This window comes from Amycolatopsis rifamycinica, from assembly GCF_000695625.1.
Lineage (GTDB): Bacteria > Actinomycetota > Actinomycetes > Mycobacteriales > Pseudonocardiaceae > Amycolatopsis > Amycolatopsis rifamycinica.
Genome location: NZ_JMQI01000066.1, coordinates 56107 through 113777, shown reverse-complemented (window position 1 = coordinate 113777; position 57671 = coordinate 56107). Strand labels below are relative to the sequence as shown.

The 57671-nt window shown below is 73.5% G+C and carries 47 protein-coding genes (2 of these 47 only partly in view); 19 read left to right on the top strand and 28 right to left on the bottom strand.

The window, feature by feature from the left end; all coding sequences use genetic code 11:
- Together DV20_RS32045 and DV20_RS32040 are read left to right on the top strand one after the other, a co-directional pair.
- Positions 1-692, top strand: the 3' end of a protein-coding gene (locus DV20_RS32045) for a CocE/NonD family hydrolase (RefSeq protein WP_043786802.1). 925 nt of this gene lie to the left of the window's left edge; only the last 692 of its 1617 coding nucleotides appear in the window; its start codon lies beyond the left edge, outside the window; its stop codon occupies positions 690-692.
- A 132-nt stretch (positions 693-824) separates the two neighbouring features.
- Positions 825-2747, top strand: coding sequence for a DNA/RNA non-specific endonuclease (locus tag DV20_RS32040; protein ID WP_043786801.1), 1923 nt, complete (start codon positions 825-827; stop codon positions 2745-2747).
- Here DV20_RS32040 and DV20_RS32035 read toward each other — a convergent pair.
- Complete coding sequence (locus DV20_RS32035; RefSeq protein WP_084093777.1) at positions 2683-3414, bottom strand: GntR family transcriptional regulator; 732 nt, start codon at positions 3412-3414, stop codon at positions 2683-2685. The genes DV20_RS32040 and DV20_RS32035 overlap by 65 nt on opposite strands.
- A 22-nt stretch (positions 3415-3436) precedes the next feature.
- Between DV20_RS32035 and DV20_RS32030 the strand changes: the two genes are divergently transcribed.
- Positions 3437-3883 (top strand): VOC family protein, encoded by a 447-nt coding sequence (locus DV20_RS32030; RefSeq protein ID WP_051736218.1) that lies wholly within the window; start codon positions 3437-3439, stop codon positions 3881-3883.
- A 106-nt stretch (positions 3884-3989) separates the two neighbouring features.
- Positions 3990-4757, top strand: a complete 768-nt coding sequence (locus DV20_RS32025; RefSeq protein WP_043786800.1) for a sigma-70 family RNA polymerase sigma factor — start codon at positions 3990-3992, stop codon at positions 4755-4757.
- 215 nt (positions 4758-4972) lie between these two features.
- On the opposite strand, the gene DV20_RS32020 is transcribed toward DV20_RS32025, so the two are convergent.
- From DV20_RS32020 to DV20_RS32000, 5 genes are read right to left on the bottom strand one after another with little or no spacing between them, the layout of a single operon-like run.
- Positions 4973-6022, bottom strand: coding sequence for an acyl-CoA dehydrogenase family protein (locus tag DV20_RS32020; RefSeq protein ID WP_235191035.1), 1050 nt, complete (start codon positions 6020-6022; stop codon positions 4973-4975).
- The gene (locus DV20_RS32015; protein ID WP_043786798.1) at positions 6019-6939 is read right to left on the bottom strand and encodes an acyl-CoA dehydrogenase family protein; all 921 of its coding nucleotides are present in this window, start codon (positions 6937-6939) and stop codon (positions 6019-6021) included. Before DV20_RS32015 ends, DV20_RS32020 begins: the two co-directional genes overlap by 4 nt.
- On the bottom strand, positions 6936-8066 hold the full coding sequence (locus DV20_RS32010) for an acyl-CoA dehydrogenase family protein (RefSeq protein ID WP_043786797.1): 1131 nt from the start codon (positions 8064-8066) through the stop codon (positions 6936-6938). The genes DV20_RS32015 and DV20_RS32010 overlap by 4 nt, the downstream gene beginning before the upstream one ends.
- Positions 8066-8911 (bottom strand): enoyl-CoA hydratase, encoded by an 846-nt coding sequence (locus tag DV20_RS32005; RefSeq protein ID WP_043786796.1) that lies wholly within the window; start codon positions 8909-8911, stop codon positions 8066-8068. Before DV20_RS32005 ends, DV20_RS32010 begins: the two co-directional genes overlap by 1 nt.
- Positions 8908-10440: a FadD3 family acyl-CoA ligase gene (locus DV20_RS32000; RefSeq protein ID WP_043786795.1), complete on the bottom strand. Its 1533-nt coding sequence runs from the start codon at positions 10438-10440 to the stop codon at positions 8908-8910. Before DV20_RS32000 ends, DV20_RS32005 begins: the two co-directional genes overlap by 4 nt.
- 82 nt (positions 10441-10522) lie before the next feature.
- On the opposite strand from DV20_RS32000, the gene DV20_RS31995 reads away from it, so the two are divergent.
- Genes DV20_RS31995 through DV20_RS31985 form a run of 3 tightly spaced genes read left to right on the top strand, consistent with a single transcriptional unit; the run spans position 10523 to position 13586 of the window.
- Complete coding sequence (locus tag DV20_RS31995) at positions 10523-11668, top strand: acyl-CoA dehydrogenase family protein (RefSeq protein ID WP_043786903.1); 1146 nt, start codon at positions 10523-10525, stop codon at positions 11666-11668.
- Positions 11665-12426 (top strand): SDR family oxidoreductase, encoded by a 762-nt coding sequence (locus DV20_RS31990; protein ID WP_043786793.1) that lies wholly within the window; start codon positions 11665-11667, stop codon positions 12424-12426. Before DV20_RS31995 ends, DV20_RS31990 begins: the two co-directional genes overlap by 4 nt.
- A gap of 8 nt (positions 12427-12434) precedes the next feature.
- The gene (locus tag DV20_RS31985; RefSeq protein ID WP_043786792.1) at positions 12435-13586 is read left to right on the top strand and encodes an acetyl-CoA C-acetyltransferase; all 1152 of its coding nucleotides are present in this window, start codon (positions 12435-12437) and stop codon (positions 13584-13586) included.
- A gap of 22 nt (positions 13587-13608) precedes the next feature.
- Here the strand turns inward: DV20_RS31985 and fgd are convergent, their stop codons facing one another.
- From fgd to DV20_RS31945, 8 genes are all read right to left on the bottom strand, one after another.
- Positions 13609-14613, bottom strand: a complete 1005-nt coding sequence (gene fgd, locus DV20_RS31980) for a glucose-6-phosphate dehydrogenase (coenzyme-F420) (RefSeq protein ID WP_043786791.1) — start codon at positions 14611-14613, stop codon at positions 13609-13611.
- Between the two features lie 4 nt (positions 14614-14617).
- A complete protein-coding gene (locus tag DV20_RS31975; protein ID WP_043786790.1) occupies positions 14618-15673 on the bottom strand; it encodes an NAD(P)H-dependent flavin oxidoreductase in 1056 nt (351 codons plus the stop codon).
- Positions 15670-16401 carry a CoA-transferase subunit beta gene (locus DV20_RS31970; RefSeq protein ID WP_043786788.1) on the bottom strand — a complete coding sequence of 244 codons (732 nt, stop codon included), beginning with the start codon at positions 16399-16401 and terminating at the stop codon, positions 15670-15672. Before DV20_RS31970 ends, DV20_RS31975 begins: the two co-directional genes overlap by 4 nt.
- Complete coding sequence (locus DV20_RS31965; RefSeq protein WP_043786787.1) at positions 16398-17261, bottom strand: CoA transferase subunit A; 864 nt, start codon at positions 17259-17261, stop codon at positions 16398-16400. The genes DV20_RS31970 and DV20_RS31965 overlap by 4 nt, the downstream gene beginning before the upstream one ends.
- A complete protein-coding gene (locus DV20_RS31960) occupies positions 17251-17991 on the bottom strand; it encodes an enoyl-CoA hydratase family protein (RefSeq protein WP_043786786.1) in 741 nt (246 codons plus the stop codon). Before DV20_RS31960 ends, DV20_RS31965 begins: the two co-directional genes overlap by 11 nt.
- Positions 17991-18869, bottom strand: coding sequence for an SDR family oxidoreductase (locus DV20_RS31955; RefSeq protein WP_043786784.1), 879 nt, complete (start codon positions 18867-18869; stop codon positions 17991-17993). Before DV20_RS31955 ends, DV20_RS31960 begins: the two co-directional genes overlap by 1 nt.
- A complete protein-coding gene (locus DV20_RS31950) occupies positions 18866-19633 on the bottom strand; it encodes an SDR family oxidoreductase (RefSeq protein WP_043786902.1) in 768 nt (255 codons plus the stop codon). The genes DV20_RS31955 and DV20_RS31950 overlap by 4 nt, the downstream gene beginning before the upstream one ends.
- Positions 19634-19711: 78 nt before the next feature.
- Positions 19712-20926, bottom strand: coding sequence for a helix-turn-helix domain-containing protein (locus DV20_RS31945; RefSeq protein WP_235191034.1), 1215 nt, complete (start codon positions 20924-20926; stop codon positions 19712-19714).
- 141 nt (positions 20927-21067) lie between these two features.
- On the opposite strand from DV20_RS31945, the gene DV20_RS31940 reads away from it, so the two are divergent.
- Both DV20_RS31940 and DV20_RS31935 read left to right on the top strand, forming a co-directional pair.
- On the top strand, positions 21068-21757 hold the full coding sequence (locus DV20_RS31940) for a TetR/AcrR family transcriptional regulator (protein ID WP_235191033.1): 690 nt from the start codon (positions 21068-21070) through the stop codon (positions 21755-21757).
- Positions 21758-21980: 223 nt separating this feature from the next.
- Positions 21981-22640 (top strand): cutinase family protein, encoded by a 660-nt coding sequence (locus tag DV20_RS31935; RefSeq protein ID WP_051736217.1) that lies wholly within the window; start codon positions 21981-21983, stop codon positions 22638-22640.
- 61 nt (positions 22641-22701) lie between these two features.
- Here the strand turns inward: DV20_RS31935 and DV20_RS31930 are convergent, their stop codons facing one another.
- The 7 genes from DV20_RS31930 to DV20_RS31900 all read right to left on the bottom strand — a co-directional run bounded on the left by DV20_RS31930 (position 22702) and on the right by DV20_RS31900 (position 38545).
- Complete coding sequence (locus DV20_RS31930; RefSeq protein WP_200876543.1) at positions 22702-23886, bottom strand: lipase family protein; 1185 nt, start codon at positions 23884-23886, stop codon at positions 22702-22704.
- Positions 23887-23939: 53 nt separating this feature from the next.
- Complete coding sequence (locus DV20_RS31925) at positions 23940-24914, bottom strand: alpha/beta hydrolase (protein WP_043786779.1); 975 nt, start codon at positions 24912-24914, stop codon at positions 23940-23942.
- Between the two features lie 9 nt (positions 24915-24923).
- Positions 24924-26501 (bottom strand): acyl-CoA carboxylase subunit beta, encoded by a 1578-nt coding sequence (locus DV20_RS31920; protein ID WP_043786778.1) that lies wholly within the window; start codon positions 26499-26501, stop codon positions 24924-24926.
- Positions 26501-33283: a type I polyketide synthase gene (locus DV20_RS31915; RefSeq protein WP_043786776.1), complete on the bottom strand. Its 6783-nt coding sequence runs from the start codon at positions 33281-33283 to the stop codon at positions 26501-26503. Before DV20_RS31915 ends, DV20_RS31920 begins: the two co-directional genes overlap by 1 nt.
- Positions 33280-35031: a fatty acyl-AMP ligase gene (locus DV20_RS31910; RefSeq protein WP_043786775.1), complete on the bottom strand. Its 1752-nt coding sequence runs from the start codon at positions 35029-35031 to the stop codon at positions 33280-33282. Before DV20_RS31910 ends, DV20_RS31915 begins: the two co-directional genes overlap by 4 nt.
- Positions 35032-35123: 92 nt before the next feature.
- Entirely contained in the window at positions 35124-36509 is a 1386-nt protein-coding gene (locus tag DV20_RS31905; protein ID WP_043786773.1) for an MFS transporter, read from the bottom strand.
- Positions 36506-38545: an MMPL family transporter gene (locus DV20_RS31900; RefSeq protein WP_043786772.1), complete on the bottom strand. Its 2040-nt coding sequence runs from the start codon at positions 38543-38545 to the stop codon at positions 36506-36508. Before DV20_RS31900 ends, DV20_RS31905 begins: the two co-directional genes overlap by 4 nt.
- Positions 38546-38828: 283 nt before the next feature.
- On the opposite strand from DV20_RS31900, the gene DV20_RS31895 reads away from it, so the two are divergent.
- From DV20_RS31895 to DV20_RS31885, 3 genes are all read left to right on the top strand, one after another.
- Positions 38829-40076, top strand: a complete 1248-nt coding sequence (locus DV20_RS31895; RefSeq protein ID WP_043786771.1) for a helix-turn-helix domain-containing protein — start codon at positions 38829-38831, stop codon at positions 40074-40076.
- 197 nt (positions 40077-40273) lie between these two features.
- Positions 40274-41365, top strand: coding sequence for an aldose epimerase family protein (locus DV20_RS31890; RefSeq protein ID WP_043786770.1), 1092 nt, complete (start codon positions 40274-40276; stop codon positions 41363-41365).
- A 49-nt stretch (positions 41366-41414) separates the two neighbouring features.
- Positions 41415-42131 carry a transporter substrate-binding domain-containing protein gene (locus DV20_RS31885; RefSeq protein ID WP_043786768.1) on the top strand — a complete coding sequence of 239 codons (717 nt, stop codon included), beginning with the start codon at positions 41415-41417 and terminating at the stop codon, positions 42129-42131.
- Between the two features lie 5 nt (positions 42132-42136).
- Here DV20_RS31885 and DV20_RS31880 read toward each other — a convergent pair whose 3' ends face one another.
- Positions 42137-42646 carry a DinB family protein gene (locus tag DV20_RS31880; protein ID WP_043786767.1) on the bottom strand — a complete coding sequence of 170 codons (510 nt, stop codon included), beginning with the start codon at positions 42644-42646 and terminating at the stop codon, positions 42137-42139.
- Positions 42647-42900: 254 nt separating this feature from the next.
- Here DV20_RS31880 and DV20_RS31875 point away from each other — a divergent pair, with 254 nt between their 5' ends.
- The 3 genes from DV20_RS31875 to DV20_RS31865 all read left to right on the top strand — a co-directional run bounded on the left by DV20_RS31875 (position 42901) and on the right by DV20_RS31865 (position 46624).
- Entirely contained in the window at positions 42901-44502 is a 1602-nt protein-coding gene (locus DV20_RS31875) for an AMP-binding protein (RefSeq protein WP_043786766.1), read from the top strand.
- 392 nt (positions 44503-44894) lie between these two features.
- Positions 44895-45989 carry a J domain-containing protein gene (locus DV20_RS31870; protein WP_043786765.1) on the top strand — a complete coding sequence of 365 codons (1095 nt, stop codon included), beginning with the start codon at positions 44895-44897 and terminating at the stop codon, positions 45987-45989.
- 5 nt (positions 45990-45994) lie between these two features.
- Entirely contained in the window at positions 45995-46624 is a 630-nt protein-coding gene (locus DV20_RS31865; protein ID WP_043786763.1) for a LysE family translocator, read from the top strand.
- A gap of 48 nt (positions 46625-46672) precedes the next feature.
- On the opposite strand, the gene DV20_RS31860 is transcribed toward DV20_RS31865, so the two are convergent.
- A complete protein-coding gene (locus DV20_RS31860) occupies positions 46673-49144 on the bottom strand; it encodes a M14 family zinc carboxypeptidase (protein ID WP_043786762.1) in 2472 nt (823 codons plus the stop codon).
- A gap of 178 nt (positions 49145-49322) precedes the next feature.
- On the opposite strand from DV20_RS31860, the gene DV20_RS31855 reads away from it, so the two are divergent.
- Genes DV20_RS31855 through DV20_RS31845 form a run of 3 tightly spaced genes read left to right on the top strand, consistent with a single transcriptional unit; the run spans position 49323 to position 51971 of the window.
- On the top strand, positions 49323-50003 hold the full coding sequence (locus DV20_RS31855; protein WP_235191032.1) for a DUF998 domain-containing protein: 681 nt from the start codon (positions 49323-49325) through the stop codon (positions 50001-50003).
- Between the two features lie 37 nt (positions 50004-50040).
- Positions 50041-51345, top strand: a complete 1305-nt coding sequence (locus tag DV20_RS31850; RefSeq protein WP_043786759.1) for a cytochrome P450 — start codon at positions 50041-50043, stop codon at positions 51343-51345.
- Positions 51342-51971, top strand: a complete 630-nt coding sequence (locus DV20_RS31845) for a TetR/AcrR family transcriptional regulator C-terminal domain-containing protein (protein WP_235191031.1) — start codon at positions 51342-51344, stop codon at positions 51969-51971. The genes DV20_RS31850 and DV20_RS31845 overlap by 4 nt, the downstream gene beginning before the upstream one ends.
- Here DV20_RS31845 and DV20_RS31840 read toward each other — a convergent pair.
- The 5 genes from DV20_RS31840 to DV20_RS31820 form a co-directional block, all read right to left on the bottom strand.
- Positions 51968-52615 (bottom strand): GTP pyrophosphokinase, encoded by a 648-nt coding sequence (locus DV20_RS31840; RefSeq protein WP_043786757.1) that lies wholly within the window; start codon positions 52613-52615, stop codon positions 51968-51970. The two genes, DV20_RS31845 and DV20_RS31840, sit on opposite strands and share 4 nt — an antisense overlap.
- A 182-nt stretch (positions 52616-52797) precedes the next feature.
- Positions 52798-53781 (bottom strand): hypothetical protein, encoded by a 984-nt coding sequence (locus tag DV20_RS31835; RefSeq protein ID WP_043786756.1) that lies wholly within the window; start codon positions 53779-53781, stop codon positions 52798-52800.
- Positions 53782-53881: 100 nt separating this feature from the next.
- Positions 53882-54754: an LLM class F420-dependent oxidoreductase gene (locus DV20_RS31830; protein ID WP_043786755.1), complete on the bottom strand. Its 873-nt coding sequence runs from the start codon at positions 54752-54754 to the stop codon at positions 53882-53884.
- Positions 54755-54821: 67 nt separating this feature from the next.
- Positions 54822-56114, bottom strand: coding sequence for an alpha/beta hydrolase (locus tag DV20_RS31825; RefSeq protein WP_043786753.1), 1293 nt, complete (start codon positions 56112-56114; stop codon positions 54822-54824).
- A gap of 57 nt (positions 56115-56171) precedes the next feature.
- Positions 56172-57170, bottom strand: coding sequence for a hypothetical protein (locus tag DV20_RS31820; protein WP_043786752.1), 999 nt, complete (start codon positions 57168-57170; stop codon positions 56172-56174).
- Between the two features lie 60 nt (positions 57171-57230).
- Between DV20_RS31820 and DV20_RS31815 the strand changes: the two genes are divergently transcribed.
- Positions 57231-57671, top strand: the 5' portion of a protein-coding gene (locus DV20_RS31815) for a TetR/AcrR family transcriptional regulator (RefSeq protein ID WP_043786751.1). It continues 141 nt past the right edge of the window; the window shows 441 of its 582 coding nt (coding positions 1-441); the start codon lies at positions 57231-57233; its stop codon lies beyond the right edge, outside the window.

Sequence of the window (57671 nt, the reverse complement as noted above, 5' to 3'; positions counted from 1 at the left end):
CGCACGCGCGCGGCGAGGAACCGCCGGAGCGGGCGCCGGTCCGGCTGTTCGTCATGGGCGAGGAAGCCTGGCGCGACTTCGCCTCCTGGCCGCCGGAAGGCTATGCGCCGCAACGCTGGCACCTGCGGGCCGGCGGCGTGCTGGCCCCGGACGCCCCCGGCGAGTCCGCGCCGGACCGCTACCGCTACGACCCGGCGGACCCGACTCCCGCGGCCGGTGGCGTGCGCATGGCCCCGGACGCGGGCCGGGTGGACAACGCGGCGCTCGAAGCCCGGGCCGACGTCCTCACCTACACCACGGCCGAGCTCGCCGAAGACGTCGAAGTGATCGGGGACGTCAGCGCGGAGATCTGGTTCCGGTCGAGCCTGCGGTTCGCCGACGTCTTCGTCCGGCTCTGCGACGTCGGCCCGGACGGCCGTTCGGTCAACGTCTGCGACGGCCTCACCAGCCTGCGCGACGCCGTCGAACTGGCCGCGGTGACGGTCCGGCTGTGGCCGACGGCGCACCGGTTCCGGCGCGGGCACCGCATCCGGGTCCAGGTGTCCAGCGGCGCTTTCCCGCGCTACGCCCGCAATCCCGGCACCGGCGAGCCGCACGCCACCGCCGTCACGCTGCGCGCCGCGGACCAGGAGGTCCACCACGACCCCGCGCACGCGTCGGCGATCGTGCTTCCGGTGCGTGATTTTCGCTGACGGCACCTATTCCGCGAAAATACCGCGAAGTGGCGTGAAAAAGAATTCCCGGCGACGCGCCGGAAATCGTGTAACACGTCCCGAGGCCGCGCGACTAACGCGGTGTTTCCGGCTCGCTCGCGGGGAGGCATCGTGGACGTCAAGACGGACCGGCAGTCCGAACAGGAACAGGCCGCGGCCGCGCGGGCCGCGGAGCGCACCCCGCAGCGGCAGGCCAAGATCGCGTTGCTGGGCAAGCCCGGCGGCATCGCCGAGGCCGACGAACCGAGCCGGGTGGCGACCCGGATCGACCGGCTCGGCCGCTACTACCCCGACGTCCGGCCGGTGAGCCCGGCGGCGATCGCGGCGGGCGACCCGGCGGCGATGACGGCCGCCGGCGCGATCCTCGAACGCATCGTCCTCACCAACGACCTCCTCGGCGTGGGCTACCTCGAAGGCGGGGTCGCGGCTTCGGCGGCCGTCGGCCGGGTGAACATCCGCAACGGCCAAGGCCGGCTGGCCGGTTACGGCACGGGCTCCCTGGTGTCACCGGAGCTCCTGCTGACCAACCACCACGTGCTGCCGGACGCCGAGGCCGCCGGGTTCAGCGTCGTCGAATTCGACTACCAGGACGGGATCGACGGTCTGCCCCGGCCGGTGCGCGCCTTCGCGCTCGACCCGGACCGCTTCTTCGCCGCCGACCCGGCGCTCGATTTCGCGCTCGTCGCGGTGAAGGCGACCGCGAACGAGCTGCGCCCCTTCGGCTTCAACCGGCTGATCGGCAGCGAAGGCAAGGCGATCGTCGGCGACTTCGTCACCATCGTGCAGCACCCCGGCGGCGGCAAGAAACAGGTGGCGCTGCGGGAAAACCGGGTCGTCGACGTCCTGGACGACTTCCTGCACTACGAAACCGACACCGAACCCGGGTCGTCCGGGTCACCGGTGTTCAACGACCAGTGGGAGATCGTGGCGCTGCACCACGCCAGCGTCCCCGCGACCGGCCACGCGGAGTACGGCGGTTTCCTCAACGAAGGCATCCGGGTCAGCAAACTGCTGAAGTTCCTGCGAGCACAGGCGTTCGACCCGGCGCGGCAGGCGCTGCTGGACCGGCTGGGCACCCGCCCCGAGCGCGCGCAGCCGGCCGCCGTCGGCGCCCCGCCGGTGCTCACGCTCTCGGTGCCGTTCGACATCCGGCTGCGCGCCGAACCGGCCGGCGGGCGGATCGACCCCGACTACTCGAACCGGGAAGGGTACGACCCGGCCTTCCTGCCCGGGCACACCGTGCCGCTGCCCGGCCTGTCCGACGCGCTGCTGCCGCTGGCGGCGGTCAACCGGCAGGCCACCGGCGAGCCGCGGTACGTCCTGCCGTACCACCACTTCAGCGTCGTCATGCACCGGGAGCGGCGGCTGGCGATGTTCACGGCGGTCAACATCGACGGGCGCACGAGCCGGGCGCTGCGGCGCGAAGCCGACCACTGGTCGCTGGACCCGCGCGTGGCCGTGACCGAGCAGATCGGCGAGGAGATCTACCGGGACAACCCGCTGGACCGCGGGCACCTGGTGCGCCGCCTCGACCCGGCGTGGGGCGAGACCGAGCCGATCGCCCAGCTGGGCAACGACGACACGTTCCACTTCACCAACTGCGCACCGCAGCACAAGGACTTCAACCAGAACAAGACGACGTGGGCCGGGCTCGAGGACTACGTGCTGAACAACGCCGACAACCACGACCTGAAGGTCAGCGTGGTGACCGGTCCGGTACTGGCCGCCGACGACGACCACTACCGGGGTGTGCGGCTGCCGCGCCAGTTCTGGAAGGTCGTGGCGATGGTGAAGGCCGACGGCACCCTGTCGGCGACGGCGTACCTGCTGAGCCAGGCGGAACTCATCCAGGGCCTGGAGGCGGCGACCGAGTTCGACTACGGCGCCTACCGCACCTACCAGGTCCCGGTCACGCGGATCGCCGAGCTGACCGGCCTGTCGTTCGGCGACCTGCCGGCGGCCGATCCGCTCACCCGCTTCGAGTCGACGAACCCGGCCCAGGAAATCCGGACACCGGCGGACCTGGTGCTGTGACGCTTTCGCGCTCCGCCGTTCGTCCACTGAGGACTTCGAAGGCGTGGCGGCGGTGCTCGGCGAACAGCGTGAGGGCCCTCGCGCGATCGCGGGCGCGCAGGGCCGCGACGAGCTCGCGGTGCTCGGCGGGGATGCCGGTCAGGTAGCCGTCGGTGGCGACGCCGATCCGGGTCAGCAGGAACAGGTGCACCTGCGAGCGGATCGCCTGCCAGGCCTCGCCCAGCCGGCGGTGCCCCGCGGCCGCGTAGACCGCGTCGTGGAACTCGAGGTCGCACCGGACCATTTCGTGCTCGTCGAGGGCGCGGTCCATCCGCCGCACCACGGCCTCGATCGCGGCCAGGGCGTCTTCGCCGGCCCGGTCGACCACCAGCTCGACGGCCAGGTGCTCGAGGGCCGCCCGCAGGCTGTCCAGTTCGGCGACGTCCTCGCCGGACAGGGCGGTCACCGTGGTGCCGCGGTGCCACGCGCTGCGGACGAGCCCCTCTCGCTCCAGCTTCAGCAGCGCCTCCCGCACCGGCCCTCGGCTGACGCCCAGCGCTTCGGCGAGCTCCACTTCGCGCAACTGGCTGCCGGGGGCGTAGACGCCGTCGAAGACCGCGTCGCGGATCCGGTCCGCGACCTCGTCGGCCAGCCCGCGGCGCCGGGCGGGAACCACCGAACCACTCATGTCGCAATGTTAACATTAAGACATGATCCTCGAGGAAGAGAACCCGACGACCCCGTCCATCCCCCGCTTCCACCTGGCGATGCCGGTGGACGACCTGGCCGCCGCCCGGCGCTTCTACGGTGAGGTCCTCGGCCTCGAGCAGGGCCGCAGCGCGGACACCTGGGTCGACTGGAACCTGCACGGCCACCAGTTCGTCACGCACCTGGCCCCGGCCGGGCCGGAGCGCGTCCACAACCCGGTCGACGGCCACGATGTGCCCGTGCCCCACTTCGGGCTGATTTTGACCGTCCCCCGGTTCCAGGCCCTCGCCGAACGCCTGCGCGCGGCGGGGACGGAGTTCGTGATCGAGCCGTACGTCCGGTTCGAGGGCCAGACCGGTGAGCAGTGGACGATGTTCCTGCTCGACCCGGCGGGCAACGCGCTGGAGTTCAAGGCCTTCGCCGACGACGCCCAGGTGTTCGCGGTCTGACGGGCCGCACCACCCGATCGGGCCGACCGGCGGCGACGGACCCCTCTGTCCCGCGCACCTGGGTACTCAGAGGCCACGGAGCAGGCCTGACCCCGGGGAGACCGCCATGGAACCAGCCGACGACGAGCCGGACGCCGTGCTGCTCGCCGCCCTGCGCGCAGGGGATCTCGAAGCGGCCGGGCGGCTGTTCCGGCGGCACGCCGAGCCGCTGCGGCGCACCGCCGGGGCCTGGGCGCGGCAGCCCGCCGAGCGCGACGACCTCGTGGCCGAGACGTTCGCCAGGGTGCTGACGATCGTGCGCGCGGGCGGCGGTCCGCGCGAGGACCTGCGGCCCTACCTCGTCGTGACCCTGCGGAACCTGGTGTCGCGGTGGAGCCGGCAGCGCAGCCGGGTGGAATTGCGGGCCACGGTCCCCGAGGCGGCCGCCGGGGGTGCCGACGAACTCGCCCTGCTCCGGTCGAACGCCCGGCTCGTGTGGTCGGCCTACTGCACGCTGCCCGGCCGCTGGCGGACGGTGCTGTGGCGCACCGAAGCCGAGGGCGGCACCCCGACGGAGGTGGCCCCCTCCCTCGGGTTGTCGCCGAACAGCGTCGCGGCGCTGGCGATGCGGGCGCGGGAGGGGCTGCGGCAGGCCTACCTGCAGGTCCAGGTGCCCGAGCCGGACGACCCCGCCTGCGGCGAACCCCGCCGCCGGATGGGCGCCTGGGTCCGCGGCGCGTTGCCGCCGCGCCGGGCGAACGCCGTCGCCGAGCACGTCGCCGGGTGCCCCGCCTGCCGGCTGGTCGTGCGCGGCCTGGACGAAGCGAACCGCGAGCTGCCCGGCTCACCGGCTGACCGCCAACTGCCCGGCTCGGCCGCCCAGCTCACCGGCTGAGCGCGAACTCCGGGCTCATCGGCCAACCGCGGACTGCCCGGCTCGCTCGCCCGGCTCACTGGTTAACCGCGAACCGCCCAGCACCGCAGCCCGACTCACCGGCTAACCGCGAGCTGCCCAGCTTCGCCGCCCAGCTCACCGGCTGACCGCCAACTGCCCAGCACCGCCGCCCAGCTCACCGGCTGACCGCGAACCGCCCAGCACCGCCGCCCGGCTTACCGGCTGAGCGCGAGCCCGGGATCGCCGAACAGCAGTGCGGTCCCGTGCGCCCGCTTGAAGTACAGGTGCGCGTCGTGCTCCCAGGTGATCGCGATGCCGCCGTGCAGCTGGATCATCTCCGCCGCCGCGTGGGCGAACGCCTCGCCGCACACCACCTTCGCGGTCAGGACCGCCTCGGGGTCGCCGTCGACCAGGGCCGCGTACAGCGCCGAGCGGGCCGCCTCGACGTGGACGTGCACGTCGGCCATCCGGTGCTTCAGCGCCTGGAACGACCCGATCGGGCGACCGAACTGACGGCGTTGCTTCGTGTACTCGACCGTCAGCTCCAGCGCCCGCGCGGCGGCCCCCACCTGCTCGGCGGCGACGGCGACCGTCGCCGTGTCGCGCAGCCGCCGCAGCGGCTCGGCGAACCCGCCGATGTCCAGGCGGCGGGCCGGCGTCGACGCGCATTCGACGACGGCGAGGCGACGGCCCGGGTCCAGGCTCGTCACGCGCGAACGGCGTACTCCTTCGAGTGGCACTTCGAACAGGCCGGCCCCGTCGTCCGTCCGGGCCACGGCCAGCAGGACGTCGGCGATGTCGCCGTCCAGGACGTAGTGGGCGCGGCCGTCGAGCCCCGCGTCCGACGCGCGCAGGGCCGGCGTCCACCGGCCGTCCGCAGCGGACCAGGCCAGCGCGGCCAGCGTCGTGCCGGCGGCGATGCCGGGCAGGAGCCGCTCGCACGCTTCGTCGTTTCCGGTGCGGAGCAACGCTTCTCCGCACAGCACCGCCGAGCCCAGCATCGGCGCCGGGGTGAGGGTCCGGCCGAGTTCCGCCAGCACGACACACGCCTCGGCGAGCCCGGCACCCGCGCCGCCGTAGTGCTCCGGGATCGCCAGGGCGGCGACCCCGATCTGCTCGCAGAGCGTCGACCACAGCTTGTCGTCGTGGCCCAGCGGCGACTCCATCGCCGCGCGCACCGCCGCCGGCCCCGACCGGCGGGTCAGCAGGGTCCGGACGGCGTCGCGCAGCGCCCGGGCTTCCCCGGTGTCCATCGGGTCGGTCATCGCAGGACCCGCGCGCGGTGGAACGAGCCGGTCCCCCAGGCCCCGGCCAGGGCCCGCACCTTTGTCAGCCGGAGCCCGAGGTCGTGCTCGGCGGTGTAGCCGATGGCGCCGTGCACCTGCAGGGCCGTCCGCGCGGCGAGCAGGGCGGCGTCGCCGGCCATGACCTTCGCCGCCGAGACGTCGCGGGCGAAGGTGTCCCCCGCGACGGCGGCACCGTAGAGCAGCGGCCGGGCCAGTTCCAGGCGGGTGACGACGTCGGCGAGGAGGTGCTTGATGGCCTGGTACTCGCCGATGAGCCGGCCGTACTGCTTGCGCTGTTTCGCGTACGCCACCGAGGCGTCGAGGAGCCACTGGCCCGCCCCCACGAGCTGGGCGGCCACGGCCAGCACCCCGCGGTCGAAGGCGGCGCCGTTCGCCCGGCCGGCCTCGGCCGGCACCCGGAACAGCCGCCGCGGCGGGTCGATCGAGCGCACGGGCCCGGTTCCGGCGCCGGTCAGCTCCGCGCCGGTGAGGTCGAGGACCACGCCCGCGACGTCGGCGTCGAGGGCCAAGGGGACTTCCGGCGGCGCGACGACGGTCGCCACGAGGTCGCCCTCGGCGAGGGCGGAGAGCCGCTCGCCGGTCAGCAGCGCCGGGGCGACCGCCGCCGATTCGACGAGCGGACCGGGAACGGCGTGGTACCCGAGTGCTTCGCAGGCGACCACCAGGTCGGCCGGTCCGGCGCCGATGCCGCCGTGCTCCTGGTCCACCAGCAGCGCGAACACCCCGACGTCGGCGAGCGCGCGCCACAGCTTGAGGCCGCGCTCGTGCTCCCCCGCCGCCCAGGCCCGGGCGGCGGCCGCGGTGTCCGCCCCGCCCAGCAGCTCGTGCAGCGTCGCGGCGAACTGCCGTTGCTCCGGCGAGAGCTGGAACCTCATCGGCGGGCCTCCCTCGGGAGCTTCAGCAGCCGTTCGGCGATGGTGTTGCGCTGGATCTGGTCGGTGCCGCCGTAGATCGGGCCGGCGAGGGAGAACAGGTAGCCGTGCACCCAGGCCTGGTCGGTCTCCGCCGCCGGGCCCAGCACGTCCAGGGCCGTTTCGTGGAGTTCGACGTCGAGGTGCGACCAGAACAGCTTGTTCACACTCGACTCGGGCCCCAGCTCGCCGCCGTCCTGCAGCCGGCTCACGGTGCCGAAGGTGTAGAGCTGGTAGGCGCGGGCCCCGATCCAGGCGTCCGCCACCCTGTCCCGTGTGGACAGAGGCTCACCTTTGTCGCGCCAGAGGTCCACCAGCCGGCCGGCGGCGGCGAGGAACCGGCCCGGGCTGCGCAGCGACAGGCCGCGCTCGTTGTTCGCGGTCGTCATCGCGACCCGCCAGCCCTGCCCGACCTCGCCGATCACGTCTTCGTCGGGCACGAACACGTCGTCGAAGAAGATCTCCGCGAACCCCGGCTCGCCGTCCAGCTGCGGAATCGGCCGGACCGTGACCCCTTCGGCCTTCAGGTCGGCCATGAAGTAGGTCAACCCGTGGTGGCGCCGGGCTTCCGGATCCGTCCGGAACAGCCCGAACGCGCGGTCGGCGAAGGCCGCCCGCGAACTCCACGTCTTCTGCCCGGACAGCCGCCAGCCACCGTCGGTACGCACCGCCGTGCTCCGCACCGCCGCGATGTCGCTGCCCGCCTCCGGCTCGGACCAGGCCTGCGCCCACACCTGCTCACCCCGGGCCATCGGCGGGAGGATCCGGTCACGCTGCTCCCCGGTGCCGTGGGCGAACAACGTCGGGCCGAGCATGAAGATCCCGTTCTGCGACACCCGGCCCGGTGCGCCCGACGCGTAGTACTCCTCTTCGAACAGCAGCCACTGCAGCATCGACGCGTCCCGGCCGTGGTACTCGCGCGGCCACGACACGACCGACCAGCGGGCCTCGGCCAGCTCGGCCTCCCACTCCCGGTGGGCCTCGAACCCTTCGGCGGTGTCCATCGACGGCAACGAGCGGACGTGGGCGGCGAGCCATTCCCGGGCCTCGTCGCGGAAGGCGGCGGCGGCTTCGTCGATGTCGAGGTCCATCAGGCTCCCTTGCCCGCGTCGCGCATCGACCGCGCGGACTGCCCGCCCAGGGAGTCCTCGGAGGTCTCTGCGTTGTGGGCGTGCGCGAAGTGGTGCAGCCCGAAGACGGAGTCCATGCCGGACCGCAGTCCCATCAGGTCCTCGGCCTGGTTGACCGCCTTCTTCGCCAGCGCGAGCCCGAACGAGGGCATCCCGGCGATCTTCTCGGCGAGTTCGAGGGTGCGCTGCTCGAGCTCCGCCCGCGGCACGATCCGCGTGACCATCCCCCACTCCTTGGCCTGCTGGACCGTGAACCGCTCGCCGGTGAACAGCACTTCCTTGGCCGCGCGGGGCCCGAGCACCCACGGGTGCGCGAAGTACTCGACCCCGGGAATCCCCATCCGCACCACCGGATCGGCGAAGAACGCGTCGTCGGAAGCGACGATGAGGTCGCAGACCCAGGCCAGCATCAGCCCGCCCGCGATGCACGCGCCCTGGACGCTGGCGAGCATCGGCTTCGGGATCTCCCGCCACCGGCGGCACATCCCGAGGTACACCTCGGACTCCCGGGCGAACCGCTGATCACCGCCCGCCTTGTCGGTGTGGTCCCACCACAGCACCGCCCGCCGGTCGAACGGCTGGTCCGCGTCCCGGCCCGGGCTGCCGATGTCGTGCCCGGCCGAGAAGTGCTTCCCGGCCCCGGCCAGCACGATCACCTTCACCGCGGGATCGTTCACCGCGTCGGTGAAGGCGTCGTCGAGGGCGTAGGTCATGGCCGAGTTCTGGGCGTTGCGGTAGTCCGGCCGGTTCATCGTCACCACCGCGACCGGCCCCCGCCGCTCGTACCGGACCACCGATTCGCTCATGCCTTCTCCTCGGTCAGCAGCCGCTTCAGCACCTTGCCGGAAGCGTTGCGGGGCAGCTCGTCCAGGAATTCGACGAACCGCGGGGTCTTGTAGTTGGCGAGCCGCTCGCGGCAGAACGCGACGACCGCCTCCTCCGTCAGCCCGGTGCCGACGACGAACGCCTTGCCCACCTCGCCGAGCCGCTCGTCCGGGACGCCGACCACGGCGACGTCGCGGACACCGGCCAGCTCGGTCAGGGCGTGCTCGACCTCGGCCGGGTAGACGTTGAAGCCACCGCAGATGTACATGTCCTTGAGCCGGCCGGTGATGGTGAGGTTGCCGTCCGGGTCCAGCTCGCCGACGTCACCGGTGTGCAGCCAGCCGTCCCCGTCGACGGCCTTCGCGGTGGCCTCGGGGTCGTCGAGGTACCCGAGCATCGCGTTCGGCCCGCGGACGACGATCTCCCCCGGCGAGCCCTGGATCGCCACCTCGAACCCCGCGGTCGCCCGGCCCGACGTGCTCGCCACGAGTTCCGCGGGGTCGCCGGGACGGCACATCGTCACCACGACGGCTTCGGTCAGGCCGTACGCGGTCAGCACCGTCTCGAACCCGAGCTCGGACCGCATCCGGCGCACGAGCGAGGCGGGCACGGTGGCCGCCCCGGTGACCGCGAGCCGCAGCGACGAGAGGTCGCCCTTGCGCGGCTCGCGCAGCAGCGACTGGAAGACCGTCGGCGCGCCCGGGACGACGGAGATCCGCTCCCGTTCGATCGCCGCCAGCGCCTTCCGGACGTCGAAGACCGCCTGCGGGACGATCGTCGCGCCGGTCAGCAGGCCCACCACGATGCCGGCCTTGTAGCCGAAGCTGTGGAAGAACGGGTTGATCACCAGATACCGGTCGTCCGCGGTGACCCGGCCGCACTCCGCCCACGCCGCGGCCACCTCGACGGTCTGGCGGTGGGCCGAGAGCACGCCCTTGGCGCGGCCGCTGGTGCCGGAGGTGAAGAGGATGTCGCTGACGTCGTCCGGGCCGACGGCGTCCGCCCGCGCCTCGGCTTCGGCCGGCGGGACGCGCTCGGCCAGGGCCAGGAACTCGGCCCAGCCCAGCGTGCCCTCGACCGGCCGGTGCGGTTCCCGCAGCGGGACCCGGACGACGGTGCCGAGGTCCGGCAGCGGCACGCCGGTCTCCCGGATCGCGGCGTGGCGGTCGGTGCCGAGGAAGTCGGCGGCCACGACGAGCGCCTTGGCCCGGCCGCGGACGAGCAGGTCCACCGTCTCGGTGGCGGTGAAACGGGTGTTGACCGGGATCAGGGTGGCGCCCGCGTAGAGGGCGCCGAGGGCCGCGCAGACCCAGTGGTGGGTGTTCGGCAGCGCGATCGCCACCCGGTCGCCCGCCCGGACGCCGCACGCGGCGAACGCCCGCGCCACGGTTTGAACACGTTCCAGAAGCCGGTCGTAGCCGAGCCGCACCGGGCCGTCGACCAGTGCCGCCGCGGAGCCGAACTTCGCGGCGGCATCACGGACGACGGCCGGGATCGTGGTCTGTCCCACCACAGCCTCCTCTGGACCGACAAAGTAGAACGTGTTCTTATTACCCTAGGTGCCGGACCGGCCGGGCAGCAAGGAGGCGTGCGTGGCTCTTACCCGATTCCGCCGCGAAGTCGCGGGCTGGCTCGCCGCCAACCTGACCGGCGAGTTCGCCCGCCTGCGCGGTCTCGGCGGCCCGGGCCGGGAGCACGAGGAGTTCGACCTGCGCCTGGCGTGGGAACGCCACCTCGCCGCCGCGGGCTGGACGTGCGTCGGCTGGCCCGTCGAGCACGGCGGCCGCGGCCTCTCCCTCGACGAGCAGGTCGCCTTCCACGAGGAGTACGCCGCCTCCGGCGCCCCGGCGCGGGTCAACCACATCGGCGAACAGCTGCTCGGGCCGACCCTGATCGCCTTCGGCACCCCGGAACAGCGGCAGCGGTTCCTGCCGGGGATCGTCGCGGTCGAACAGCTGTGGTGCCAGGGCTACTCCGAACCCGGCGCCGGCTCCGACCTCGCCGCCGTCTCCACGTCGGCGGTGCTCCGTGACGGCGAGTGGGTGATCAACGGCCAGAAGATCTGGACGTCCCTCGCCCACCAGGCCGGCTGGTGCTTCGTCGTCGCCCGGACCGAACCCGGTTCGCGGCGCCACCACGGCCTCTCCTACCTCCTGGTCCCCCTTCACCAGGACGGGGTCACCATCCGGCCGATCCAGCAGCTCACCGGCACCTCGGAGTTCAACGAGGTCTTCTTCGACGACGCCCGCACGTCCGCCGACCTCGTCGTCGGCGAACCCGGCGAGGGCTGGAAGATCGCCATGGCCACCCTCGGCTTCGAACGCGGCGTCTCCACCCTCGGCCAGCAGATCGGGTTCCGCCGGAAACTGGACGACATCACCGCCGAAGCGAAACGGCTCGGCACCTACGACGACCCGCTGCTGCGCGCCGACCTCGCCCGCGCCCGCATCGGCCTGCGCGTCCTGCGCGCCCACGCGCTGCGGACGCTCGGCCGGGCCGCGGGCCCCGAAGTCGCCGTCGGGAAACTGCTGTGGGCGCAGTGGCACCGCGGGCTCGGCGAACTCGCTGTGCGGGCCCGCGGCGCGCGGTCGATGGCCGCCGACGGCACGGACCTGGACGAGTGGCAGCGGCTGTTCCTGTTCACCCGCGCCGACACCATCTACGGCGGCTCCGACGAAATCGAACGCAACATCATCGCCGAGCGCGTCCTCGGCCTGCCCCGGGAGGCCCGCCCGTGATCCCGTCGTACCCACCCGGCCACGACCTGCTGCGCGGGAAGGTCGTGGTGGTCACCGCCGCCGCGGGCACCGGGATCGGGTCCGCGGTGGCGAAGCGGTGTCTCGAGGAAGGCGCCGACGTCGTCATCAGCGACTGGCACGAACGCCGGTTGAAGGAGAAGGCCGCCGAACTCGGCGAGGTCCACGCGATCCCGTGCGACGTCACGCGGGAAGACCAGGTCCAGGCCCTCGTCGACGGCACGATCGACCGCTTCGGCCGGCTCGACGTGCTGATCAACAACGCCGGCCTCGGCGGCACGAAGTCCGTGCTGGAGATGACCGACGACGAGTGGGCGAAGGTCCTCGACATCACCCTCACCGGCACGTTCCGCTGCACCCGCGCCGCCCTGAAGCGGTTCGTCGCCCAGGGCGGCGGCGGGGCGATCGTCAACAACGCCTCGGTGATCGGCTGGCGCGCCCAGGCCGGGCAAGCCCACTACGCCGCCGCCAAGGCCGGCGTGATGGCCCTGACCCGCTGCTCGGCCCTCGACGCGGCCGGGCACGGCGTCCGGATCAACGCCGTCGCCCCCAGCCTCGCCATGCACCCGTTCCTGGCCAAGGTGACCAGCGACGAACTGCTCGAAGACCTCACCAAGAGGGAAGCCTTCGGCCGCGCCGCCGAACCGTGGGAGGTCGCCAACGTCATGGTCTTCCTCGCCAGCGACTACGCGAGCTACCTCACCGGCGAAGTCGTCTCCGTCAGCAGCCAGCACCCCTAGGAGCGCCCGTGCCCGAAGCCTTCCTCCTCGACGCGGTCCGCACGCCCGTCGGACGGCGCGGCGGCGCACTGTCCGGGTGGCACTCCGCCGACCTCGGCGCGCACGTCATCAAGGCCGTCGTCGAGCGCGCCGGCGTCGACCCGGACCTGGTCGACGACGTCATCCTCGGCTGCACCGACACCCTGGGCCCGCAGTCCGGCAACATCGCGCGCACCGCGTGGCTCGCGGCCGGGTTCGGCGACCACGTGCCGGGCGTGACGGTCGACCGGCAGTGCGGGTCCAGCCAGCAGGCCGTGCACTTCGCCGCCCAGGCCGTCATGTCCGGGACGCAGGACCTGGTGCTGGCCGGCGGCGTGCAGAACATGAGCCGCATCCCGATCAGCGCGGCCATGCTGGCCGGGCGTGAGTACGGCTTCGACGACCCCTTCTCCGGATCCAAGGGCTGGCAAGAACGCTACGGCAGTGCCGAGGTGTCGCAGTTCCGCAGCGCCGACATGATCGCCGAGCACTGGGACATCAGCCGGGCGGCGATGGAGGAGTACGCGCTGCGCAGTCACCAGCGCGCGCTGTCCGCCATCGACGAAGGCCGGTTCGACGCGGAAACCGTGCCGGTGGAGCAGTTCCGGCACGACGAAGGGCCGCGCCGTGACACCAGCCTCGAGCGCATGCGCGGCCTGAAGCCGCTGAGCGAGGGGTCGCGGCTGACGGCGGCGGTGGCCAGCCAGATCTCCGACGGCGCGAGCGCGGCGCTGCTGGCGTCGGAGGCGTTCGTGCGGGAGCACGGCCTGACGCCGCGGGCGCGCATCCACCACCTGTCGGTGCGCGCGGCGGACCCGGTGTGGATGCTGACCGGCCCGATCCCGGCGACCTCGCAGGCCCTGCGCAAGAGCGGGCTCACCGTCGACGACATCGACCTGTTCGAAGTCAACGAGGCGTTCGCCAGCGTGGTGCTGGCCTGGCTGGACGAAACCGGCGCGGACCCCGACCGGGTCAACGTGAACGGGGGCGGGATCGCCCTCGGCCACCCGATCGGGGCCACCGGCACCAAGCTCCTGGCGACGCTCCTGCACGAACTCGAGCGCCGCGGCGGGCGTTACGGCCTGCAGACGATGTGCGAAGGCGGCGGCACCGCCAACGTCACCATCATCGGACGGCTCTGACCCCTGCCCGGCGAGCCCGCGGTCAGCCGAGGGCGCGCAGCTTCGGCAGGACGTCCTCGGAGAACTGGGTCAGGAACCGCTCCTGGTCGTGGCCCGGACCGTGGAACACGAGGTGGTTGAGGCCCGCGTCCAGGTACGGCTTGATCTGGGCGACGGCCTCGTCCGGGTCGGAGGCGACGATCCAGCGCTTGGCGACCTGCTCGATCGGCAGCTCGTCGGCCAGCCGCTCCATCTCCTCGGCGGAGGACACCGTGTGCTTCTGCTCCGCCGTCAGCGACAGCGGCGCCCAGAACCGGGTGTTCTCCAGCGCCTTCCCGGCGTCCCGGTCGTACGACATCTTGATCTCGATGGTCCGGTCGATGCTCTCGGCATCGCGCTCCGCGGCGGTAGCGCCCTCCTGGACCGCCGGGATCAGCTTCTCGGTGTAGAGGTCCATGCCCTTGCCCGAGGTGCAGATGAACCCCTCGCCCGAGCGGCCCGCGTACTTGGCCACCACCGGGCCGCCGGCGGCGACGTACACCGGCACCGGCTGCTCCGGCCGGTCGTAGATCTTGGCGTTCACCAGCTGGTAGTACTCGCCGTCGAAGTTCACGTTGTCGCTGGTCCACAGCTCGCGGATGAGCTTGATCGACTCGCGCAGCCGGGCGAAGCGCTCCTTGAACTCGGGCCACTCCCGCCCCGACACCGCGATCTCGTTCAGCGCCTCACCGGTGCCGACGCCGAGGATGACGCGGCCGTTCGACAGCAGCGACATCGTCGCGAACGCCTGGGCGATCACCGCCGGGTTGTACCGGAACGTCGGGGTCAGCACGCTCGTCCCGATCCGCACCCGCTTCGTCCGCTCGGCCACCGCCGGCATCCACGCCAGCGCGAACGGCGCGTGGCCGCCTTCGTGCCGCCAGGGCAGGAAGTGGTCGGACACCCAGACCGAGTCGAGACCCACCTCTTCGGCGCGCACGGCGTACTCGACCAGGTCCCGCGGCCCGAACTGCTCCGCAGACGCCTTGTATCCGACCTTCAACGCCACGCTCTCATCCTCCCGTTTGCCGGCCGAGCCGACGCAGGATCTCACCCGCCTCGGCCACCGCGCCGTCGACGATCTGCGCCACCGTGGGCAGGTCGTGGATCATGCCCACCACCTGTCCCGACGCTAGCACTCCCGCGTCCGTCCGGCCTTCGACCAGTCCCGCCCGCAGCAGCATCGGGGTGTTGGCCGCCATGACCAGCTGGCTCCACGTCAGATCGTTGCCGTGCTTCATCGCGAAGCCTTCTCGCAGCATCGCAACCGGGGACAGGCCGGTGATATTCCGGAAGCGCAGCGCGTTGCGCGCGGCCTGCGCCAGGCCGCGGATCCGGCCGGTGCGTTCGAGCTTCTCGACGAGGTCGGTGCGCAGCACGCGGTGCGGGAGACCGTCGACCCGCCTGGTGACGACCGTCCCGGTGAGACCCTGGTCGAGGTAGAGGCGCTTGACCTCGTCGGGGACCGTGCTCTCCTTGCTCAGCAGGAAGCGGGTGCCCATCGCGACCCCGGCGGCGCCGTAGGCGAGGGCGGCGGCGAGCCCGCGGCCGTCGAAGAAGCCGCCGGCGGCCACGACCGGGATGTCGACGGTGTCCAGCACCGAAGGCAGCAGCAGCGTGGTGGCCACGCCGCCGGTGTGCCCGCCGCCTTCGCCGCCCTGGACGATGACCGCGTCCGCGCCCCAGGCCGCGACCTTCTCGGCGTGCCGGGCGGCGCCGACCGACGGGATCACGACGACGCCGTGGTCCCGCAGTTTCGCGATCATCTCCTTCCGCGGCGCGAGCGCGAAGGAAGCCACCTTCACCCCTTCGCGGATCAGCAGGTCGACGCGCTCGCCGGCGTCGGCCGCGTCGGCGCGGAGGTTCACGCCGAACGGCTTTTCGGTCCGCTTCTTGACCTCGGCGATCGCCGCGGCCAGCTCGCCGAACGTCATCGTGGCGGACGCGAGGATGCCGAGGGCACCGGCTTCGGCGGTCGCCGAGACCAGCCGCGGCCCGGCGACCCAGCCCATGCCGGTCTGGACGACGGGGTGCTCGACGCCGGCCAGCCGCGTCAGGGCCGTCTTCACGCCGGGACTTCCCTGTCCCGCAGGCCCTTCGGGTCGACGACCTCGCGGATCAGCCGCAGCTCTTCGCCGGTCGGCTCGCGGCTGGTCCCGGTGCCGGTGAAGTCGATCTCGAACGTCGTCGCCGCGGTGACTTCGTCGCGGGTGACGCCCGGGTGCAGCGACACCGCCCGCATCGCGTGGTCCGGGCCGCCGAAGTCGAACACCCCGAGGTTCGAGACGACCCGGTGGACGTCGTGGTACTTCTGCGCCGCCGGGCCCGCCTTCGCCGCGTTGTCGTAGCCGACACCCGACACGACGTCGACGCTCTCGACGAAGACCCGGGTGCTGTGCCGGGGCACCCAGTAGCTGGTGCGGTGGTTGACGGTGTTGCCGGGCGCGCCCCGGACCCCGAGCAGCTGTTTCGCGGGGCGGGCGTGGTCGCCGATGGCGGAGATGTTCTGGTTGCCGTACCGGTCCAGCTGGTTGGCGCCCATGACGACGTGCCGGCGTCCGTGCGGGACGATCGTGTCGAGCATCTTGCGGAACGGCTGCCAGCCCTCGACGACGCCGTCGGGGGTCGTCAGGGAGGCTTCGCCGTCGGACATCAGCAGGTCCGGCTCGAAGGTCAGCCGCGCGAGTTTCGCGCCCAGCTGCGGGACGAGGCCCATCGGGCTGGCCAGGATCTCGCCGTCGCCGCGGAACACCTCGCCCATCGCCACCACGGCGATCTCGGCCCGGGTCGCGCTCATGCCGCCTCCGCTCCGAACTTGTCCACTTCGGACAGATATCGCCGCTCGTCACCGGACAGGAACCGGTCCACGAACCCCGGCCACGCGTCCAGGTCCTTGGCGCAGGCCGCGTAGTGCCGCTGGAACCGTTCGTCCCGGCCGTAGTCCGGCGCCGCCGTGGTGAAGTGCGCCCCGCGCGGCGCCGCCACGACCCCGTCGACGGCGCCGCGGGTGAGCAGCAGCGACTGCACCGGCCCGGCCGCGGTCAGCTCCGCCGTCTCGACGACCTTCTCCACCGACACGAAGCACCGGTCCGCGGCCAGGCCGAACAGCTCGTCGAAGTACGGGTCCGGGCCGAGGTACTGGGCGTTGCCGCGGGCGTCGGCGCGGTTGAGGTGCACCAAGGCGACGTCCAGGTGCTGCGCCGGGACCGCGACCAGTTCCTCGCCGTCCTCGTACGGCGAACGCACCGTGCGGAGGCCGGGGTTGGCGCGCATGACTTCGGAGCCGAGCCCCGCGCGGGTCGGCAGGAACGGGAGCCGCTGCACCGCCGCCGACAGCGCGGTGCCGAACATGCCTTCGTCGTACTCGGTCACCTCGATCGCCCCGGTCTCGCGGGCGCGGCCGAACCAGGGGTCGTACGGAATCGAATCCAGGGTGACGAACCCGAACACGACCCGCTTCACCTTCCCCGCCGCACACAGCAGGCCGACGTCCGGGCCGCCGTAGGAGACGACCGTCAGGTCCTTCACCGGGGTCCGCAGGATCGCCCGGACCAGCGCCATCGGCTTGCGCCGGGAACCCCAGCCGCCGATCCCGACGGTCATGCCGTCCTCGAGCTCGGCCGCCACCTCGTCGGCGGTCGTGCGCTTATCGGCCATTCAAGAACTCCTCGCGGGCTTCGTCGGACGCGCCGAGCAGGTTGAGCTCGAAGGTGAAGCCCTGCTCGAAGCGGTAGCTGCGGTGCACCTGCTGGACGTCGATGCCGTTGAGGGCCGCTTTCGCCGCGCGGATGACCCGCGGGTCCTTCTTCGCGATGTCCCGGGCGATCTCCAGGGCCGCGTCGTCGAGCCCGGCGCGCGGCACCACCCGGTAGACCGAACCGTGCGCGTGCAGCTCGGCGGCGGTGATCTTGCGGGCGGTGAAGTACAGCGTGCGCATCAGGTGCTGCGGCACCAGCCGCGCCAGGTGCGTGGCCGCCCCCAGCGCTCCCCGTTCCACCTCCGGGACCCCGAAGGTGGCGTCTTCGGAGGCGATGATCACGTCGGCGTTGCCGGCCAGCCCGATCCCCCCGCCGAGGCAGAAACCGTGCACCGCGGCGACCACCGGCACTTCGCACTCGTAGACGGCACCGAACGCCGCGTAACAGCCCCGGTTCGCGCCGACCAGGGCGTCGAACCCGGCGCTGCGCTGGATCTCCTTGATGTCCACGCCCGCGTTGAAGCCGCGGCCTTCGGCGCGCAGGACCACGACGTGCACCTCCGGGTCGCGGCCCGCCAGCGTGATCGCGTCGGCGAGGTCGAACCAGCCCCGCACGGGCAGCGCGTTGACCGGCGGGAAGTCGACCGTGACGACCTCGACGTGGCCGTCGCGCTCGGTCCGGATGCCCATCAGCTCGCTCCGTAGACGGGTTCGGGCCCGGGCGCGCGCTCGAGCAGGTCCTGCACCACCGCGCCGAGTTCCGCCGGGTCCCAGCGCTCGCCCTTGTCCACGGCCGGGCCGTGCCGCCAGCCCTGCGCCAGGGACACCTTGCCGCCTTCGACCTCGAACACCCGGCCGGTGACGTGCGCGGACTCCTCGCTGCCCAGCCAGACGACCAGCGGCGAGACGTTCTCCGGCGCCATCGCGTCGAACCCGCTCTCGGGACGCGCCATCGACGCGAACACCGCTTCGGTCATCCGGGTCCGCGCGGCCGGCGCGATCGCGTTGACGGTGACGCCGTAGCGGGCGAGTTCCGCGGCCGCCACGACGGTCAGCCCGGCGATCCCCGCCTTCGCCGCCGAGTAGTTGCCCTGCCCGACGCTGCCCAGCAACCCGGCACCCGAACTCGTGTTGATCACCCGCGCGCTCGGCGTCCGGCCCGCCTTGGCCTCGGCGCGCCAGTGCTCGGCCGCGTGCCGCAGCGGCGCGAAATGCCCCTTCAGGTGCACGCGGATCACCGCGTCCCACTCGTCCTCGCCGAGGTTGACCAGCATCCGGTCCCGGACGAACCCGGCGTTGTTCACCAGCACGTCCAGGCGGCCGAAGTTCTCCAGCGCCGTCCCGATCAGCTCGCGGGCCCCGGCCCAGTCGGCCACGTCGGCGGTGTCGGCCACCGCCTTCCCCCCGAGGTCCTCGATCTCGGCGACGACTCCGGCGGTCGCGTCCCGGTCCACGTCGTTCACCACGACCGGCGCGCCTTCGGCCGCGAACGCCAGCGCGTGCGCCCGCCCGATGCCGCGCCCGGCGCCGGTCACCACGACCACCCGGTCCTGGCACAACCCGCTCACGCATCCTCCCGATGGTTGACGTCGGCCGCGGCGAGGAACGCCGGGACCTCACCGCCGCCGTGCACGCGCAGGGTCGCGCCGGAGACGTAGGAAGCCAGGCCGGAGGCGAGGAAGGCGGCGCAGTGCCCGATTTCCGCCGGCTCGGCGAGCCGGCCCAGCGGGACGGTCTTCCCGACCGCTTCAACGGCGGCCTCGCTGCCGTAGTGCAGGTGCGCCTGCTCGGTCCGCACCATCCCCACGTCCAGGGCGTTCACCCGCACCTTCGGCGCCCACTCGACGGCCAGGCTCGCGGTCAGGTTGTCCAACCCGGCCTTCGCGGCGCCGTACGCCGCGGTGCCGGGCGACGGGCGCGTCCCGCTCACGCTGGAGATCATCACGATCGACCCGCCGGTGTCCTGCCGCTGCATCACCGCGTTGGCGTGCTGCGCGACCAGCAGCGGGGCCAGCAGGTTGAGCTGCACGATCTTCTCGTGCAGGCGCGGCGACACCTCGGCCGCCGGCCCGTACGGCGCCCCGCCCGCGTTGTTGACGACGACGTCCAGGCGGCCGTGCCGCTCGACGATCCCCTCGACCAGCGCGGCGACCTGCGGCTCGTCGCGGACGTCGCACGCGGCGAACTCCGCCTCGGTGGGCGCTTCCCGCCGCGCGCACACCACGACCCGGGCGCCGTGGGCGAGGAACACCCCGGCGATGCCCCGGCCCACGCCGCGGACGCCGCCGGTGACCAGCACCACCGTCCCGGCCAGGCCCAGCTCCGTCTTCACCGGCACACCACCTTCCGCCCCCAAAACTAGAACATGTTCTCGCTGGGGACAAGGTCGGGAGCCGGGCCGGGCCGCCTCTTACACGTCGGGCGGGGAGAACTCGTTCCGGGCGATCCGCAGCCCGGACGCGCGCAGTGCGGCCTGCATGGCGAACCGGGCGTCGGGATCGTCGAGGCGATCACCGAAGGCCTGCTTCAGCTGCCGCACGCGGTAGCGGACCGTCTGGGGGTGCACCGAAAGGTCGACGGCGATCTTCTCGGAGTTGCCACCGTTCTGCAGCCAGGACAGCAGGGTCTCGCCCAGCCGGCGGCGCGTGCGCTCCGGGAACTGGTCGAGGGCGGCCAGTTCCCGCCGGGCGACCTGGCCGGCCAGCGGGGAGTCCGACAGCAGCCACAGTTCCATCAGGTGCTCGGTGCACCACGTCACCGGGGTGTCCGGGAGCGCGCCGTCCGCCACCAGCCGCAGCGCGGTGCGGGCCCAGCGCAGGGAGTGCGCCGCCGCGCCCGGCTCCGTCGGCGGCCCGACCGCCACGCGCGTGCCGAGCCGCGTCAGGGCCCGCGCGTCCACCGGGGCGGGCACCAGCAGGTACGGCTGCGGGGGATCGAGATCGGCCAGGACGTCGGAGCCCCAGGAGGTGCTCACCGCGGTTTCGGCGGCGACCGCCGCCACTTCGCGCGGCACCGGCCAGCCCGCCGCCGCCGCGAGTTCGGCCAGCACCGCGTCCGGGACGGCGCCGGGCCCGGTCAGCAGCCGCAGCAGCCGCCGCCGCAGGCCCGCCCGGGTGCCCTCGATCTCCGCCCACGTCTCGCGGTGGCCGCGGCTCGACATCCGGGCGAGTTCGTCCGCGTACCCGAACAGCATCTCGGCCAGCTGCGCCATGGCCGCCGACGACAGCCGGTGCCGACGGCCCAGCCGCATGATCCAGCGCCAGCCGACCCGGGTGCCCACGCGGTAGGCGGCCTGCAGGTCGTCGAGCGTCCGGCCTTCGCGGGCCTCGCCGACGCCGAGCCGGCGGCACGTCTCGTACAGCCGTTCGCGGGAGGCCAGTGGATCCTCGACCAAGTCCACGAAGAGCTCGACGGCGCACTCGACGGCGTGCCGCGTCACGCGGCCGTAGGAACCGTCGCCCGGCCGGGCGTAGACGGGCACCGCCCGCAGGACTTCCCGGACGATCCAGTCCGCCAGCGCCGGCAGGGCCGGGCGCATGAGCGCGGCCAGCTCCCGCCGCCGGAGAACTTCTTCGCCGACGTCCCGGGGAGCCGGGACCGGTTGCCGAGCACTGTCGCGGGACACCAGGGTTCCTCCACCGGGGACGGCGATCGGAGCTCTTTCGGGGGTCCGGGTGGCGGAGCCCCCGGCCCGGGGCGATGCCCCGGATGTCATGGAGCGTGCTTTACCGGACAGTAAAGCAAGGAGTCCGTACAGTACACCTCCATGAGCCGGCAGAGTCCTCCTGATCGATCCAGCGCTCGCCGCAGCCCGGCCGCCCGGCCCACCGACGACGAGCTGCTCGACGCCGCCCGCGCCGTGTTCGCCGAGCGGGGGTACGCCCAGGCCACCATGGGCCTGATCGCGGACCGCGCCGATTCCACCAAGCCCACGCTCTACGCGCATTTCGGGGACAAAGCCGCCCTTTTCCGCACCACCGTCCGGCGCGAGGTCGCCGCGTTGCGCGCCTGGGTGATCAGCGCGTACGAAACGACGCACGGACGTCCGCTGGAGGAACGCGTCCGGCTGTCGGTGATGGCCATGTTCGGCTACGCCGGCGCCCACCCGGAGAGTTTCCGGCTGCTGTTCGATTCGGCCGTCGACGAGATGTCGAACGAGCGCCGCGCGCTCGCCGATTCCATCGCCACCCACGTGATCGGCCAGGTGCGCGAGCACCTGCTCGCGCACGGGCGCCCGGTCGGCCCCGGCGCGGACCTGCTCGGGGCGATGATGGTCGGCCTGGTCGGACGGGCCGCGATGCACGTCTCGCACTCGCCGGGGGTCGACCCGATCGCCGCGGGCGAACTGGCCACCGGGTTCGTCATGGCCGCGCTGCGCGGGCTCGATCCCGCGCTGCTGGAGCGGTTCGACCGTCCCGCGCAGGCCCGGCTGGCGGAGCCCCCGGCCCGGGGCTGAGCCCCGGACGGCACCGCCCGCACGCGGCCGGGCCGTGCGCCACCTGAGCGTCCACACCGGACCGTTTGTCACCGGCTGAACAATTCTCGGGCCGCCGGAAAATCACCTCTTGCCGGGTTCGTCGAGCACTGCGACGCTGCGTTCACCGCAAGCGACGCACGTATTCCCGTCCCCCACGGAAAGCGCTTGCCGACCCCTTTCCCACAACGAGGTGTGATCAGCCATGATTCGCGTCCCCCAGAAACGCCTGCTTTCCGCCGCAGCCGCCGTCGGCCTCGCCGTCGCCGGGCTCACCGTGGCCGCCGCGCCGGCCGCCTCGGCCGCGCCGTGCACCGACATCGACGTGCCGGTGGCCCGCGGCACCGGCGAACCCGGCACGCTGGGCCTCATCGTCGGCGACCCGGTCTTCTCGGCCGTGCAGAACCGGCTGCGCCCGCGATCGGTGAGCGGCTACCGGGTCGACTACCCCGCCGACCTCGGCCAGCCCGCCTCCGTGCAGCGCGGCAACACCGACCTGGTCAACCACGTGCGGACGCAGGCCGCGGCCTGCCCGCAGCAGCGGTTCGTCCTCGTCGGCTATTCCCAGGGCGCCAACGTCGTCGACAACTCGATCGGCATCAGCAGCGCCGGCGCGGTCGTCGGCGGCCCGATCGCCGCCACCATCCCGGCGGACCTGGCGCCCCGGATCGCGGCGATCCTGTTGTTCGGCAACCCGATCCGCGCGATCGGCCGCTCGGTGACCGGCACCTACGCCGGCCGCACCAAGGACTACTGCGCCTTCGGCGACCCGGTCTGCCAGGCGGGTGGCCTCAACATCCTCGCCCACCTGAGCTACGGCGGCGAAGCCGGCGACGCGGCGGCCTTCGCCGCGAGCAAGGTCTGATCCGCACCGACGGCCCGGGAAGGCCACCTCGCGGTGTCCGAGGCGGCCTTCCCGGATTCCCTCAGCAGTTCGCCGGCGCCGGATCCCCGGCGAACCGCTGCACGATCCACTGGTGCGCGGCGGCGCTGCCGGTGAGGATCCCGCTGGCGTGCTCGCCAGGGTAGGTGATCCACTGCTCCCGCACCCCGGCCGCGCAGTACGCCCGGTGCAGCGTTTCCGCCTGCGGGGTGTTGACGATCTCGTCGTTGCTGGCGTGGTACTGGAACACCGGCACCCGCGGCGGGTTCGCGCCCAGCTTGTTCTGCGCCAGCCGCGCCTGCCACTGCGGCGTTCCCAGCGGGTTCGACGTCGTGTAATCACTGATCTTCTTGAAGGAATAGTTCAGCAGCAGTTCCGCGGTGCACGCGTTCTTCTTCGCGTCGGCCAGCTGACGGCGGCCGGTGTCGTTGAGGAACGAGTCGAGCCGCAAGTCCGGGTACGCGGCGTCGAGCCCGACCGCGGCGAAGGCGAGGAACCCGAACCCGAGGTAGCCGTCGAGGCCCTTGGCGACCTCGGTCAGGTCGGCCGGCACGCCGCCCGCGACGACGCCGACGACGTTCAGTTCCGGCGCGTACGTGGGCTGCTTCTCCCCCGCCCACATCGATCCACCGCCGCCTTGCGAGTAACCCTGGAAGATCACCTTCGCGGTCTTCGAGAGCCGCGCGGACGGCAGGTCCTGCGCCGCGCGGACCGAGTCGATCACCGCCGGCCCCATGGACTGGCCGGTGATGTAGGGGGGCACGGTCGACGGCGAGTAGCCCTCGTAGTCGGTCACCGCGACCGCGTAGCCGCTGGACAGCGAGTCGTTGATGGCGGGCTGGTCGTAGAGCGTGCCGCGTTCCATCGCCTTGGACGCCGTGCACTTGAACGCCGGGCCCTGCGTGCCGACCGCGTAGCCGACGATCGGCGCCTTGACCGGGTCCACGCCCTTCGGCACCAGGATCGTCCCGGTCACCGCGTTCCGGCTGCCGAGCGCGTTGGTCGACAGGTACATGACCTGCCAGGCGTCGGCGTTGAGCACGTTCAGCAGCGGTACCGCCGGCCGCCAGCGGATGACGTCACCCGGCTTGCCGGCGGGCAGCGGCGAGGGCGGGGTGTAGAAGGAGTCGTCGAACGGTCCCGGCAGCAGTGGCGCCGCACCGGCGGGCGGGCTCGCGGCCGCGACGCCCAGCGCCACCAGGCAGCAGGTCAAGAGCGCCGAAAGCACGGCGCGACAACGGGCAGGCTTCACCACAACCTCCATCGGGGAAAGGGAACCGCTCAGGCCGGGAGGCCGAGCGCGCCGGCCAGGACCGGCCAGGACTGGTGCAGGGCCCGCTGCCAGTACGGCCAGCTGTGGGTGCCGGACCCGTAGTAGTCGACGGTCACCGGGATGCCGGCGGACTGCAGGCGGTCGGTGAAGCTGCGGGACGACAGCAGCGCCGACGGCTCCAGGACGTCCGACTGCCCCGGCGGGTCGAGCGGACCGGTCTGCCCGTTGCCGCAGGAGACGTAGAGCGCGGTGCCGCGCAGCTGGTCGACGTGGTCGTACGGGTTGTTGGCCGACCAGATCGGCCGCATCCCGAACGAGTCGCCCCAGAGCTCGAGGTAGTTGAAGATCCCGGCCCGGGCCAGGATGCCGATGATCCAGACCGGGATGCCGGGGAAGAGCGTGTTGGGCACGCCGCTGTAGGACGCGGCCGCGCCGAACATGCCGGGGTGCTTGAACGCGTAGGCGATCGCACCGTACCCGCCGATCGAGAGCCCGGCGACCGCGCGGCGCGTGCCGCCGCGGTACCCGCGTTCGACGATCTGGCGCACTTCGGCGGTGTGGAAGGTGTCCCAGTCGGGGGTGTTCTTCAGCCCGAAGTTCCACCACTTCGTGTACATCCCCGCCGGACCACCGGTCGGCAGCACGACCAACGCGTCCTTGGCCGCGGTGAACGCCTTGACGTCGGTGAACTGGTCCCACGAGCGGTAGTCGACCGGCTCGCAGCAGCCGTGCAGCAGGAAGAGCACCGGCCAGGTCCGCGTGGGCTGCGCCGCCCAGCCGGACGGCACGATCAGCCGCACCAGCCCGGTGGTGCCCAGCGCCGGCGAGCTGATCTCCAGGTCGGCGGTCCGGGAGTCCAGCCAGGTCTCCCGGACGACCTTCGCGCCGTCGTCGGCCACGGCCGGGCTCGCCTGGGCGGGCGCCACCCCGGCACCGGCGGTCAGGAGGACGACGGACAGCGCCAGCGAGGCGATCCGTTTCATGAGGACTCCTCAGAGGGGGATGTTTCCGTGTTTGCGGGCCGGCAGGCTCTGCCGTTTGGTGCGCAGCATCCGCAGCGCCCCCGCCACCTGGAGGCGGGTCTGCGACGGCGTGACGACCTGGTCGACGTACCCGCGTTCGGCCGCCAGGTACGGGCCGCCGTGCCGTTTGCGGTACTCGCCGGTGAGCCGGCGGTGGGCCGGCTCCTGCTCTTCCGGCGGCAGTCCGGCCAGCTCACGCCGGTAGAGCACCCGGACCGCGCCTTCGGCGCCCATCACCGCGATCTCCGCGGTGGGCCAGGCCAGCACGACGTCGGCGCCGAGGTGCTTGGAGCCCATCACCGCGTAACCGCCGCCGTAGGCCTTGCGGACGACCACGGTCACCTTCGGGACGGTCGCCTCCGCGTAGGCGTAGATCAGCTTGGCGCCGCGGCGGATGATCCCGCCGCGTTCCTGGCCGGTGCCCGGCAGGTAGCCGGGGACGTCGGCCAGGGTCAGCAGCGGGATCGAGAACGCGTCGCAGAAGCGCACGAACCGCGCGGCCTTCTCCGACGCGTCGATGTCGAGCACGCCGGCCTGGTGCCGCGGCTGGTTGGCCACGATCCCGACGGTGTGGCCCTGCACCCGCCCGAAGGCGCAGATCATGTTGGGCGCGAAGGCGCTGTGCACCTCGGTGAACTCGCCGTCGTCGACGAGCCGGACGATCAGCTCGGCCATGTCGTAGGTCCGGTGCGGCGAGTCGGGCACCAGCCGGTCGAGCTCGAGGTCGGCGGCGGTGGGCCCCGGGCTGGTTTCGTCGGCGTACGCGGGCGCGGGGTCGAGGTTGTTGGCGGGCAGGAAGCCGAGCAGGGTCTGCACCCAGTCGATGGCGTCCTGTTCGTCGGCGGCCCGGTGGTGGGCGTTGCCGGCCACCTCGCTCTGCACGGCCGCGCCGCCGAGTTCCTGCGCGGTGACCCGCTCCCCGGTGACGGCGTGCACGACGTCCGGGCCGGTGACGAACATGTGCGAGGTTTCGTCGACCATCACGGTGAAGTCGGTGATGGCGGGTGCGTAGACGGCACCGCCGGCGCAGGGGCCCATGATCATCGAGATCTGCGGGATGACGCCGGAGGCGTGGGCGTTGCGGCGCCCGAGTTCGGCGTAGTACGCCAGCGAGACGACGCCTTCCTGGATCCGGGCGCCGCCGGAGTCGTTGATCCCGACGACCGGGCAGCCGATGGTCGTCGCCTGGTCCATCAGCTTGAGCACCTTTTCGCCGGAAACCTCGCCGAGGCTGCCGCCGAAGACGCTGAAGTCCTGGGAGAAGACGCAGATCCGCCGCCCGTCGACGGTGCCGTGCCCGGTGACGACGCCGTCGCCCCACGGCCGGTTCTCGTCCGTCCCGAACTCGGTGCACCGGTGCCGCGCGAACTGGCCGGCCTCCACGAAGGAGCCGGGGTCGAGCAGCAGCCCGATCCGCTCGCGCGCGGTCAGCTTCCCCTTGGCGTGCTGCCGGTCGACGGCCCGCTTCTCGGCGATGCGGACGGCTTCGTCCTGCCGCGCGGCGAGGTCGGCGATCCGGAAGGCGGTGGTCGGGGTCAGCTCGTCCATCACCGCACCACCGCCCCGAGCCGTTCGGCCAGCACCGCCACGTGCGGCGGGTCGATCATCGACACGTGATCGCCGGGCACCCGCACGACGTCGAGGTCACCGCAGTACTCGTCCCAGCCCAGGGTGTCGTCCGTGCGCAGGTACCGCGGGTCCAGTGCGGTGGTGAGCGGGTGCGGGTCCTGGGCGCGCAGCAGCACCACCCGCCCGTCGTAGCGCCCGGGCCGGTACCGTTCGGCCACCCGGGCGTCCACATAGGACTCGTACTGGTGCTTGAGGACGCCATCGCCCATGTCCGGCACCTGCTCGGCCAGCCGGGCCATGACCCAGCGGATCTGGGCGTCCTCGTCCAGTCTCGCCAGCTCCTCGCGGGGCACGGCGAACGGCACGCCGTAGGTCCGGGCGATGTGCTCGGCGAACCGGTCGAAGCGGTCCAGCAGCCGGTCGGCCGGGTCGCCGGTGGCGGGCAGCGGCAGGATGGTGTCGATGAGGAAGACGAGCTCGGCGCCGCCCAGGCGGCGCGCGGTCTCGTAGGCCAGGCAGCCGCCGAACGACCAGCCACCCAGCCGGTAGGGGCCGTCGGGCTGGATCTGCCGGATCAGCTCCGCGTACCGGGCGGCTTTGCCCTCGACGGTGCGGGCGTCGTCGAGGCGCTCGAAGCCGTGGACCGGCGGGCCTTCCGGGAGGAGCCGGGCGAGCTCGCGGTAGACGCTCGCGGTGCCGCCGGCGGGGTGGAAGAGGAAGACGGGCTCGTCGCCGACGCCGTCCCGCAGCAGGCGCACGGGCCCACCACCGTGCCCTTCGAGCTCGGCCCGCAGGAGGTCGGCCATCGCGGCGACGGTGGGCGTGGCGAAGAGCCGGTCTTCGCCGGGCACCGCACCAAGGTGCTCGGCGAACGCCGCCCGGAGCTGCCGAGCCTGCGCCGGACCGCCGGCGAAGGGCTCGTGGACGCCGGGTTCGGGGCCGCCGAGGACGGCACGCCAGTGCCGGGCGACCCAGCGTTCGGCGGGATCCCGCGGCCCGGCGACAACGGACGCGGCGGACACCGGCTGCTCGGGTGAAGCCGGACCGAACCCCGCCTGGTCAGCCAAACGGCCGGCGTGCTCCCGCCGCTCGGGTGAAGCCGGACCAACCCCCGCCTGGTCAGCCAAACGGCCGGCGAGCTCCCGCCGCTCGGGTGAAGCCGGACCAACCCCCGCCTGCTCGGCCAGCCGGCCGGCGAGCTCCCGCCGCTCGGATGAAGCCGGACCAACCCCCGCCTGGTCAGCCAAACGGCCGGCGAGCTCCCGCCGCTCGGGTGAAGCCGGACCGAACCCCGCCTGCTCGGCCAAATGGCCGGCCAGCTCCGCCAGACTGGCCCCCCGCAGCAGCAACGGGATCGGCAACGGCAACCCGAAGTCCCTTTCCACCGCGCCGCGAGCCCGCATCGCCGAGAGCGAATCCAGCCCCAGCCGGGTGAGCGGCACCGTCCGGTCGACCTCCGTCAGCCCCAGCAGATCCGCGACCAGCTCCGCCAGGTGCGAGGCGATCGCCGCGCGGGCCGCTTCCGGTGTCTTCGAACGCAGGGCTTCCAGTCCGTCCCAAGTGGACGATGACGGCCGCGGCGCGAAGAGCCCGAAGAACGGTCGCTCCCCCAGCCCGGGGAAGAGCTCCAGCACCGTTTCCGAGTCGACCCGGGCCACTCCGGTCGCCGCGCGGTCGCGGGCCAGCACGGAGTCCAGCGCCGACAGCGCTTCCTCGGTGCCGAGCGGTTCGAGCACCGGGTTGACCGAGCCGGCCGCCGCGCCGGCTTCGCCCCAGGCGCCCCACGCGATCGTCGCGGCCGGGAGGCCTTGGGCGCGGCGCCACGCCACCAGCGCGTCGGCCCACGCGTTCGCCGTCGCGTACGCGGCCTGGCCCGGCGAGCCGAACAGGGCCGCCGCCGACGAGTACACCAGCCACCAGTCGAGGTCGTGCCCGGCCGTCGCCTCGTGCAGGCGCCACGCTCCCAGCGCCTTCGGCCGCCAAGCCGTCTCGAGCGCGTCGGTACCGAGGCTGATCGCGGCGCCGTCGGCCAGGACGCCGGCGGCGTGCAGCACCCCGCGCAGCGGCACGCCCCCTTCGACGGCCGCCGCGACCAGGGCTTCCGCCGTGCCCGGGGCGGCGATGTCGCCGGGCACCACCCGGACGTCGACACCCAGCTGGGGATCGGCGGCGTGCCGGCTGTTCAGCACCAGCCGCGTCGCGCCCCGCTCCGCCAGCCACTTCGCCGCGACCAACCCCAGGCCGCCGAGGCCGCCGGTGATGACGTACGCGCCGCCGCGGACCGGCGGCCGCACCGGGTCGCCGAGGGCGGGACGGACCAGGCGCCGCGTGTACCGCACGCCGCCGCGCCAGGCGATTTCGTCGTCCGGCCCGTCCGCGCGGACCTCGTCCGGCAGCCGGTCCGTTCCGTCGACCTGGCTCACCCGCAGTTCGGGGTGCTCGAACGCGAGCACGCGCACGAGCCCGCGCAGCGCGGCCAGTCCGGGGTCGCCGCGCTCGCCGGGTTCGACGGCGTGCGCTCCGTCGGTCACCAGCCACAGCCGCGGCGCCACCGGCAGTTCGGCCAGCTCGGCGACGACGCCGGCCAGCGTCTCGACCAGCCGCGCCCCGCGCGCCGGATCCGGCTCGGCGGCGGCGCCGAGCAGGGCGAGGACCGCGGTCGGTTCCCCGTCGCGCAGCAGCTTCGCCAGCTCGGCCCGGTCGCCGAGGCGGACGGTCCGGACGTCCTCGCCCGGGAGCCCGCGGTGGTCGTCGGACAGCACGATCCACCGGTGCGCCCGCCGGGGCCCGCGGGGGCGCCCCCCGTTTTCCACATTACCGGCCGGCACCGACAGTTCCGGGGCGGCGGGCAGCGGCGCCGGCTGCCAGGCGGCCTCGTACAGCAGCTTCGCGAGGGCCGCGTCCCGGTAGCGGCGGCAGTAGACGTCGCGGAATTCGACCAGGACGACGTCGTCGGCGTCGACCAGCTGGACGCTGCCGAGCACGCCGTCGCCGGACTCCCCGAGCACGGCGTCCACCCGCACGCCGCGGCGCGGATCGCCGTCGACCACCACCTCCCTCACCGACAGCGGCAGGTAGAGGGCGTCCGCCTCGCCGACGGCCGCCGCCAGCGCGTGCAGGCAGGCGTCGGCGAGCGCCGGGTGCAGCACGTACGCCGGGTGGTCGGCGTCCGGCTGCGCGATCGACGCCGACGCGCGCCCGGGCGCGGCGGTCACCCGGCGCAGGCCGCGGAAGGCCGGGCCGTAGGACTGCCCCAGCTCGGCCAGCGCCCGGTAGACGTCGACCGGCTCGCCGTCGGTTTCCCCGAACGGCGCCGACGGCGTGCCGCCGGTGCCGATCCGCGCGGTGGCGTGCCGGACCCAGGGGCCGGGTCCGCTGTGGACGGTCAGCGCGGACCCGCGCAGCGTCGTGGTCACCTCGGTGTGGTCGCCGAGCGGCAGGACTTCCCGCAGTTCGAGGTCGTGGACGCGGCCGCCGGGGCCGGCCGCGGCGAGCGCGAGCTCCAGGAACCCGGTGGCCGGGAACACCGGGGTGTCCCCGACGGTGTGGTCGGCCAGCCACGGCAGCGCGGCGGTGCCGACGTCACCGCGCCACAGGTGGCCACCGCCGGGGTCTTCGACGTGCACGCCGAGCAGGGGGTGCGCGCCGCCGGGGCGGACGGTCCGGCGCGGCCAGAAGCGTTCGTGCCGCCAGACCGGGCCGGGCAGCTCGACCGGCGGCGTCTGCGGCCGGGCGGCCAGCACGCCGGGATGCCAGGTGCTTCGGAAGTCCGGGCGGCGGAGCTCCCGGCCCGGGGCGAAGCTCCGGTTGCCGCCGCCGAGCACGTGCAGCCGGGCGAGGCTGGTCAGGAACGCCGTCCGCTCGTCGATCCGGCGGCTGGCCGAGGGCAGGCCCAGCACGCCGGACTGCTCGATCGCCGCCAGGGCCACCGGGTGCGGCGAGATTTCGACGAACACGGTGTGCCCGTCGGCGGCCGCCGCGGCCAGCGCCTGGCTGAACCGCACGGGACGGCGCAGGTTCGCCGCCCAGTACTCGACGTCGAACGCGGGCGGCTCGCGCGGATCGTCGAGAACGCTGCTGTAACACCGGATGCCGGGCGTTCCGGGGACCAGTCCCGTCACCGCGGCGCGGAACGGGCCGAGCACCGGCTCGACGGCGGCGGAGTGCCCGGCACCCCCGACCGGCAGCCGCCGGGCGAGCCTGCCGAGGGCTTCGGCGTGCGCGACCACGGCGTCCACGCGGTCGGCGGCCCCGCTGACGGTGCACTGGGTCGGCGACGCGTACACCGCGATGGTGACGTCGGGAAATGCGGCGAGTTCGGCCGGCGAGAGCTCGACGAGGGCCATCGCGCCGCCCCCGCGTTCGTCGAGCTCGGCCAGCAGCCGGGCGCGCGCGGCCATGACCTTCAGGCCGTCGGCGACGTCGAGTGCCCCGGCGACGACGGCGGCCGCGACCTCACCCATCGAGTGCCCCAGCACGGCGGCCGGAACGACGTCGTGCGCCCGCCAGAGGTCGGCCAGGGCGAGCTGCATCCCGAACAGCGCGAGCTGGGTCGCGGCGAGGTCGGGCAGGTCATGCTCGAGGGCTTCCCGCAGGGAGAACCCGGCTTCGACGCGGAAGACGGGATCGAGGGCCTCGATCCCGGCCCGGAAGGCGGGTTCGGAGCGGAGCAGCAGCCGCCCCATCCCGGACCACTGCGAGCCGTAACCGGAGAAGACGAAGACGACACCCGGCTCCCCCTCGCGCTCCCCGGCCCCCGAGGACACGGATGTGGCGTTGGTTGCGTCCACCGCACCGGAAGCCACGTTGGGTGCGCCGAGCGCACCGGCGGCCACCTTGGGCGCGTCCACCGCCCCAGAGGCCCCCTTGGGTGCGCTGAGCCCACCGGCGGCCACCTTGGGCGCGTCCACCGCACCGAAGACCCCCTTGGGCGCGCTGAGCGCACCGGCGGCCACCTTGGGCGCGTCCACCGCACCGAAGGCCACATTGGGGCGCTCGACGCCGGCGGCCAAGTCGCGCAGGGCATCGACCACCTCGCCCCGGCTTTCGGCGACCACCGCCGCGCGGAGCGGCAGGTGCTCCCGCCGGTGCGCGAGCGTCGCCGCGACCGCATCCAGCGGTGTCTCGCTCTCCGCCAGCCAGTCCGCGAGCTCGCCCGCCCGTGCCCGCAGCACCTCCGCCGACCGGGCCGAGAGCGCGAACACCTGCGGGCCGCCGGCACCGGCTCGGGGCGGGAACGCCGCCGCGGGCCACTCCTCCAGCACGACGTGGGCGTTCGTCCCGCCGAAGCCGAACGCCGACACCCCGGCCCTGGCCGTCCCGGAGTAGCGCGGCCAGTCCCTCGTCGACTCGACCACCCGCAACGCCGTGAAGTCGATGTGCGGGTTCGGCTCGCGGAAGTGCAGGCTCGGCGGCAGCCGCCGGTGCGTCATCGCCAGCACCACCTTCAGCAGGCCGGTGATCCCGGCCGCGCCTTCGAGGTGGCCCAGGTTGCTCTTCACCGAACCCAGCAGCAGCGGACGGCCGGCGGCGCGCCCGGAGCCGAGCACGGACGCCAGCGCGCCCGCCTCCAGGGGGTCGCCCAGCGGCGTCCCGGTCCCGTGCGCCTCGACGTAGTCCACAGTGGACGCGTCGACGCCCGCAGTGGCGTAGGCGTCGCGCAGCAGCGCCGCCTGGGCCTGCGGGTTGGGGGCGGTCAAGCCGTTGGAACGGCCGTCGGAGTTCACCGCGCTGCCGCGGATGAGCGCCAGCACCCGGTCGCCCGCCTGGCGCGCCGCCCGCAGCGGCTTCAGCACGACCACGCCGCAGCCTTCGCCACGGGCGATCCCGTCGGCGCCGGCGTCGAACGGCTTGCACCGGCCGTCCGCGGCCAGCACCCCGGCCCGGTGGAACCCGGCGGTGATCCCCGGCGCGAGCAGGACGTTCACCCCGGCGGCCAGCGCGGTCTCGCTCTCGCCGCGGCGCAGGCTCTGCACCGCCTGGTGCACCGCGACCAGCGACGACGAGCACGCGGTGTCCAGGGTGAGGCTGGGCCCGCGCAGGTCGAGCAGGTACGACAGCCGGTTCGCCGCGATGCTCGCCGCCGCGCCGGTCCCGGACCAGACGTCGACGCCCGCGACGTCGGCCATCGTCAGCGAGCCGTACTCGGTGGCCGACAGCCCGACGAACACGCCGGTCCGGCTGCCGCGCAGGGTGGACGGCGGGATGCCGGCGTGCTCCAGCGCCGCCCAGACGACCTCCAGGAGGATCCGCTGCTGCGGATCCATCGCCTCGGCTTCGCGCGGGCTGATGCCGAAGAACTCCGCGTCGAACCCGGCGACGTCGGCGAGGAAGCCGCCGCGCGACGGGACACCGGCGAGGTCCTCGGCCGGGGCGAAGGTTTCCCAGCGACCTTCGGGGACGTCGCCGGTGCCGTCACCGCCCGCGTCGAGGAAACGCCAGAACGCGGCCGGGGACTCGATCCCGCCCGGCAGCCGGCAGCCGAGGCCGACGACCGCGATCGGCTCGCCTTCCTCGCGCAGCGGCACGTACGCCGACGCGGAATCCACAGTGGACAAGTGCGCGGCGAGGCCGGTGATCGTCGGGTACTGCCAGACCAGGGTCGGCGACAGCGGGCGGCCGGTGAACTCGCCGAGGTCGGCCGCCAGGCTCGTCGCGTCCCGTGAGGACAGTCCGGTCTCGTGCAGGGGCCGGTCGGGGTCCACGTCGCCGAGCCGCGCGATCAGCCACGCGCGGATCGCCGCGGCGTCCGGCGCGCTCATCCGAGCCGCCGCGCGGTGAACGCACCATCCAGGTAGGACACCCGGCACCGGGCCCGGCTGATCTTGCCGCTGGAGGTGCGGGGCACCTCGCCCGGCGGTAGGAAGACGACGTCGTGCAGGCGCAGGCCGTGCCCCGCCGACACCGCCGCCCGCAGGGCCGCCGTCGCCGCCACGAGGTCGGTTTCGACGTTCTTCGCGCGTTCCAGGACGACGACCGCGGCTTCCCCGCCGTCGCCGTCGATCGCGAAGGCCGCGGCCGAATGCGGCCGCACGGCCGGGTGTTCCTCGACGGTCTGCTCGATGTCCTGCGGGTAGTGGTTGCGGCCGTCGACGACGACCAGGTCCTTCAGCCGGCCCGTCACGAACAGCTCGCCGTCGAAGACGACGCCGAGGTCGCCGGTCGCCAGCCAGCCTTCGCCGGTGTCCGGATCGAGCGGGGGCAGGCCGAAGGCGGCCGTCGACGCCTCGGCCCGGCCCCAGTAGCCGCGGCCGACGTTCGGGCCGCTGACCCGGATTTCGCCGACCTCGCCCGGTTCGGCGGGCCGCCCGGTCGCCGGGTCGGTGATCAGCACCCGCTGCCCCACCGGGCGGCCGCAGGAGACGAGCGTCGATGCCGAAGCGCTCGCGGCGACCGGCTCCGCGTAGCCCGCGGCGAGCCGGGCCCGGTCGAACGTCACCTGCCGGGGCGGCTTCCCCGCGTCCGTCACGGAGACCAGCACGGTGGCCTCGGCCAAACCGTAGGAGGACCGGTGCACCTCCGGCCGCAGCCCGCATTCGGCGAACGCCGCGTGGAACTTTTCGATCGTGGCCGGCAGCACCGGTTCACTGCCGTTGATCAGCGACACCACCCGGCTCAGCTCGAGGTAGAGCTTGTCGGCCTCGGTGACGCGGGAAGCGCAGTAGGCGTAGGCGAAGTTCGGGGCGGCGCTGATCGCGCCGGGGCTGGCCGAGAGCGCGCGAAGCCAGCGCACGGGCCGTTCGAGGAAGGCCAGCGGGTCCATCAGGACCGACTCCAGCCCGCCGGCCATCGGCGCGCCGATGCCGAGGATCAGCCCCATGTCGTGGAACAGCGGCAGCCAGCTGACCGTCGACGTCGTCCCGCTTTCGGCGCCGTAGGCGGCACACGCCTGACGGGCGTTGGCGAGCACGTTCCGGTGGGTCAGCACGACCCCGGCGGGCGAGCGCGTCGAGCCGGACGTGTACTGCAGGTACGCCGGGGCGTCGGGATCGGGCGCGGGCCAGTCCCGCGTCCCGGCCGCGACCGGCGGCACGGCGTCGACGTCGACCACCGCCGGGCCGGGCGCGGCGCCGTCGAGGAACCGGGTGACCGCCTCGTGGTCCCCGGCCGTGGTCAGCACCACGCGCGGACCGCAGTCGGCGAGCGCCGCAGCCAGCCGGCCCGCGTGGCCGGGCAGGCCGGGTGCGAACAGCGGCACGGCGATCAGGCCCGCCCGCAGCGCGGCGAGGAACGCGACGACGTACCCGGTGGACTGCCCGGCCAGCACCGCCGCGCGCTCCCCGGGACCGACCACTTCGGACAGCCGGGCCGCCACCGCGCCGACCCGCTCGTCGAGCTCGCGCCAGGTGAGCGTGACCGCCTGGCCGTCGACGCCGTCGCGGTGGTCGAGGTGGGTCACGGCGACGCGGTCGCCGAGGCGGCGCGCCCAGTGACCCAGCAGGGTCGCGAAGGACTCGCCGGTGGCCGTGGGCAGACCGGTGCCGGGATCCGGCCGGGAAATGGTTTCCATGCATCCTCGCAGAGAGCGTTTACCGGCGCAGTGAATAGCCGCGCCGGTGCGGTTGTCAACGAATCGATCTCCGGTACTCACGGGGAAACGGGTCAGGGCACAGCACGTTTGTCACGCGGCGACGAGGTTTCGGCGGGCCGGGTCCCCGGCACGCGCACCGCCAGCAGCGCGCCGGCGAACGTGAGCCCGGCCGCGGCGAGCAGGCCCGCGGTGTACCCGACGGCCAGCGCCGCGCCGGCGGGGGCGCCCGCGGCCAGCCGCACCGCGCGCACCGAGGTCAGCATCGCGCCGATCAGCGCGACGCCGAGCGCGCTCGACAGTTCCCGGGCCGCGGTCAGCAGACCCGACGCCGTGCCGGAATACCGCGGCGCCACCACGTCCAGCGCGTGCGAGGTCATCGGGACGGTGAACGTCGAACCCGCGCCGATCAGGACCAGGCCGGGCACGCGTGGCCACAGCGCGGGGACGTGGTTCACCGCGGCGAGGGCCAGCAGTCCGGCGCCCACCGCGGCCAGCCCCGCCGCCACCGTCCGAAAAGGACCGTGCCGGGCGACCGCCGACGGCACCAGCGGCGTCGCGGCCACGACCGCCACCGCGACCCCGGCCAGGGGCAGCCCGGCGCCGGCCGGGCCGAGTCCCAGGAACTCCTGGTGCAGCAACGGCGTGAAGAAGAAGACCCCGGAGATCCCCAGTCCCCACAGCAGCTGCAGGCCGAGCGAGCCCAGGAACACCCGGTTCCCGGTCAGCGCCGCCGGGACGAGCCGCTCCCGCGCCCGCCGCTCCCGGACGAGGAACGCCACGCCGAGCACGGTTCCGGCGGCCAGCAGCGGGAGCCGGAACCGGGGTTCGGCCAGTGCGGTGGTGAGCAGCACCAGGCTCGCGGTCACCAGGACCATCGCCGGCGCCGGTGGCGCGCGGGTCCCGGCGGTCCGGCCGGGCGGCACGGTCCCCGGCAGCAGGACCAGCAGCGCGACCACGAACGGGAGGTTGACGAAGAAGATCCAGGCCCAGCCGCAGTATTCGCTCAGGACACCGCCGAGGGCCGGGCCGAGGGCCAGCGCGGCCGCCAGGCAGGCCGTCCACACCGCCGCGCCGAGCGTCCGGCCGCGGGCGTCGAGGTTGGTCCGCAGCAGGCTCAGCAGCCCCGGCACCAGGAACGCGGCCGCCACACCCTGCAGCGCCCGGGCGGCGACCAGCAGCCACGCCGAGCCCGCCACCCCGCCGACCGCCGCGCCGGCGCCGAACGCCAGCAGCGCCCCGGTCAGGGCGGGACGCCGTCCCCAGCGGTCGACCAGGGCGCCCGCCGCCGGCAGGAGCCCGGCGAAGGGCAGCATGTACCCGAGCGCGATCCACGGCAGGGCGTCGACGTCCAGGGCGAGAGCGCGGCCGATGGACGGCGCGCCCGCGGCGACGATCGTGTTGTCCAGCGTTGTGACGAACGCGCCGAGCGCGAGCACGACCAGGGTCCGCCGGATCATCGCGGGCTCCCCGCCGGTTCGACGGCGACCACGGCCGTCCGCCCCGGGAACCACCAGTTCGCCGCGCCCAGCCGGGTCATCACCGCGGGGACGAGCACGCACCGGACGACGACCGCGTCCAGCAGCACGGCGACGGTCAGCCCGACGCCCGCCTCGCGCACCACCCGGGCGTCCACGAAGGCGAACGACACGAACACCAGCGCCATGATCAGCGCGGCCGCGGTGATGGTCCGGCCGGTCGCCGCGACGCCGTCGACGACCGCCGCCCGCGTGTCGCCGTGGCGGCGCCAGGCCTCCTGGATGCGGGCGATGAGGAAGACCTCGTAGTCCATCGACAACCCGAACAGCCCGGCGAAGAGGAAGACGGGCAGGTACGGCTCGATCGGGCCGCCGAAGGCGAACACCACCGCGCCGGTCGTCGCGGCCGCGGTCAGCAGGTTCATCGCCGCCGCGGTGAGCGGGATCAGCACACTGCGGAACACCCAGGCCAGCAGCAGCACCGAGATCCCGACGACGGCGGCGAAGAACAGGGGCAGCCGGTCGGCGATCGCGGCGGAGAAGTCGGCCCGGGCCGCGACGACCCCGCCGACGTGCGCGTCCGGGCTGCCGAGGACCCTGGCCATCACCCGCGTCGACGCGAGCAGCTCGCCGGTGGCCGGATCGGCGGGAGCGGTCCGCGGGAGCACCGTGAGCAGCCAGACGCCCCCCGGCAGCGCGGCCGGCGGGCCGACGTCGGCGCTCGCGAGCAGCGCTTCCCGCAATGCGCCCACCGACTCGCCACCGGTCCCGACCACCAGCAGCGGCGCGTCCGCGCCCGGCCCGAAGCCCTCTTCCAGCAGCTCGGCCGCGGTGCGCGTGACGCTGCCGGGCGGGTCGAGCGCGGCGTCCGGCACGCCGAGCCGCAGGCCGGTCATCGGGAGCGCGAGCACGGCCACGACCAGCAGGGCGGCGAGCGTGTACGGGCCGGGGCGCGCGGTCACCGCCCGCGCGAGCCGGGCCCACCGGCCGCCGTGGCCGTCCGGGCGCAGGCTCATCCGGCGGGCGAGGAGCCGCAGCAACGCGGGCAGCAGGGTCAGCGCGGCGAACGCGGTCAGCAGCACCGAGACCGCGGCGGCGGCCGCGATCCCGTTCAGGAACGGCAGGCCGACGGTGACCATGCCGGCCAGCGAGACGCACACGGTGACGCCGGCGAAGACGACGCTGCGGCCGGAGGTCGCCGCCGCGACGGCCAGGGCCGCCGCCGGTCCGGCGCCGTCCCGGCGGCCCTGCCGGTAGCGGGTGAGCACGAACAGCGCGTAGTCGACGCCGACGCCGAGCCCGAGCAGCGCGGCGATCTCGGTGCTGATCTTCGGCACGGTCATGACGTGCGACAACAGCGTCACGGCGGCCAGTGCGCAGCCCACGGAAACCGCCGCGGTGAGGACCGGGAGCAGGACGCAGGTCAGCGAGCCGAAGGCCACCAGCAGCACCACGGCCGCGGCGAGCAGGCCGATTCCGGCGTTGCCCAGCCCGGGCGCGGCGGCCGTCATCGCGGCGAGTTCCCCGGACGCCCCGGCGGTGAGGCCGCCGGCGTCGCGGACGGCGGCCGCGAACGCCTCGGCCGTCCCCGGCCCGAGGTCGGCGGCCGGCGCGTCGAAGCGCACGGTGAGCACCGCCGTCCGCCGGTCGGCGGACACCTCGCCGGGCGGCGGATCGACGGACACCACGTGCGGCAGCGCCGCCAGCCGGGCGGCGAACGCGTCGAGCCGGGCGCGGCCCGGACCGGGGGCTTCGCCACCCGGACCCCGGAAAAAGCGATCCGTGCCGTCGACCGGGCCGTCCGGCGAGCGCACCACCACGCGTTCCGCGGCACCACCGGCCCCGGCGGTGCGCAGCAGGCCGGCCGCCGCGGTGCTGTCCGCGGCGGGCAGGGCCACCGTGTCGCGGAAGGCCGCGCCGGTGTGCAGCGCGGCCGTACCGAGGCCGCCCAGCGCCACCAGCCACAGCACGATGACGACGCCGGCGCGGCGGAAGCACCAGGAAACGAGCGCCGTCATCGGTGTTCTCCTCCCGCGTGCCGGTCGATCACGCTAACAACGGCGAGGTGCGCGAAGATACCGTCCCGGATCACAAATCGAATTCCGGAAACCTTTGCCGTGGTTAGTGATCCGGGGTTTGTCCGGCAGGTGACAAACTCCGGTGCGGCCGTTGGGCCCGGCGTGACAGAACCCGCTCCGCGAGCAGCATCGGCGGTTGCCAACTCCGATCCCGTGTGAGTACATGGCCTCCGCGCCGATCACGGCGCGGACTCTCCACGAGGCGCGGCAAGGGGTGTGAGCCATGACCCGGACGATCACGCAGGCGGCGATCCCGCAGCCGCGGGGCACCGGCCGCGCGCGGCAGCTGTGGTGCTCGCTGCCGACGGAACTCGCGCGCCGGTTCCGGCCGCACGCCGACCCGCTCGCCCGGCGGATCCTCGAGGAGGTCCAGCACGCCGTCCCCGAGTACGCCAAGCCCCTCGAGGGCGAGTTCGGCAAGATGATCGTGCTCGCGATCGAGCAGGCGGTCATCGGCTGCATCGACAGCATCGAAGACCTGACGTCCACACAGGACACGTGGGCGAAGCTGTTCGTCGAGGTCGGAAGGCGCGTGCACCACGACGGCGGCAGCCTCAATTCCCTGCAGGCCGCCTACCGCGCGGGCGGCCGAGCGGCGTGGCGCTACGTGGCCGAACTGGGCCAGGCCCACCGGTTCCCGGCGGCCGTGCTGTGCGTCGGCGCCGAAGCCATTTTCGCTTACGTGGAGGAAATTTCCTCGTACTCGGTCGAGGGGTACACGTTGGCACAGGCGATGGCGACCGGCACGCTCGAGCGGCGGCGGCGCCGGCTCTTCGAACTGCTCCTGTCCACCCCGCCGTCGTCCCCGGCCACGCTGGCGACGATGGCCGAGGCCGCGCAGTGGCCGATGCCGGAGCGGGTCGCCGTCGTCGCGCTCGAGCCGCGCACCGGACAGCACCCGCCGCCGTCCCCGCGGCTTCCCGAGGACGTGCTCCTGGACCTCGACGGCCCCGAGCCGTGCCTGCTGACCCCGCACCCGGACCGCGACCTGCGGGGCCTCGAAGGCCGCCTGCCGGGCTGGCGCGCGGCGGTCGGCCCCCGGGTCCGCCCGGCGGAGGCCGCGACGTCGCTGCGGTGGGCCCGCCGCACGCTCGAGCTGCTCCGCCGCGGCCTGGCCGGCGACGGCCCGGTCACGCACACGGCCGACCACCTGGCCACGCACTGGCTGCTGATCGACCGTTTCCTGCTGGACGAGCTGTCGGCGAAGGCGCTGGCGCCGTTCGCCGGCCTGACGGCGAAGCAGCAGACCCGGCTCGCGGAGACGTTGCTGAGCTGGCTGGAGCACAACGGGAGCACCCCGGAGATCGCGCAGGCCCTGCGGATCCACCCGCAGACCGTCCGCTACCGCGTGAGCCAGCTGAGCGAGCTGTTCGGCGAGCGGCTGACGGACCCGGCCCGGCGCCTGGAGATCCAGATGGCGTTGCGCGCCCACCGGTTGCTGGGCACCCGGCCCCCGACCGGCGAACGCTGACCGGGCGGCCCACGGCGTCTTGAATGCCCCATCCCTGTCGTCCGAGGTCTTGAACGACCCATTCCTGTCGTCCGGAGCCTTGAATGACTCGTTCAAGCCGTGCGAATCCGCGGCACCAGCGGGCTGACAGCGGCGGCGCGGTCGGCTATGGTCTTTCCAGGCTGTTAGCGCTAACAGTCGGTTGGAGGACGCCACCGATGACCGCGCCCGAACTCACCCGGGAGCCGTTCGGCCAGGCCGGCGGCACCGATGTCCACCGGTACACGCTGGGCCGGCCCGGCGGCCCGATCGCGCGCGTGCTCGACTACGGCGGCGTCATCCAGTCGCTGGAAGCGCCGGACCGCGACGGCCGCCTCGGCAACGTCGTGCTCGGGTTCGCGGACCTCGACTCCTACGTCGCCAACAACCGGCCCGGGGCCGACCGGGTGTTCCTCGGCGCGGTGATCGGCCGGTTCGCCAACCGGATCGCCGGCGGCACCTTCACCCTCGACGGCGTCCAGTACCGCGTCCCCCTCAACAACGGCAAGAACAGCCTGCACGGCGGCCCCGCCGGGTTCGACACGCGGGTCTGGGCGGCCACCGAGGTGCGGGACGGCGACGGTGTCGCGCTGCGGCTCACGCTGGTCAGCCCGGACGGCGACCAGGGTTACCCCGGCCGGCTCACCACCGAGGTCACCTACCGCGTCGACGCGCGCGACCGGCTCCGCATCACCTACCGCGCGACCACCGACGCGCCGACGGTCGTCAACCTGACCAACCACACCTACTGGAACCTGGCCGGCGAAGGGACCGGCGACGTCCACGAGCACCACCTGGAGATCGCCGCGAGCCGGTTCTGCCCGACCGGTGACGACCTGATCCCGGCGGGCGACCCGGTCCCGGTCGAGGACACGCCTTTCGACTTCCGCCGGTGGGCGCCGATCGGCGCCCGCGTCGGCGAGCCCGACCCCCAGCTGGTGATCGGCCAGGGCTACGACCACAACTGGGTGCTCGACGACGGCGCGCCGTTCGCCGCCCGGGCGTGGGACCCGGCGTCCGGCCGCCTGCTGACGATGTGGACGACCGAGCCGGGCCTGCAGTTCTACTCGGGCAACTACCTGACCGCGGCCCTCACCGGCACCGGCGGCCGCCCGTACCACCGCGGCGCCGGCTTCGCGCTGGAGGCCCAGCACTTCCCGGACTCCCCCAACCGGCCGGACTTCCCCAGCACCGTGCTGCGGCCCGGCGAGGTCTACCACCAGGAGACGGTGTACGCCCTGACCACGGCCGACGAGCCACCGGTGGCGTGAGCGACATTCGCGAGGCACCCGCCCGGTCCCGCCGATAGCCTCGCCGGTCATGGGAGATCTTTCCGCCGTCGCCCGCGACCTCGCCCCCACCGGCGCGCTGCGCGCCGCCGTCAACCTCGGCAACCCCGTGCTCGCGCACGGAACGCCGGAGGAGCCGGGCGGGGTCACGGTCGACCTCGCGCGTGAAGTGGCCGCGCGGCTGGACGTCCCGGTGCGCCTCGTCTGCTTCGACGCGGCCCGCAAGTCGTTCGAGGCGCTGACCTCGGGGGCGGCCGACCTCGGCTTCCTGGCGATCGAACCCGCCCGCGCGGCCGAGGTGGCGTTCACGGCGCCGTACGTCGTCATCGAAGGCGTGTACGTCGTCCCGGACGGCTCGCCGCTCACGACCCCGGCCGACGTCGACCGGCCGGACGTCCGGATCGGCGTCAAGCAGGGCTCCGCGTACGACCTGTACCTGACCCGGACCCTCCGGCACGCGACGATCGTGCGCGGCGACGACGGCGTCACGGCGTTCGAGGACGGCGGCCTGGAGGTCGCGGCCGGGATCCGGCAGCCGATGACCGCCTACGCCGGCGCGCACCCGGGGACGCGGGTACTTCCGGGCCGGTTCATGGAGATCCGCCAGGCCGTCTGCACCACCCCGGACCGCCGCCCGGAGACGATCGCGTTCCTGCACGACCTGGTGGAGGAGCTGAAGGCGAGCGGCTTCGTCGCCGACGCGCTGCACCGCGCCAACCAGGAAGCCACGGTCGCGCCGCCCGCCTGACGGCCCTACTTGCCGGTGACGCCGTCGAGCAGCTCGCGGCCGACGTCCACGTGCCCGGCGTGCCGGGCGAAGCTCTGCACCAGGTGACACAGGATCCACGCGAACGTCGGGTGCTCCTCGGCACCGCCGCGACGGGTCGTGCGGGCCGCCCGGCGGTCCAACGGGGTGACCGCGGCGAGCCGGGCGCAGTTCTCGCGCTCCGCGAGGAAGAACGCCGTGATGTCCGCCGAGGGTTCCTCCGGCGCGACGAACCACTTCTGCTCGGCGGTGCCGGGCCAGGAGAAGTCGACGTCCTCGCCGGCGAACAGGTACCGGATCCAGAAGCGCTCGGTGCAGGCGAGGTGCTTGACCATGCCCAGCGGCGTCCAGCCCGAGGGCACGACGCTCCGGCGCAGATCCTGCTCGGAAAGGCCGTCGAGCTTGCGCAGGACGGCGGTGGCGCTGTGGTCGAGGTAGCCCAGCAGCAGCGCGCGCGGATCGGCCAGCGTGGGCGGGGGCTCGGGAGTCTCGGCCATGATCGAAAAGCTACTGGGCGGCACGCCGCCGGGCGGTGCTCCCGCGCGCTCACGAACGCGTGATCCCGCGCGTGGCCGCGAAAACGCGCCGGCTCGCGAGGCGGCCATCATCGCCGGACCCGCCACTCAGGCCGTCGGCCGAATCGCCGTATCGCTGAGTCGTCGCCGCCGTCACCGGAGCGACATTGCGCCTTTTCGACGGTCGCAACGAGTGCTACGTTCACGGTGGTGCAGCTCGACCCCGAGGAGCCGCGATGAGGCTTACGCCCAGCGCTCACACCGACTCGTTCTGCCGCGACCGGCTGCCACCCGGCGACCAGTGGCCGCGGCTGGTGTTCGACCTGCCGGAGCTGCACTACCCCGACCGGCTCAACGCCGCGACCGTGTTGCTCGACGAGACCACCGCCCGCCTCGGCCCGGAGCGCCCCTGCCTGCGTTCCCCGCACGAGACGTGGACCTACGGCGAGGTCTTGGCCCGCGCCAACCGGATTGCCCACGTCCTCACCGCGGAGCTGGGTGTCGTGCCGGGCAACCGCGTGCTGCTGCGCGGCCCCAACACGCCGTGGCTCGCGGCGTGCTGGCTCGGCGTCCTCAAGGCCGGCGCCGTCGCCGTGGCGACCATGCCGATGCTGCGCCGCGGCGAGCTCGACAAGATCACCGACCGCGCGCGGCCCACGGTGGCCCTGTGCGACGAGCGCCTGCTCGAGGAGCTGCCGCCGGCGCTGCCCGTGGTGGCGTACGGCACCGAGCGCGCCGAACTGGCCGAACGCTGCGCCCGGCACCCGGCCACCTTCGCCGACGTGCCGACCGCCGCCGACGACGTCGCCCTGCTCGCCTTCACCTCCGGCACCACCGGGACACCGAAGGCCACCATGCACTTCCACCGCGACCTGCTCGCCATCGCCGACACGTTCTCCCGCCACGTCCTCCGGCCCACCCCGGACGACGTGTTCTGCGGGACGCCGCCGCTGGCGTTCACCTTCGGCCTCGGTGGCCTCCTGGTGTTCCCGCTGCGCGCCGGCGCCTCCGTGCTCCTGCTGGACCGCGCGACACCCCGGGAGCTGGCGTCGGTCGTCGCCGAGCAGGCGGTGACGGTGCTGTTCACCGCCCCCACCGCCTACCGCGCGATCCTCGGCTCCGGCGACGGGCCCCTGCTGGCCGGCGTCCGCCGCGCCGTCTCCGCCGGGGAAGCCCTCCCCGCCGCCGTCGCCGAGCGGTACCGCGACGTCGTCGGATCGCCGTTGATCGACGGCATCGGCAGCACGGAGATGCTGCACGTGTTCATCTCCGCGGCCGGCGACGACGCCCGCCCCGGCTTCACCGGCAAGGTCGTCCCCGGCTTCCGCGCCGCCGTCCTCGACGCCGACGGCCGCCCGGTCCCGGACGGCACGCCCGGCCGGCTCGCCGTCCAGGGCCCCACCGGCTGCCGCTACCTCGGCGATCCCCGGCAGGCCGGCTACGTCCGCGACGGCTGGAACATCACCGGTGACACCTACGTCCGCGAACCCGACGGGTACTTCCGGTTCGTGGCGCGCAGCGACGACATGATCGTCTCTTCCGGTTACAACATCGCGGCTCCCGAGGTCGAAGAGGTGCTTCTGACGCACCCCGACGTCGAGGAGTGCGCGGTGGTCGGCACGCCCGATCCGGATCGGGGTGCGGTCGTGACCGCCTTCGTCGTGCTCCGGCCCGGCGTCGCGCCGGGCCCGCAGGTCGTGCACGCCCTGCAGGAGCACGCCAAAGCCGTTGCCGCGCCGTACAAGTACCCGCGCCGGGTGCGGTTCCTCGAGGCGCTGCCACGCAGTGCCGGCGGCAAGCTGCAGCGGTACCTGCTGCGCGAGCGCCGGCGGGGGTGACGGGCCCGCTGCCGAGGTGGGGTGGCGGTGGGCCCGTCACGTCTATGGGGTCGAGGACATGGCACCAGCCTAGCCGAGAATTCGAACACATGTTCACGGCCATTCGAGTGGAGTCCAGCTACGATCCGTCACCACAAGCCCGCCTTTTCCCAGGCGGCAACACTTCCGGGTGACAAGCGGTCCTCAGTGGACACTCCGCGAACCCGGCAGGCGAGCCGCCGCCACCACGCGCGACGCGGGCACCCGCCCCGCGCCGATTCCTCCGCTGCCGACGGCAAAACGGCCCTGACCTGCACCGAGGACCAGCACCCCGGCGGGCCGCCGAGGCGGTGACAACGCCGGCGACCCGACCCCATAAAGTCTTCGCGCAGCCATCGGAGGTGACCACCCGCGTGCCCGACGTCGACTACTACGAGGTGCTCGGCCTTCGCCGCGACGCCACGGCGGCCGACGTCAAGGCCGCCTATCGCCGGCTGGCCAAGACCATGCACCCGGACGGCGGCGGCACGGTCGGCACGTTCCGGCTGCTGCGCGAGGCCTACGACGTCCTGAGCGACCCGGTCGCCCGCGCCCGCTACGACTCCGGCGGCGCGGCCGTGGTGCCCGTGCCGGTCCGGCCGCGGCCCCGGCGGCGCTTCGGCGACGAGCCCGGCTTCGTCCCCGACCTGCCCGAGCTGGACGCCGAGGACCTGAGCTGGTGGCACCTCGCCGGGGAGGACACCCGGATGCGGCACGGCCGCCGCGGCGGGCCAGGGCACACGCCGGTGGTCGCCGCGGTGGCCGGCATGGTGCTCGTGCTGCTGCCGCTGGTCACCGGGGCCGGCTTCTCGCCGCCGATGCTCGCCGTCTGGCTGCTGCTCACGGCGGGCACGGCCCTGCTGGTCCAGCGGCTGGCGCGCGGGTACCTCCGCGCGGCGAAGGCGCGCGAAGCGTACGCCGAGGAGTTCGGCGGGCGCACGGTGTTCGGCACGCCCGGCACCGAGCGCGACGAGCTGGCCGAGCGGCTCACCGCCGACCTGCTCGAGGGCTACCTGACCCGGCTGCCGGGCGCCCGCATCTTCCACGGGCTCGCCTGGCCGGGCTCGGTGTTCGCCGACGTCGACCACGCGGTGCTGTGCGGCAAGCGGCTGGTGCTCATCGAGTCGAAGCTGTGGCTGCCGGGCCACTACGAGACGGCGGAGGACGGCAGGCTGCTGCGCAACGGCCGCCCGTTCCGCGGCGGCGGCAGCCGGCTGACCGAAAGCCTGGCGGCGTACCGCGGCCTGCTGCCGGGCGTGGCGCTGCGGGGCGTGATGATCGTCTACCCGAGCCGCAGCGGGGACCTGACCACGGCGGACCCGGGTGACCTGGCGGTCGCGCCGATGACCCCGGAGGAGTTCCTGCACGAGATCGGCGAATGGCTCGCGGCCGATCCGTCCACAGTGGACCACGAGGCGCTGCGGACGGTGCGCGACCAGGTCGTCGGCGGAGGCGGCCGGGCGGCCTGAGGCGCATGCACGCCGCCGCTGCCCTCGGCACCGCCCTCCTGGCCTACCTCCCGGCCGCGGTCACCCCCGGCCCCAACTTCGTCCTCATCGCCCACACGGCCGCCACCGGGACCCGGCGGTCCGCGGTGGCGATCGCGCTCGGGGTGGTCGCCGCGGGCGGCCTGCTCGCCGCGGTCGCGGTCTTCGGGCTGGGCGGCCTGCTGGCCCGCACACCGTGGCTCGCGACGGCGTTGCGCGTGGCGTGCGGCGGCTACCTGGCGTGGCTGGGCGTCCGGCTGTGGTGGCGCGCCCGCGCGCCCGGCGAACCCCGGGAGCAGCCGGACCGGGACGCCCCGCCGGCCGGGCACCGCACCGCGTTCGGCCGCGGCGTCCTCAGCAACCTGACCAACCCCAAGGCCGCCGCGTTCTTCGGCAGCGTCCTCACCGCCACCCTCCCGCCCACCGAACCCACCGCCGTCAAGGCGGCCGCCGTCGCGCTGATCGTCGTCGCCTCGGCCGCGTGGCACCTGAGCGTGGCCCTGCTGTTCTCCGCCCCCGCCACCCAGCGCTGGTACGCCCACGCCGAACCGGCCCTCAACCGCGTCGTGGGCACCGTTCTGGTCGTCCTCGGCATCATCCTCGCCTTAACGCCGTGAAGGCCTCCTCGCGCGAACGAGGAGGCCTTCACGGGACTAACGCAACTGCTACCGGGCGCCACCCGAAGCACGCTGCTTCTGCGCGTGCGCGGAGCGGGTGCAGACCTCGCCGACGTCGACCGTCTGGCCGCGGTCGACGAAGACGTCCGCCACGCCGACGAGCTTGCCGCTCGGCGACGAGCAGGTCAGCTGGTAGGCCTCCTTCGTGCCGTACGTCGGCGGGACCGGCGACGAGAACGACACGTCGCCGCTCCAGTCGTCGACCGCGGCCGGGTTCGCCTGGTCGTAGTTGACCACCACGGCCTTGTAATCACCGGCCGGCGGGTCGAACAGCACGGCGTGCTCGGACGTCGTGCCGCCGTTGGCCGACGAGCTGACCAGGTTGCCCGCCGAGTCGTAGATGAACAGGTCCCAGTCGGTCGCGGTGTTCGCCCAGTTGATGTTGACGCTGAACTTCCCGTTGTCGACCTTCGGGAGGCCGTCGACGTGGAAGGTGAACGAGTCACCCGCCGGGTCGGCCGGGTAGTTCTGGTTGATCGGCGGCACACCCGCCGGGTTGGTGACCGCGAAGCCCTGCTGCGCCGGGCCCTGCGGGTCCCGCCCGTACCGGCCGGCCACGTATGGCCGCGTCGACGGGTTGACCGACCAGGCGAAGCGCCCGCCGGTGGCGGTGAACTTCGAGTTCAGGTCGTCGGTGATGTAGATCGGCGGCTTGGTGGAGCCGTCGGGCTGGATCACCGGCGACGTCGGCGTCTGGAACGTCTTGTGCAGCTTGAGCTGGTAGTTCTTCGGCGCCGAGCCGATCAGCGTGGAGTGCTGCTGCGGGTCGGCCGCGTTGCCCAGCATGTCCAGGAACGCCTGGCGGTTGCCGCCCTTGCCGGCCCCGGCCGCCGGGGCCAGGCCCGCGTACTCGGCCACGACGCTGTCGGCGTAGGGCCCGTGGAAGCCGTTTCCGCCGACCTCGATGGTGAAGCCCCAGCCGCCGGTGGCCCAGTACGACCAGTCTTCGGTCGTGCCGGTGGTGTCGTAGAGCGCCCAGCTCGGCTCGCTGGTGTAGCCGTTGCGCGAGGCCAGCTTGTCGCCGAGCGCCTTGTACTGCGGCTCCTCGAGCGGCGGGCGGACGTCCGCCACGCCCGGCGGACGCAGCACGAGCGCGGCGACCGTGTGCATCGTGATCAGGTTGGTCACCTGGCGCGAGGACACGATCGAGCGGACGTTGCGCACCTCGGGCTCGCTGAACGGCGCGGACCCGCGGAAGGTGTCGCCGCTCCAGTTCAGCTCGGCGCCGGCGCCGCCCCAGAAGCCGCCGTAGTTGCGGTTCGGGTCGGTACCGCGGACGCGGCCGCCCGGGTTCGCCTTGCAGACGCCGGTCGCGAACTGCGGCGGCGAGTCGTTGACGTTGCAGTTCTTCCGCTTCATCTCGTAGTCGAACCGGGTGAAGTCGCCCTTGGGCTCGGCTTCGCGGGAGATCTCGAAGCCGTCCGGGTTGATGATCGGCACGACGATGTTGCGCGTCTTGCTCACCATGGACCGGATGGCGGCGTCCCGCGAGTAGCCGTTGACCAGCTCGTACGCCCACTCCATGACGTGCTCGCCGGCCGGCCACTCCCGGGCGTGGTGCACGCCCATGGTGAAGTTCACCGGCTTGCCGTCGGTCACGTTCTTCACGTCGGAGGCGATTTCGACGCCGACGACGTCACGGCCTTCCCAGGTCGATTCCGGCATCGTGAACGCCGAGACCAGGCCCGGGTTCTTGCGCGCCAGTTCCTTGAGCTCGTAGTTGTACTCGTAGAGGTGCCGGTAGGCGGTGCGCCCGGAGGGCAGCGCGGACGCGGCGGTCTTGGCGGCGTACTCGCGGTCGGTCTTCGCGTCGCGGACCGACTTGGCCGAGAGGTCCGCCTCGATGACCTTCGACTTGAAGCCGCTGTCGGAGAGCGTCTTGCGGTCGGCGTCGTCGGCGAGCACGACCTCGACCCCGGTCGCGTCCCCCTTCTCCGTGACGTCGAGCCCGAGGGCGGTCAGCTTGCCCTTGTCGGCGCGCGTCGGCGTCTCGACGCGGACGAGCTCCGCGCGCTGGGTCGCCGGGGCGGTGCCGGTCGGCGTGCCCTGCGGGGTCAGCGCCAGGAAGTCGACGCCGAGCTGGGCCTGACCGGCCGAGCCGCCGTACCGGCAGCCCTGGACGACGAGTTCCTGCCCCTTCTTCACGAAGCTTTCGGCGAGTTCGTGGCTGCGCAACGCCGTCGAGGCGGCGACCACCGCACCGGTGGCCTTGTCGAACACGGCGACGTCCCAGTCGCCCTCCGCGCCCTGCGCCGGCTTCAGCCGCGCCTGGACGAGGCCGTCCACGGTGGACGTCAGCTCGCGGCGATCGGCGCCCGAAGTGCCCTTGGGCAGCACTTTCGCGAAGCACGAGCGGGCCACCGACTTGTCGGCGCGCAGGATGTTCTGCGCTGCGCCCGCCGTGCCGGACGGCAACGCGACGAACGTTCCGGCCAGTGCGACGGCCGAAGCCAGCAGCACTAGCCGTCTTGGTGAATTCCCCACAGGAAGCGACCTCCTTGACCGAGGCCGGCACGCACGGACGTACCGGTAGCGGAGGACCATAATGGAGGAAATCCGGCCGCGGACACCGCCGTAAGTCGTACAGCGTTCAAAGCTTTTCACGGGAGTTCAACCACCGGTCGGCTACGGTCGGTCCATGGTCACGTTCCCTGCGCGACGAGTGTCGGCCGCGGTCTCGCTGACGGGCATCGCGGCCTTGGTGATCGGCGCCGGCCTGGTGCTGTTGCTGCAGGTCATCCCGCCCACCGACCAGATCAGCGTCACCCGCCGCACGATCAGCGAATACGGCCTCTCCGACCACAAGTGGGTGTTCGACACCGCGGTGCTCCTGGTCGCCCTCGGCTCGGCGGCCGGCCTGCTGGTGCTGCACCGCCAGCGGCGGCTCCCGGCGGCGGCGGCCGTACTGGGAACACTGTGGACGGTCGGGCTGCTGGTCATCGTGGCCTTCCCCAAACCGGACTGGGCCACGGTCTCCCGCGCGGACTTCGGCGGCACGCTGCACCGGATCGCGAGCGTGGTGGCGTTCGTGGCCCTGCCGCTGGCGGTCCTGGTCGCGGCGCGCACGGCGTTCCCGTCGTCACCCGGCCGCCGCCGGCTGGTCCGCGTGCTGGCGATCGTGTCACTGGGCTGGTTCGCGGTGATCCTGGGCGCGGTGGTGGTGGCCGCCGCGGAGGACGGCCGCTGGTGGACGCTCATCCCGCTCGGCCTGGTGGAACGCGGGATGGCGCTGACGGAGCTGATCGCTCTCGGCGTGCTCCTGGCGCCGGTCGGGTCGAGGTCCGGGCCACCGACGCAACCCGCCCGGCGGCGTCGATAACCTACACTGTAGGTACGCCGACCGAAGGGGGAAAGCCGTGCTCGAAGGAGCTCTGGCCCGCGCGAAGCCCGTCGTTCGCTGGGGGCTCGGCCACGCCCTCCCCCGTACCGTGCTGCGCCGTGAGGCCCGGCGCGGTGACCTGCAGGGGCGGATGGTGGTCGCCGCGGCCGAAGGGCGGGAGCTGACCGGGCTGTTCGAGGAGATCCGCGAGGCCGGGCCGCTCGCGCGCACCCGTTTCGGGTGGATGACCACCACGCACGCCGCGGTCCGGGAGGTTCTCGCCAGCGAGGATTTCCGCGTCGGCGTCATCGGATCCGACGGCTCGGCGCTCGGCAGGCTCGTCGAATGGTCGGCAGGCGAGCACCTGCACCCGGTGCGGCCGCCGTCGCTGCTGGCCGTCAACCCGCCCGAGCACACCCGCTACCGCAAGCTCGTCACCGGCGTGTTCACCGTGCGCGCGGTCGAGCAGCTGCGCGGCCGGGTGCAGGAGATCGCGGACGGCCTGCTCGACGCGCTCGACCCCGCCGCCCCGCTCGACCTCGTCGAGTCCTACTGCGCGCTGCTGCCGGTCACCGTCATCAGCGAGATCCTCGGCGTGCCGCCGTCCGATCTCGGGAAGGTGCTGTCGCTGGGCGCGGCCGCGGCGCCCAGCCTCGACCTCGGGCTGGGCTGGCGCACGTTCCGGCACGTCGAAACCGCGCTGGCCGAGTTCGACGCCTGGCTCGGCGAGCACCTCGACCACCTCCGCCGCAACCCCGGCGACGACCTGTTCAGCAAGCTCGTCGCGGCCCGTGACGGCGGCGTCGGCCTCACCGAGACGGAACTGAAGTCCACCGCGGGGCTGGTGCTGGCGGCGGGGTTCGAGACGACCGTCAACCTGCTCGGCAGCGGCATCGCGCTGCTCGCGGGCGACCCCGGGCAGCTCGCCGTGCTGCGCGAACGGCCGGATCTGTGGAGCAACGCCGTCGAGGAGGTGCTGCGGTACGACCCGCCGGTCCTGCTGACCGGCCGGCTGGCCACGCGCGCCACCGAGGTCGCCGGAGTTCCGCTGCCGCGCGGGGCGCTGGTCACCACCGTGCTCGCGGGCGCCAACCGCGACCCCGGCGTGTTCGCCGATCCGGGCGTCTTCGACGTCACCCGGGCGGGCGCGCGCGACCACGTGTCGTTCGGCGCCGGTCGCCACCACTGCCTGGGTGCGTCGCTGGCGCGCATGGAGGGCGAGATCGGCCTGCGCACGATCTTCGGCCGGTTCCCCGGCCTGCGCGTGCTGCCCGGCGGCCGCCGTCGCGACACGCGGATCCTGCGCGGCTACGAGAACCTGCCCGCGGTGCTCACGCCGTGACCACCCGGCGCGGGCGGCCGCCCAAGGGCGTCCTGTCGCGCGAACGGATCCTGCTCGCCGGGCTCGCCATGGTCGACGAAGAGGGCCTGGCCGCCGTCAGCATGCGGAAGCTGGCGCGGCGGCTCGGCGTCGACCCGATGAGCCTGTACAACCACGTCGACGGCAAGGACGCGCTGCTGGACGGGATCGCCGAGATGCTGCTCGCCGCGATCCCCGCGCCGCCCGCGGACCCGGACCTGCGGGAGACGATGTCGGCGCTGGCGCACGGGTTCCGGGCCGCGATGCTCGGCCACCCGCGGGCGGCACCGCTCGTGCTCACCCGCCGGCTCGCGTCGATCACGGCGCTGGCGCCGGTGGAGGCGGTGCTCGCCCCGCTGCTCGCGGCGGGCTACCCACCCGATCGTGCCGTGCACGGGCTGCGGGCCGTGCTGGCGTTCCTCGTCGGCACGTTGATGCGCGAGGTCGAGGCCGCCCCGACGTTCGGCGGCGCGCACCGCCTCGCCGAGCTCGAACGCTCCGGCCTGCCCGCCGTTTCCGCGGCGGCGCCGTACCTGGCGGTGTGCGACCACGAAGCGGAGTTCGAATTCGGGCTGCGGATCATGCTCGACGCCCTCGCCGAGCCTTAACGGATCCGTTCGTGCAGCGCGGCCATCCGGTTGTCGAGGTCGGCGGCCGTCCGCGCCGCCGCCGCGAGCTCGCCGGCGAAGTCGGGTGGGACGCTGTCGCGGTACTTGTACGACAGTTTGTGCTCGACCGCCGCCCAGAAGTCCATGGCGATGGTGCGCAGCTGCACCTCGACCTTGACCTTTTCCACCCGGTCGGACAGGAACACCGGGATGCGGACGATGAGGTGCAGGCTGCGGTAGCCGTTCGCCTTCGGGTTCGCGATGTAGTCCTTGGTGCGCAGCAGCTCGACGTCGTCCTGCGCGGTGAGCATCCGGGCGACCTCGTGGACGTCGGAGACGAACGGGCAGACCACCCGGATCCCGGCGATGTCGTCGAGCGCGGCGGCCGCGGAGACCCAGTCGCCGCCCAGCCCGCGGCGGCGCACTTTTTCCTTGATGGCTTCGGGCCGCTTGACGCGGCTCGTGATGTGCTCGATCGGGTCGTGCTGGTGGACGAAGTCGAATTCCTCGCTGAGGATCCGCAGCTTCGTCATCAGCTCTTCGATGGCGAACTTGTACATCAGGAGAAACCGCGGGAGCTGCCCGGCGACGGCGAGTTCGTCGGCCGCCTCGCGCAGGTCCTCGGCCGCCGGGTCGGTGGTCACTGGAGCCTCGTGCTGTCGTCGGTCGTTGTCCGGGCGCCAGGGTACTGCGCGCTACGAGGAGAACGAACGGCGACGGGCTGGAGTTCCCGCCGGTCACCGGTTCGGGTACACCGGCGGCCCGGACCGGGCGTGAGGCCGCCCGGTCCGGGTCCGGTGCTGCTGGCTGGGTGCTGGGTGCTGGGTCAGCGTCCCGCGGGCGCCTTCCCGGCCGCGTCCACCGCGGCGGCGACGCACTGGGCCGCGACCGCACCGGCCTTCTCGGCGGCCTTGTTCCCGGCCTTCTTCTGCTTCTCGTCGGCGGCCATACCCTGCTGCTGCGCTGCGGGGTCGGCGGCCTGGGAAGCGCACTTCAGGATGTCCGCGCAGTCCTGCGCGGAGAGGACGATCTTGCCGGCATCCTGCTGCTCACCGGTCATCCCGTTCTGGTCCGCCGCCCCGGCCATGCCGTTCTTGTCGGCCGCGTGGTTCTTGGCGGCCATACCGTTCTCACCGGCCATGCCGTCCTCGGCGGCCATACCCTGCTTGCCGGCCACCCCATTCTCCGCGGCCATACCCTGCTCACCAGCCATGCCGTCCTCGGCGGCTGCGCCATTTTCTTCGGCCTTGCCGTTCTGATTCGCCATGGCGTTCTCGTCGGCCACACCGGCGGCCTGGGCCAGGCACTCCTGGACCACCTCGCAGGCCTGGGCGGCAGCGGCATCCTGGTCGGCGGCGTTCTGGCCGGCCATGCCCTTCTTCTCCGCGGCCGCACCCTTCTTCCCCGCCGCGCCCTTCTCGGCGGCCATTCCGCCCTGCCCGGCCTCGTCCCGCGCCTCGGCCGCCTGCCCGGCCGCCACCAGCGCCGCGCACTGGACGGCCACCTCGTTCGCCGCCACCTGGTTCGCGCAGCCTGCCGCTTCGCGTTTCTGCTCGATCTGGTCGACCACCGCCTGGCGATTCGCCATGCGGGTCTTCGATGCGGCGTCCGGGGCTGTGCGCTGGCTCGCGATGAACGTCAGGTTGTTCCGCAACGCCGTGTCGAGGCCGCCGCACTGTTCCGTGGCCGCGTTGCTCGCCGGGCTGGTGAGCGCGATCGCCGTCGCCGTCGCGCCTGCTACGCCCACCAGTGCGGCGAGTCCGATCGTCGCGGGTTTGCGGTGTCGTCCTGTCGTGCGCACCTGGGGCATCAAGCCCCTCCTCTCTGGTCGCCACCTCACCAGGGCACACGGACGAAACGGCGAAGCGGTTCACCCGGAAGGAGAATTCCTCACCTGTCCACTGTGGACGTCAGAGTTCCGCCAGCTGGGGCACTGCCGGAGCCATTCCCTCGATCCACGCCGCGGGCGAACCCGTCGTGGGCGTGACGATCGCCGCCTGCACGCCGAGCTTCGCGTAGTCCGCCATCGCGCGGACGAAGTCGTCGCGGGTTTCCGGTGTCGGGCGGGGGTTGTTGGCCAGGACCGTCTTGCGGATCGCGTCGTAGTCGCGGCCGAGGTCGTCGCAGTGGCGGCGCAGCACGTCCAGCTTGTGCGCGACGTCCTCCGGCGACGTACCGAACAGGTTGCACGCGTCGCCGTACTGGGCGACCAGCCGCAGCGTCTTGCGCTCCCCGCCGCCGCCGACCAGGATCCTCGGCCGGTTGATCGGCTGCGGCGAGCACAGCGTCTCGGCCAGCCGGTAGTGCTTGCCCTCGAACGGGCCGTTGTCCGCCGGGTCCCACATCTGCCCGCAGATGCGCAGCGTTTCCTCCAGCCGCTCGAACCGCTCGGCGATCGGCGGGAACGGCACGCCCATTCCCCGGTGCTCGCGCTCGTACCACGCGGCCCCGATGCCGAGGACGGCCCGGCCGCCCGAGAGGACGTCGAGCGTGGTGACGATCTTCGCCAGCAGCCCGGGGTGCCGGTACGTCACCCCGGTGACGAGCAGCCCGAGGTCGATGCGGGACGTGTGCGCGGCGAGGTAGCCGAGCGTCGTGTAGCCCTCCAGCATGTTGGCCTCGGCGGGCAGGCCGGTCGGCTCGATCTGGAAGTAGTGGTCCATGAAGGACAGCCAGGTCGCCCCGGCTTCCTCCGCCGCGGCGCCCACGCGGGCGAGCTCGCCCGCGATGGCGGGCGTGCCGCCGTCGATGTCGAAGATGGGCAGGTGGAAGCCGAGCTCCATGTCGCGCACTCCTGATGTGGTCGGTGTCCCCCCACGCTAGGACCTGGAGTGCGCTCCAGGGCAAGCTTCACCCCACGGCCGTGGCGAAGAAGTCCGCGACCGCCGGTCCCTCGGTCACCGGAACCCCCGCCGCGCGCAGGCGGGCCGCGAACTCTCCCGACTTCCGGCCGCCGTCGCCGAGCAGGAACGGCGGTGCGCCCGGACCGGCGTGGGTCAGCGGGCTCGCCTCGCGCCACGTCGTCGGCGAGCGGCCCAGCGCCATCAGCACCGACGCGCGGGTGAGCGGGTCGAGGCCGGCGAGGTCGAAGTCCGCCGGGGCCGACAGCGCCGCCACCGCGCGGACCGTGCTGTCCTGGCCCGGGTACTGGCCGCTGTCCTGCCCCCGCGCGACGCCGAGCAGCGACGCCAGGGTGCCACCGGTGCCGGTGCCCGCCACGGCGATCCGGGCCGGGTCGACGGCCAGCGCGGCCGCGTTGGCCTTGAGGAACCGGACGGCGCACCGGGCGTCGGCGAGCGGGGCCGGCCACGGCGCCGCGGGCGCGAGCCGGAAGTCGATCACGGCGACCGCGAACCCGCGGGCCGTCAGCTCGTCCCGCAGCGGGCCGAGCCGGGAGCCGGCGAGCAGCGCCCCGGGCCCGGCGGGCTTGCGGTTGCCGAGGACCAGCCCGCCGCCGTGCAGGAAGAGCACCACCGGGACCGGCGGGCCGCCCGTCCGCGGCCGGTAGACGTCCATGGCCAGCGGGATCCCGCCGGGGCGGCAGTATTCGTAAGGGCCCAGGCCCGTGTCGGGCAACGGCGAAGCGGCGGGCCCGGTGCTGCTGTCGCCGGCCGCGACGGCGCCCGCCACGCCGGTCGCGAGCACCGCCACGAGCACGGGGAACAGCACGATCCACGCCGTCGCCCGCCGCGCCGCGGACGGCCACGGGTGCGCCCGGCGCCGGGCCACCACGAGGAGGCCGAAGATGGCGATGACCTGCAGCCCGGCGGCCACCCAGTCGGTGAACCCGGCCACCGTGTCCGCCGGCTGCCAAGGGTCGAACCGCGTCAGCAGCCCCAGCGGACGGCTGACCACCCACAGGACGAGCGCCCCGGACGCCGCGAGCGCGCCGAAGTGCGCCGTCTTGCGCGTCGGCCACCCGAGCACCGCGACGGCGGCCGCGATCCCGACGGCGGCCACCGCGCCGAACAGCATCGCGTACAGCTGCCAGACCCGCCACAACGCGGGCAGCGCGGCCGCCGGGATCACCGCGCCGCCGAGCGCCGCGAAAACGGCCGTGACCAGCACCGGACCGCGGCGCAGGGCCGTCGGCGCGGTCGGCGGCGGCCGGTACGCACCGCGCTGCCCGCCGACGACCGTCATGCCGCCAGTGTCACCCTGCCGGCGCGAACGCGCACCTACTCGCGGGCCACCGATCCATCAGACGGCATAACACTCGGCCAGCGCCCCGAACGCCGCCTTCGGCGCCCACGGGACACCCGGGTACGTCTCCCCCGCCCCCTCTTCCAGCACCTTCACCACGCCCCAGCTCGCCATGTCCAGGTCGGTCCGGGGATCGGCTCGGTGCACCAGCCCGTAGCACGCGAAGGTGCAGGCGAAAGCCGCGTCGACGCCTTCCGCCGTGAAGACCTCGACCAGTTCCCGCAGGTAGCGAGCCTGTTCCTCCTCGTCACGGACGTAGTCGCCGTTCAGCCGGACCGGGACGCCGTCTTCGTACTCGAGGATTTCGCCGCAGCGGGCGCCCAGGTCCGCCGCGCCGCGGTACGGCGTCACGCCGAACTCCGTGATCGCCACCGGTTTGCCCGCCGCGACCAGGCCGCGGACGCTCTCGCGGTAGACGTGCTCGACCTCCTTCGAACGGTGCGCGTCCACCGAGACGATGTCGAAGGGCGTCCAGTCGACGCGCTCCAGGGGAATCGCCGCGTACGTGACGCGGCCGCCGAAGCGGGCCCGGACCACCTCGACCGCGCGGGCCAGGAACGCGTTGATCCGGTCCGGCAACCCGGCCACGAGTTCCCGCGAGGCCAGGAGGTTTTCCAGCCGCTCGGGGAGACTGCCGCCCGGGACGAAGCCGTGGCAGAACAGGCTCAGCTCGGCACCGGCGACGAACACGATCTCGGCGCCCGCCTCGCGAAGGCGTTCGGCCCGGGCGGCGCCGTCGGCGAACAGGGACAGCAGCTCCTCCGGGCCGCGGTCGCAGGGGAACGGCGAGAACCACACCTCCAGGCCCAGCTCGGCCGCCGCGCCGGCGGCGAACTCGATCCGGTCGAGATCGGTGCCGATCAGCCGCACCGCGGTGCAGTGCAGGTCGTCGCGGACGATCGCCAGCTCGCGCCGCACGAGCTCGGGGTCGAACGGGCGGTTGATCCGCCCGTCCGTCTCGAATCCCGTGTCATAACCGATGCCCTTGGCCCGCATGCTTCCTCCGATCATTAAGGTACGGTCCGTACCGTACCCTAGATCGGCTAGGCTGGTGCCGTGGCGACACCGAAGACCCGGCGCCGGGGCACCGAACTGGAAGAGGCGATCCTGCGCGCGGCGGCGGCCGAACTCGCCGAAGCCGGCTACCCCGGCCTGACCATGGAACGCGTCGCCCACCGCGCCGGCACGAACAAGAACACGATCTACCGCCGCTGGCCGAACCGTGCCGCGCTCGGCGTCGCCGCCTACCGCCACCTGGCCGAGGACACGCTCAAGCCGCCCGGCACCGGCGACCTCCGGGAAGACGCGCTGACGCTGCTGCGGGCGATCAACTGCGGCCAGACCTCGCCCGCCGCGCGGGCCCTCCGCAGCCTCCTCACCGGTGTCGGGGACGAGCCCGAACTCCGTCAACAGCTGCACGAACAGGCCGCCGAGGGGGGCGCCGCGCCCTGGCTCACCGTCGTCGAGCAGGCGGTGGACCGCGGCGAGGCCCGCCCG

Coding starts and splice junctions, on each gene's coding strand:
- DV20_RS32035 (WP_084093777.1), bottom strand. CDS start 3,414: ATGAGTGGTTCGGTGGTTCCCGCCCGGCGCCGCGGGCTGGCCGACGAG.
- DV20_RS32030 (WP_051736218.1), top strand. CDS start 3,437: ATGATCCTCGAGGAAGAGAACCCGACGACCCCGTCCATCCCCCGCTTC.
- DV20_RS32025 (WP_043786800.1), top strand. CDS start 3,990: ATGGAACCAGCCGACGACGAGCCGGACGCCGTGCTGCTCGCCGCCCTG.
- DV20_RS32020 (WP_235191035.1), bottom strand. CDS start 6,022: ATGACCGACCCGATGGACACCGGGGAAGCCCGGGCGCTGCGCGACGCC.
- DV20_RS32015 (WP_043786798.1), bottom strand. CDS start 6,939: ATGAGGTTCCAGCTCTCGCCGGAGCAACGGCAGTTCGCCGCGACGCTG.
- DV20_RS32010 (WP_043786797.1), bottom strand. CDS start 8,066: ATGGACCTCGACATCGACGAAGCCGCCGCCGCCTTCCGCGACGAGGCC.
- DV20_RS32005 (WP_043786796.1), bottom strand. CDS start 8,911: ATGAGCGAATCGGTGGTCCGGTACGAGCGGCGGGGGCCGGTCGCGGTG.
- DV20_RS31970 (WP_043786788.1), bottom strand. CDS start 16,401: ATGAGCGCGACCCGGGCCGAGATCGCCGTGGTGGCGATGGGCGAGGTG.
- DV20_RS31965 (WP_043786787.1), bottom strand. CDS start 17,261: ATGGCCGATAAGCGCACGACCGCCGACGAGGTGGCGGCCGAGCTCGAG.
- DV20_RS31960 (WP_043786786.1), bottom strand. CDS start 17,991: ATGGGCATCCGGACCGAGCGCGACGGCCACGTCGAGGTCGTCACGGTC.
- DV20_RS31940 (WP_235191033.1), top strand. CDS start 21,068: ATGAGCCGGCAGAGTCCTCCTGATCGATCCAGCGCTCGCCGCAGCCCG.
- DV20_RS31935 (WP_051736217.1), top strand. CDS start 21,981: ATGATTCGCGTCCCCCAGAAACGCCTGCTTTCCGCCGCAGCCGCCGTC.
- DV20_RS31925 (WP_043786779.1), bottom strand. CDS start 24,914: ATGAAACGGATCGCCTCGCTGGCGCTGTCCGTCGTCCTCCTGACCGCC.
- DV20_RS31920 (WP_043786778.1), bottom strand. CDS start 26,501: ATGGACGAGCTGACCCCGACCACCGCCTTCCGGATCGCCGACCTCGCC.
- DV20_RS31915 (WP_043786776.1), bottom strand. CDS start 33,283: ATGAGCGCGCCGGACGCCGCGGCGATCCGCGCGTGGCTGATCGCGCGG.
- DV20_RS31910 (WP_043786775.1), bottom strand. CDS start 35,031: ATGGAAACCATTTCCCGGCCGGATCCCGGCACCGGTCTGCCCACGGCC.
- DV20_RS31905 (WP_043786773.1), bottom strand. CDS start 36,509: ATGATCCGGCGGACCCTGGTCGTGCTCGCGCTCGGCGCGTTCGTCACA.
- DV20_RS31900 (WP_043786772.1), bottom strand. CDS start 38,545: ATGACGGCGCTCGTTTCCTGGTGCTTCCGCCGCGCCGGCGTCGTCATC.
- DV20_RS31895 (WP_043786771.1), top strand. CDS start 38,829: ATGACCCGGACGATCACGCAGGCGGCGATCCCGCAGCCGCGGGGCACC.
- DV20_RS31890 (WP_043786770.1), top strand. CDS start 40,274: ATGACCGCGCCCGAACTCACCCGGGAGCCGTTCGGCCAGGCCGGCGGC.
- DV20_RS31885 (WP_043786768.1), top strand. CDS start 41,415: ATGGGAGATCTTTCCGCCGTCGCCCGCGACCTCGCCCCCACCGGCGCG.
- DV20_RS31880 (WP_043786767.1), bottom strand. CDS start 42,646: ATGGCCGAGACTCCCGAGCCCCCGCCCACGCTGGCCGATCCGCGCGCG.
- DV20_RS31875 (WP_043786766.1), top strand. CDS start 42,901: ATGAGGCTTACGCCCAGCGCTCACACCGACTCGTTCTGCCGCGACCGG.
- DV20_RS31865 (WP_043786763.1), top strand. CDS start 45,995: ATGCACGCCGCCGCTGCCCTCGGCACCGCCCTCCTGGCCTACCTCCCG.
- DV20_RS31855 (WP_235191032.1), top strand. CDS start 49,323: ATGGTCACGTTCCCTGCGCGACGAGTGTCGGCCGCGGTCTCGCTGACG.
- DV20_RS31835 (WP_043786756.1), bottom strand. CDS start 53,781: ATGCCCCAGGTGCGCACGACAGGACGACACCGCAAACCCGCGACGATC.
- DV20_RS31830 (WP_043786755.1), bottom strand. CDS start 54,754: ATGGAGCTCGGCTTCCACCTGCCCATCTTCGACATCGACGGCGGCACG.
- DV20_RS31825 (WP_043786753.1), bottom strand. CDS start 56,114: ATGACGGTCGTCGGCGGGCAGCGCGGTGCGTACCGGCCGCCGCCGACC.
- DV20_RS31820 (WP_043786752.1), bottom strand. CDS start 57,170: ATGCGGGCCAAGGGCATCGGTTATGACACGGGATTCGAGACGGACGGG.